General features: G+C 50.8%; 58 protein-coding genes. 45 read left to right on the top strand and 13 right to left on the bottom strand.

Features of this window, described 5'->3' with window-relative positions; all coding sequences use genetic code 11:
• Positions 1-160 precede the first annotated feature (160 nt).
• The 21 genes from rplN to EYB48_RS17925 all read left to right on the top strand — a co-directional run bounded on the left by rplN (position 161) and on the right by EYB48_RS17925 (position 12,310).
• Complete coding sequence (rplN, locus tag EYB48_RS18025; protein ID WP_006464924.1) at positions 161-529, top strand: 50S ribosomal protein L14; 369 nt, start codon at positions 161-163, stop codon at positions 527-529.
• 9 nt (positions 530-538) lie between these two features.
• Positions 539-853, top strand: a complete 315-nt coding sequence (gene rplX / locus EYB48_RS18020) for a 50S ribosomal protein L24 (RefSeq protein ID WP_162021778.1) — start codon at positions 539-541, stop codon at positions 851-853.
• A 4-nt stretch (positions 854-857) separates the two neighbouring features.
• Positions 858-1,397, top strand: a complete 540-nt coding sequence (gene rplE, locus EYB48_RS18015; RefSeq protein ID WP_162021777.1) for a 50S ribosomal protein L5 — start codon at positions 858-860, stop codon at positions 1,395-1,397.
• Positions 1,398-1,404: 7 nt separating this feature from the next.
• Positions 1,405-1,710 (top strand): 30S ribosomal protein S14, encoded by a 306-nt coding sequence (gene rpsN / locus EYB48_RS18010; protein ID WP_162021776.1) that lies wholly within the window; start codon positions 1,405-1,407, stop codon positions 1,708-1,710.
• Between the two features lie 14 nt (positions 1,711-1,724).
• Positions 1,725-2,120 carry a 30S ribosomal protein S8 gene (rpsH, locus tag EYB48_RS18005; RefSeq protein ID WP_162021775.1) on the top strand — a complete coding sequence of 132 codons (396 nt, stop codon included), beginning with the start codon at positions 1,725-1,727 and terminating at the stop codon, positions 2,118-2,120.
• Between the two features lie 10 nt (positions 2,121-2,130).
• Positions 2,131-2,664 carry a 50S ribosomal protein L6 gene (gene rplF, locus EYB48_RS18000; protein WP_162021774.1) on the top strand — a complete coding sequence of 178 codons (534 nt, stop codon included), beginning with the start codon at positions 2,131-2,133 and terminating at the stop codon, positions 2,662-2,664.
• Positions 2,665-2,676: 12 nt separating this feature from the next.
• Entirely contained in the window at positions 2,677-3,039 is a 363-nt protein-coding gene (gene rplR / locus EYB48_RS17995) for a 50S ribosomal protein L18 (protein ID WP_162021773.1), read from the top strand.
• A gap of 12 nt (positions 3,040-3,051) precedes the next feature.
• The gene (gene rpsE, locus EYB48_RS17990; protein WP_162021772.1) at positions 3,052-3,570 is read left to right on the top strand and encodes a 30S ribosomal protein S5; all 519 of its coding nucleotides are present in this window, start codon (positions 3,052-3,054) and stop codon (positions 3,568-3,570) included.
• Positions 3,571-3,580: 10 nt separating this feature from the next.
• Positions 3,581-3,763, top strand: a complete 183-nt coding sequence (rpmD, locus tag EYB48_RS17985) for a 50S ribosomal protein L30 (RefSeq protein ID WP_162021771.1) — start codon at positions 3,581-3,583, stop codon at positions 3,761-3,763.
• 28 nt (positions 3,764-3,791) lie between these two features.
• Entirely contained in the window at positions 3,792-4,223 is a 432-nt protein-coding gene (gene rplO, locus EYB48_RS17980; protein WP_162021770.1) for a 50S ribosomal protein L15, read from the top strand.
• A gap of 25 nt (positions 4,224-4,248) precedes the next feature.
• Positions 4,249-5,583 (top strand): preprotein translocase subunit SecY, encoded by a 1,335-nt coding sequence (gene secY, locus EYB48_RS17975; protein ID WP_162021769.1) that lies wholly within the window; start codon positions 4,249-4,251, stop codon positions 5,581-5,583.
• 24 nt (positions 5,584-5,607) lie between these two features.
• Entirely contained in the window at positions 5,608-5,826 is a 219-nt protein-coding gene (gene infA / locus EYB48_RS17970; RefSeq protein WP_005663428.1) for a translation initiation factor IF-1, read from the top strand.
• Between the two features lie 32 nt (positions 5,827-5,858).
• Complete coding sequence (gene rpmJ / locus EYB48_RS17965) at positions 5,859-5,972, top strand: 50S ribosomal protein L36 (protein ID WP_014004415.1); 114 nt, start codon at positions 5,859-5,861, stop codon at positions 5,970-5,972.
• Between the two features lie 27 nt (positions 5,973-5,999).
• Positions 6,000-6,365: a 30S ribosomal protein S13 gene (gene rpsM, locus EYB48_RS17960; RefSeq protein WP_162021768.1), complete on the top strand. Its 366-nt coding sequence runs from the start codon at positions 6,000-6,002 to the stop codon at positions 6,363-6,365.
• Positions 6,366-6,396: 31 nt separating this feature from the next.
• Positions 6,397-6,801 (top strand): 30S ribosomal protein S11, encoded by a 405-nt coding sequence (gene rpsK / locus EYB48_RS17955; RefSeq protein ID WP_110255932.1) that lies wholly within the window; start codon positions 6,397-6,399, stop codon positions 6,799-6,801.
• A 197-nt stretch (positions 6,802-6,998) separates the two neighbouring features.
• Entirely contained in the window at positions 6,999-7,622 is a 624-nt protein-coding gene (gene rpsD, locus EYB48_RS17950; protein ID WP_162021767.1) for a 30S ribosomal protein S4, read from the top strand.
• A 104-nt stretch (positions 7,623-7,726) separates the two neighbouring features.
• Positions 7,727-8,704: a DNA-directed RNA polymerase subunit alpha gene (locus EYB48_RS17945; RefSeq protein ID WP_162021766.1), complete on the top strand. Its 978-nt coding sequence runs from the start codon at positions 7,727-7,729 to the stop codon at positions 8,702-8,704.
• Positions 8,705-8,819: 115 nt separating this feature from the next.
• Entirely contained in the window at positions 8,820-9,215 is a 396-nt protein-coding gene (rplQ, locus tag EYB48_RS17940; protein ID WP_162021765.1) for a 50S ribosomal protein L17, read from the top strand.
• 200 nt (positions 9,216-9,415) lie between these two features.
• The gene (gene cutA / locus EYB48_RS17935; protein WP_162021764.1) at positions 9,416-9,772 is read left to right on the top strand and encodes a divalent-cation tolerance protein CutA; all 357 of its coding nucleotides are present in this window, start codon (positions 9,416-9,418) and stop codon (positions 9,770-9,772) included.
• Positions 9,759-11,552, top strand: a complete 1,794-nt coding sequence (dsbD, locus tag EYB48_RS17930) for a protein-disulfide reductase DsbD (protein ID WP_408058362.1) — start codon at positions 9,759-9,761, stop codon at positions 11,550-11,552. The genes cutA and dsbD overlap by 14 nt, the downstream gene beginning before the upstream one ends.
• Positions 11,553-11,671: 119 nt before the next feature.
• Positions 11,672-12,310: a peroxiredoxin gene (locus EYB48_RS17925; protein ID WP_162021762.1), complete on the top strand. Its 639-nt coding sequence runs from the start codon at positions 11,672-11,674 to the stop codon at positions 12,308-12,310.
• A 104-nt stretch (positions 12,311-12,414) separates the two neighbouring features.
• Here EYB48_RS17925 and EYB48_RS17920 read toward each other — a convergent pair whose 3' ends face one another.
• The 5 genes from EYB48_RS17920 to yihA form a co-directional block, all read right to left on the bottom strand.
• The gene (locus tag EYB48_RS17920; RefSeq protein ID WP_162021761.1) at positions 12,415-12,951 is read right to left on the bottom strand and encodes a GNAT family N-acetyltransferase; all 537 of its coding nucleotides are present in this window, start codon (positions 12,949-12,951) and stop codon (positions 12,415-12,417) included.
• Between the two features lie 146 nt (positions 12,952-13,097).
• Positions 13,098-14,531: an exodeoxyribonuclease I gene (gene sbcB, locus EYB48_RS17915; protein WP_162021760.1), complete on the bottom strand. Its 1,434-nt coding sequence runs from the start codon at positions 14,529-14,531 to the stop codon at positions 13,098-13,100.
• Positions 14,532-14,569: 38 nt separating this feature from the next.
• Positions 14,570-15,673: a magnesium transporter CorA family protein gene (locus EYB48_RS17910; RefSeq protein ID WP_162021759.1), complete on the bottom strand. Its 1,104-nt coding sequence runs from the start codon at positions 15,671-15,673 to the stop codon at positions 14,570-14,572.
• A 255-nt stretch (positions 15,674-15,928) separates the two neighbouring features.
• Positions 15,929-16,948 carry a porphobilinogen synthase gene (hemB, locus tag EYB48_RS17905; protein ID WP_162021758.1) on the bottom strand — a complete coding sequence of 340 codons (1,020 nt, stop codon included), beginning with the start codon at positions 16,946-16,948 and terminating at the stop codon, positions 15,929-15,931.
• A 216-nt stretch (positions 16,949-17,164) separates the two neighbouring features.
• Positions 17,165-17,947, bottom strand: coding sequence for a ribosome biogenesis GTP-binding protein YihA/YsxC (gene yihA, locus EYB48_RS17900; RefSeq protein WP_162021757.1), 783 nt, complete (start codon positions 17,945-17,947; stop codon positions 17,165-17,167).
• Between the two features lie 201 nt (positions 17,948-18,148).
• Here yihA and EYB48_RS17895 point away from each other — a divergent pair, with 201 nt between their 5' ends.
• From EYB48_RS17895 to EYB48_RS17875, 5 genes are all read left to right on the top strand, one after another.
• Positions 18,149-18,847, top strand: coding sequence for a c-type cytochrome (locus tag EYB48_RS17895; protein ID WP_162021756.1), 699 nt, complete (start codon positions 18,149-18,151; stop codon positions 18,845-18,847).
• A 325-nt stretch (positions 18,848-19,172) separates the two neighbouring features.
• Positions 19,173-21,320, top strand: coding sequence for a cytochrome c biogenesis protein ResB (locus EYB48_RS17890; protein WP_162021755.1), 2,148 nt, complete (start codon positions 19,173-19,175; stop codon positions 21,318-21,320).
• An 88-nt stretch (positions 21,321-21,408) separates the two neighbouring features.
• Complete coding sequence (ccsB, locus tag EYB48_RS17885; protein ID WP_408058358.1) at positions 21,409-22,557, top strand: c-type cytochrome biogenesis protein CcsB; 1,149 nt, start codon at positions 21,409-21,411, stop codon at positions 22,555-22,557.
• Positions 22,558-22,831: 274 nt separating this feature from the next.
• Positions 22,832-23,812, top strand: a complete 981-nt coding sequence (gene msrP / locus EYB48_RS17880; protein ID WP_162021754.1) for a protein-methionine-sulfoxide reductase catalytic subunit MsrP — start codon at positions 22,832-22,834, stop codon at positions 23,810-23,812.
• 43 nt (positions 23,813-23,855) lie between these two features.
• A complete protein-coding gene (locus EYB48_RS17875) occupies positions 23,856-24,473 on the top strand; it encodes a protein-methionine-sulfoxide reductase heme-binding subunit MsrQ (RefSeq protein ID WP_162021753.1) in 618 nt (205 codons plus the stop codon).
• Between the two features lie 14 nt (positions 24,474-24,487).
• Here the strand turns inward: EYB48_RS17875 and EYB48_RS17870 are convergent, their stop codons facing one another.
• Positions 24,488-25,243 carry a transporter gene (locus tag EYB48_RS17870; protein WP_162021752.1) on the bottom strand — a complete coding sequence of 252 codons (756 nt, stop codon included), beginning with the start codon at positions 25,241-25,243 and terminating at the stop codon, positions 24,488-24,490.
• A 52-nt stretch (positions 25,244-25,295) separates the two neighbouring features.
• On the opposite strand from EYB48_RS17870, the gene EYB48_RS17865 reads away from it, so the two are divergent.
• Positions 25,296-25,913 carry a 1-acyl-sn-glycerol-3-phosphate acyltransferase gene (locus EYB48_RS17865; protein ID WP_162021751.1) on the top strand — a complete coding sequence of 206 codons (618 nt, stop codon included), beginning with the start codon at positions 25,296-25,298 and terminating at the stop codon, positions 25,911-25,913.
• Positions 25,914-25,946: 33 nt separating this feature from the next.
• Here the strand turns inward: EYB48_RS17865 and lptM are convergent, their stop codons facing one another.
• The gene (gene lptM, locus EYB48_RS17860; RefSeq protein ID WP_162021750.1) at positions 25,947-26,102 is read right to left on the bottom strand and encodes an LPS translocon maturation chaperone LptM; all 156 of its coding nucleotides are present in this window, start codon (positions 26,100-26,102) and stop codon (positions 25,947-25,949) included.
• A gap of 63 nt (positions 26,103-26,165) precedes the next feature.
• On the opposite strand from lptM, the gene cyaY reads away from it, so the two are divergent.
• Positions 26,166-26,477 carry an iron donor protein CyaY gene (gene cyaY / locus EYB48_RS17855; RefSeq protein ID WP_162021749.1) on the top strand — a complete coding sequence of 104 codons (312 nt, stop codon included), beginning with the start codon at positions 26,166-26,168 and terminating at the stop codon, positions 26,475-26,477.
• 6 nt (positions 26,478-26,483) lie between these two features.
• Here the strand turns inward: cyaY and EYB48_RS17850 are convergent, their stop codons facing one another.
• The gene (locus EYB48_RS17850) at positions 26,484-28,760 is read right to left on the bottom strand and encodes a penicillin-binding protein 1A (protein ID WP_235935253.1); all 2,277 of its coding nucleotides are present in this window, start codon (positions 28,758-28,760) and stop codon (positions 26,484-26,486) included.
• A gap of 347 nt (positions 28,761-29,107) precedes the next feature.
• On the opposite strand from EYB48_RS17850, the gene EYB48_RS17845 reads away from it, so the two are divergent.
• The 6 genes from EYB48_RS17845 (at position 29,108) to EYB48_RS17820 (ending at position 35,708) form a co-directional block, all read left to right on the top strand.
• Entirely contained in the window at positions 29,108-30,184 is a 1,077-nt protein-coding gene (locus tag EYB48_RS17845) for a pilus assembly protein PilM (protein ID WP_162021747.1), read from the top strand.
• Positions 30,184-30,801, top strand: coding sequence for a PilN domain-containing protein (locus EYB48_RS17840; protein ID WP_162021746.1), 618 nt, complete (start codon positions 30,184-30,186; stop codon positions 30,799-30,801). The genes EYB48_RS17845 and EYB48_RS17840 overlap by 1 nt, the downstream gene beginning before the upstream one ends.
• 43 nt (positions 30,802-30,844) lie before the next feature.
• Positions 30,845-31,495 (top strand): type IV pilus inner membrane component PilO, encoded by a 651-nt coding sequence (locus EYB48_RS17835; RefSeq protein ID WP_162021745.1) that lies wholly within the window; start codon positions 30,845-30,847, stop codon positions 31,493-31,495.
• Positions 31,492-32,031, top strand: coding sequence for a pilus assembly protein PilP (locus EYB48_RS17830; protein ID WP_162021744.1), 540 nt, complete (start codon positions 31,492-31,494; stop codon positions 32,029-32,031). Before EYB48_RS17835 ends, EYB48_RS17830 begins: the two co-directional genes overlap by 4 nt.
• A 32-nt stretch (positions 32,032-32,063) precedes the next feature.
• Complete coding sequence (gene pilQ, locus EYB48_RS17825; RefSeq protein WP_235935251.1) at positions 32,064-34,175, top strand: type IV pilus secretin PilQ; 2,112 nt, start codon at positions 32,064-32,066, stop codon at positions 34,173-34,175.
• 66 nt (positions 34,176-34,241) lie between these two features.
• A complete protein-coding gene (locus EYB48_RS17820; RefSeq protein WP_162021742.1) occupies positions 34,242-35,708 on the top strand; it encodes an Ig-like domain-containing protein in 1,467 nt (488 codons plus the stop codon).
• A 67-nt stretch (positions 35,709-35,775) separates the two neighbouring features.
• Here the strand turns inward: EYB48_RS17820 and EYB48_RS17815 are convergent, their stop codons facing one another.
• Entirely contained in the window at positions 35,776-36,021 is a 246-nt protein-coding gene (locus EYB48_RS17815) for a hypothetical protein (RefSeq protein ID WP_162021741.1), read from the bottom strand.
• Between the two features lie 410 nt (positions 36,022-36,431).
• Here EYB48_RS17815 and aroKB point away from each other — a divergent pair, with 410 nt between their 5' ends.
• Genes aroKB through EYB48_RS17800 form a run of 3 tightly spaced genes read left to right on the top strand, consistent with a single transcriptional unit; the run spans position 36,432 to position 39,983 of the window.
• Positions 36,432-38,111 (top strand): bifunctional shikimate kinase/3-dehydroquinate synthase AroKB, encoded by a 1,680-nt coding sequence (gene aroKB, locus EYB48_RS17810; RefSeq protein WP_162021740.1) that lies wholly within the window; start codon positions 36,432-36,434, stop codon positions 38,109-38,111.
• Between the two features lie 2 nt (positions 38,112-38,113).
• Entirely contained in the window at positions 38,114-39,256 is a 1,143-nt protein-coding gene (locus EYB48_RS17805; RefSeq protein ID WP_408058357.1) for a deoxyguanosinetriphosphate triphosphohydrolase, read from the top strand.
• 13 nt (positions 39,257-39,269) lie between these two features.
• Positions 39,270-39,983, top strand: coding sequence for a DUF4197 domain-containing protein (locus tag EYB48_RS17800; RefSeq protein WP_162021739.1), 714 nt, complete (start codon positions 39,270-39,272; stop codon positions 39,981-39,983).
• Positions 39,984-40,079: 96 nt separating this feature from the next.
• Here EYB48_RS17800 and EYB48_RS17795 read toward each other — a convergent pair whose 3' ends face one another.
• Complete coding sequence (locus EYB48_RS17795; protein WP_162021738.1) at positions 40,080-42,101, bottom strand: methyl-accepting chemotaxis protein; 2,022 nt, start codon at positions 42,099-42,101, stop codon at positions 40,080-40,082.
• Positions 42,102-42,578: 477 nt separating this feature from the next.
• On the opposite strand from EYB48_RS17795, the gene EYB48_RS17790 reads away from it, so the two are divergent.
• The 4 genes from EYB48_RS17790 to EYB48_RS17775 all read left to right on the top strand — a co-directional run bounded on the left by EYB48_RS17790 (position 42,579) and on the right by EYB48_RS17775 (position 47,571).
• Complete coding sequence (locus EYB48_RS17790; protein ID WP_162021737.1) at positions 42,579-43,736, top strand: ABC transporter substrate-binding protein; 1,158 nt, start codon at positions 42,579-42,581, stop codon at positions 43,734-43,736.
• A gap of 237 nt (positions 43,737-43,973) precedes the next feature.
• The gene (locus EYB48_RS17785; protein ID WP_162021736.1) at positions 43,974-44,864 is read left to right on the top strand and encodes a branched-chain amino acid ABC transporter permease; all 891 of its coding nucleotides are present in this window, start codon (positions 43,974-43,976) and stop codon (positions 44,862-44,864) included.
• A gap of 9 nt (positions 44,865-44,873) precedes the next feature.
• A complete protein-coding gene (locus EYB48_RS17780; RefSeq protein ID WP_162021735.1) occupies positions 44,874-46,832 on the top strand; it encodes a branched-chain amino acid ABC transporter ATP-binding protein/permease in 1,959 nt (652 codons plus the stop codon).
• Between the two features lie 10 nt (positions 46,833-46,842).
• On the top strand, positions 46,843-47,571 hold the full coding sequence (locus tag EYB48_RS17775; protein ID WP_162021734.1) for an ABC transporter ATP-binding protein: 729 nt from the start codon (positions 46,843-46,845) through the stop codon (positions 47,569-47,571).
• Positions 47,572-47,649: 78 nt separating this feature from the next.
• On the opposite strand, the gene EYB48_RS17770 is transcribed toward EYB48_RS17775, so the two are convergent.
• Positions 47,650-48,147: an acyloxyacyl hydrolase gene (locus tag EYB48_RS17770; RefSeq protein WP_235935249.1), complete on the bottom strand. Its 498-nt coding sequence runs from the start codon at positions 48,145-48,147 to the stop codon at positions 47,650-47,652.
• A 151-nt stretch (positions 48,148-48,298) separates the two neighbouring features.
• Here EYB48_RS17770 and EYB48_RS17765 point away from each other — a divergent pair, with 151 nt between their 5' ends.
• Positions 48,299-49,246, top strand: a complete 948-nt coding sequence (locus EYB48_RS17765; protein ID WP_162021732.1) for an NAD(P)-dependent oxidoreductase — start codon at positions 48,299-48,301, stop codon at positions 49,244-49,246.
• Between the two features lie 217 nt (positions 49,247-49,463).
• Positions 49,464-51,140 carry a long-chain fatty acid--CoA ligase gene (locus EYB48_RS17760; protein ID WP_162021731.1) on the top strand — a complete coding sequence of 559 codons (1,677 nt, stop codon included), beginning with the start codon at positions 49,464-49,466 and terminating at the stop codon, positions 51,138-51,140.
• 52 nt (positions 51,141-51,192) lie between these two features.
• On the opposite strand, the gene EYB48_RS17755 is transcribed toward EYB48_RS17760, so the two are convergent.
• Positions 51,193-52,776, bottom strand: a complete 1,584-nt coding sequence (locus EYB48_RS17755) for an alkaline phosphatase D family protein (protein ID WP_162021730.1) — start codon at positions 52,774-52,776, stop codon at positions 51,193-51,195.
• A 23-nt stretch (positions 52,777-52,799) separates the two neighbouring features.
• Entirely contained in the window at positions 52,800-53,219 is a 420-nt protein-coding gene (locus tag EYB48_RS17750) for an acyl-CoA thioesterase (RefSeq protein ID WP_162021729.1), read from the bottom strand.
• A gap of 295 nt (positions 53,220-53,514) precedes the next feature.
• On the opposite strand from EYB48_RS17750, the gene EYB48_RS17745 reads away from it, so the two are divergent.
• Positions 53,515-55,410, top strand: a complete 1,896-nt coding sequence (locus EYB48_RS17745; protein ID WP_162021728.1) for an ABCB family ABC transporter ATP-binding protein/permease — start codon at positions 53,515-53,517, stop codon at positions 55,408-55,410.
• A complete protein-coding gene (locus EYB48_RS17740) occupies positions 55,411-56,382 on the top strand; it encodes a LysR family transcriptional regulator (protein ID WP_162021727.1) in 972 nt (323 codons plus the stop codon).
• The last annotated feature ends 36 nt before the right edge of the window (positions 56,383-56,418 follow it).

The following is a 56,418-nucleotide window of genomic DNA, read 5'->3' as shown; positions in this document are numbered from 1 at the left end:
TTCGCAACACCCTCTCGTTGTGAAAGTGGTTAAAAAAATCGTCCACCTAATCAGTTGGCTCGTGCATTGTAGGTTATGTAGGGGTTTGCTGGCAGGACCAAGACTGACTACAAGCTTGCATTGTGCAAGTTGTGTGGATTAAGTTGGGAAAGAGAACATTATGATTCAAACAGAAAGCCGGCTGGAAGTAGCTGACAATACTGGTGCGCGCGAAGTACTGTGCATTAAAGTATTGGGCGGTTCCAAGCGTCGTTATGCGGGTATCGGTGATGTAATTAAAGTCACTGTGAAGTCTGCTGCTCCGCGCGGTCGTGTAAAAAAAGGTGAAATTTACAACGCCGTGGTTGTGAGAACAGCTAAGGGTGTTCGTCGTCAAGATGGCTCGTTGGTCAAATTTGATGGCAATGCTGCAGTATTGTTGAATGCAAAGCTTGAGCCTATCGGCACTCGTATTTTCGGCCCAGTGACACGCGAACTGCGTACTGAGCGCTTCATGAAAATCGTGTCTTTGGCTCCAGAAGTGCTGTAAGGAGTCGTGATGAATAAAATTCGTAAAAACGACGAAGTCATCGTCTTAACGGGTAAAGACAAAGGTAAACGTGGTCAGGTGCAAGCTTGCATCGACAGCGATTACGTTGTTGTAGCTGGTGTTAATGTTGCTAAAAAAGCAGTTAAGCCAAACCCAATGACTGGCGCAGTTGGTGGCATCGTAGATAAATTGATGCCGATTCATGTGTCGAATGTTGCATTGTTCAATGCAGCTTCCGGCAAAGCAGACCGTGTAGGCTTTAAGGTCGTGGATGGTAAGAAAGTCCGCGTCTACAAGTCGACTGGCGAAGTTGTGAAGGCATAACATCATGGCCCGTCTACAAGCATTATATAAAGATAAAATCGTTGGTGAACTGACTGAGAAGTATGCGTACAAAACAGTCATGGAAGTTCCACGTATCCTGAAGATCACCCTGAATATGGGTTTGTCTGAAGCAGTTGCAGACAAAAAGATCATTGAGCATGCAGTTGGTGACCTGACGAAAATTGCTGGTCAAAAGCCAGTTGTTACCAAGGCTCGCAAAGCGATCGCTGGTTTTAAAATCCGTGAAGGTTATCCAATCGGCTGTATGGTAACTTTGCGTGGCGCTCAGATGTATGAATTCCTGGATCGTTTCATCACTGTGGCACTGCCACGTGTACGTGACTTCCGTGGTGTTTCTGGTCGTGCGTTTGATGGTCGTGGTAACTACAACATCGGTGTCAAGGAACAGATCATTTTCCCTGAAATCGAGTACGACAAGATCGACGCATTGCGTGGTATGAATATCAGTATCACGACAACCGCAAAGACCGACGAAGAAGCGAAAGCGCTCCTCGCCGCATTTAAATTTCCGTTCAGAAACTGAGGTCGCCATGGCAAAATTGGCACTGATTAATCGTGAGCAAAAGCGTGCAGACTTAGTGAAGAAATTCGCTGGCAAGCGCGCCGAATTGAAGGCCATCATTGATGACCAATCAAAGACAGAAGAAGAGCGTTATTTAGCTCGTCTGAAGTTGCAGGCTTTGCCACGTAATTCTAACCCGACCCGCCAGCGTAATCGTTGCGCTTTGACAGGTCGTCCACGTGGTACATTCCGTAAGTTCGGTCTGGGCCGTATTAAAGTCCGTGAAATCGCCATGCGTGGTGAAATCCCGGGTATGACTAAAGCCAGCTGGTAATAGGAGAATATGCAATGAGTATGAGCGATCCTATCGCCGATATGCTGACCCGCATCCGCAATGCACAAGTAGTTCAGAAAACTGTAGTTGCGATGCCGTCTTCTAAGGTAAAAGTTGCAATTGCAAACGTACTGAAAGACGAAGGTTACATTGAAGATTTCGCAGTTTCGGAAACTGCAGGTAAGTCCGAGTTGAAAATCGGCTTGAAATATTATGCAGGACGTCCTGTTATTGAACGCTTGGAGCGCGTATCCCGCCCAGGTCTGCGTATTTACAAAGGTAAAGACGAGATCCCAAGTGTGATGAACGGTTTGGGCGTGGCCATCGTGTCCACACCAAAAGGCGTCATGACTGACCGCAAAGCGCGCGCAACCGGTGTCGGTGGCGAAGTTATTTGCTACGTCGCCTAAGGAGTGAAAGATGTCTCGAGTAGGTAAGATGCCAATCGCTTTGCCGGCCGGTGCAGAAGTTGCAATATCAGCAGAGCAGATTACAGTAAAAGGTCCTATGGGCGTTTTGTCACAAAGCCTGAACGGCTTGGTGACAGTTGCGAACAACAACGGCACTTTGAGTTTTTCTCCAGCCAATGACGGCCGTGAAGCCAATGCGATGACAGGCACCCTGCGTGCCCTGGTCAACAACATGGTAAACGGTGTTACTAAAGGCTTTGAAAGAAAACTCACATTGGTCGGCGTTGGTTACAAAGCGCAAGCCCAAGGTGATAAGTTGAATTTGTCTTTAGGTTTCTCCCACCCAGTTGTACATCAAATGCCAGAAGGCGTTTCCTGTGCTACGCCAACTCCTACTGAAATCCTGATCAAAGGGATGGATAAGCAAAAAGTAGGTCAAGTTGCAGCTGAGGTCCGTGCATACCGCAGCCCAGAGCCATACAAAGGCAAGGGCGTCCGTTACTCGGACGAAGTGGTTGTAATTAAAGAAACCAAGAAGAAGTAATAGGGGTTGACGATGGACAAGAAACAATCACGTCTGCGCCGCGCACGTCAAACCCGTGCCAAGATCGCAGAACTCAAAGTGAACCGCCTGGCCGTGCATCGCACCAATTTGCACATCTACGCAAACATTATTGGCCCAGACGCCAAAGTGTTGGCATCTGCTTCTACATTGGAAGCAGAAGTACGTGCAGAGTTGGCTGGCAAATCCGGTGCGGGTGGCAACACTTCCGCCGCGACTTTGATCGGCAAGCGTGTAGCAGAGAAGGCAATCAAAGCAGGGGTTACCGAAGTTGCGTTTGACCGCTCCGGTTTCCGTTACCATGGTCGCATCAAGGCGCTGGCAGAAGCTGCGCGTGAAGCTGGCCTGAAGTTCTAAGGAAAATTTGTCATGGCAAAAATGCAAGCAAAAACAGCAGCCGACAAGCCGGATGATGGCATGCGCGAAAAAATGATCGCGATCAACCGTGTAACCAAAGTGGTTAAGGGTGGTCGTATCATGGGCTTCGCTGCATTGACAGTAGTTGGCGACGGCGATGGCCGTATCGGTATGGGCAAAGGAAAATCAAAAGAAGTTCCTGTAGCCGTACAAAAAGCGATGGAAGAAGCGCGTCGCAAGATGATCAAAGTGACACTGAAAGACGGTACTCTGCAGCACACCGTTACAGGTAAGCACGGTGCATCTTCCGTCATGATTTCTCCTGCGAAAAAAGGTACTGGCGTTATCGCTGGTGGTCCAATGCGCGCGATTTTTGAAGTAATGGGTATTGAAAACGTTGTGGCTAAGTCCAACGGTTCCACTAATCCTTACAACATGGTTCGTGCGACTTTGAATGGTCTGTCTAAGATGAGTACTCCATCTGAAATCGCTGCAAAGCGTGGCAAGACCGTTGAAGAAATCCTCGGTTAAGGAGAGCGCGATGACTACTAAGACAGTTAAAGTGCAATTGGTCAAAGGTCTGATCGGCACACGCCAGGATCACCGTGCAACCGTACGTGGTCTGGGTTTGCGTCGCGTCAATTCGGTTTCCGAATTGCAAGACACGCCAGCAGTACGCGGCATGATCAACAAAGTCTCGTATCTTGTGAAGGTTGTAGCGTAAGTCGTCAGGCTTATGTTCGGAGCAAATTATGGAATTGAATAACATCCAACCTGCTGATGGCGCAAAACACTACAAACGTCGTGTTGGTCGTGGTATCGGTTCAGGTTTAGGTAAGACAGCGGGTCGCGGCCATAAAGGTCAAAAATCCCGTTCCGGCGGCTTTCATAAAGTCGGTTTCGAGGGCGGTCAGATGCCTCTGCAACGTCGTTTGCCAAAACGCGGTTTCAAATCGCTGGCAACACCGTTCAAAGCAGAAGTTCGTTTGACAGACCTGGAAAACCTGCCAGTGACTGAAATCGACATTCTGGCTTTGAAACAAGCTGGTGTTGTTTCTGAACTCGCACGTACAGTACGTGTGATTCTGTCTGGCGCGATTTCCAAAAAAGTTACTTTGAACGGCTTGATCGTCACTAAAGGCGCTAAAGCTGCAATCGAAGCTGCTGGCGGAACCATCGCTTAATTCAGTGCAGACACCGGAGCAATAATTGGCAACATCTCCACAACAAGCTAAAAGCGCCGCAAGCGGATTCCCATGGGGTCGACTCTGGTTTTTGCTGGCTGCGCTGGTTGTCTACAGGATCGGTGCTCACGTACCGGTCCCGGGTATAGACCCTACTGCATTGGCGGACTTGTTTAAACAAAACCAAGGCGGTATTTTGGGGATGTTTAACATGTTCTCCGGTGGTGCATTGTCACGGTTTACCGTGTTTGCGCTGGGTATCATGCCGTATATTTCGGCATCGATTATCATGCAGTTGATGTCTATTGTTTCTCCGCAACTGGAAGCACTGAAAAAAGAAGGTGAGTCCGGACGCAGAAAAATTACACAATACACTCGGTATGGAACGCTGGTTTTGGCGACACTTCAGGCGTATTTCATTGCGTTTGGATTGGAAGCACAACCCGGTCTGGTGATAGATCCAGGTTTGGCATTCCGTTTTACGACTGTAGTTACGTTGGTAACCGGAACGATGTTCCTGATGTGGTTGGGTGAACAAATTACTGAGCGTGGCTTGGGTAATGGTATTTCTATCATTATTTTTGCCGGTATCGCTGCAGGTTTGCCTGGTGCATTAGGTGGTTTGTTCTCACTGGTTAGCACTGGTGAAATGCATCCTGCTTCGGTCCTGTTAATCTGTGTGATTGCTGCTGCTGTCACGTTCATGGTGGTATTTATTGAGCGCGGTCAGCGTAAGATCCTGGTGAACTATGCAAAACGTCAGGTAGGTAACAAAGTATATGGTGGTCAAAGCAGTCATTTGCCACTGAAGCTGAATATGGCAGGTGTGATTCCTCCTATTTTTGCTTCTTCCATTATTCTGTTTCCTGCGACGATTACCAGCTGGTTTACGAAAGGTGCTGAATCTTCCGGTGGTTTTATTACCTTCCTGAAAGATCTGGCAGCTTCTATGGCGCCGGGTGAACCGATCCACGCCTTGTTGTACGCTGCAGCAATTATTTTCTTCTGCTTCTTCTACACCGCACTGGTGTTCAACAGCAAAGAAACAGCTGACAACCTGAAAAAGAGTGGAGCGTTTGTTCCGGGAATCCGTCCAGGTGACCAGACTGCACGTTACATCGATAAGATCCTGATGCGTCTGACACTGGCCGGTGCGGTTTATATTACGCTGGTTTGTTTGTTACCAGAATTCTTAATCGCCAAATGGAAAGTACCATTTTACTTCGGTGGCACCTCGCTGCTGATTATCGTGGTCGTGACCATGGACTTTATGGCTCAGGTTCAGAATTATGTGATGTCCCAGCAATATGAATCGCTTCTTCGTAAAGCAAATTTCAAGGGCGGGATTCCTTCGCGGTGATTGCCTCGAGGAACAGCAGATCGAATGGCAAAAGACGACGTTATACAGATGCAGGGCGAGATTCTTGAGAATCTTCCGAATGCGACATTTCGAGTTAAGTTGGAAAACGGGCATGTTGTACTAGGCCATATTTCCGGGAAGATGCGAATGAACTACATCCGTATCCTTCCTGGTGATAAGGTGACAGTGGAATTGACGCCTTATGATTTGAGCCGGGCGCGAATAGTGTTCCGTACCAAGTAAATTAAATTGTATTAAAAGGGAAGAGGGCAAAAATGAAAGTTCTCGCATCAGTTAAGCGGATCTGCCGCAACTGCAAAATCATCAAGCGCAAAGGTGTTGTTCGTGTTATCTGCACAGAACCACGCCATAAACAGCGCCAAGGTTAATTAACGTTATTGAACGAGGAATAACGAATGGCACGTATCGCAGGGGTTAATATCCCAAATCATCAGCATACCGTAATCGGCTTGACAGCTATCTATGGTATTGGCCGTCCACGCTCACAGCAAATCTGTGAAGCAACTGGTGTTCTGACCACTAAAAAGGTCAAAGATCTGGACGACAACGAACTCGAAAAGCTTCGCGACGAAATCGGTAAATTCATCGTTGAAGGCGATTTGCGTCGTGAACTGTCCATGAACATCAAGCGTTTGATGGACTTGGGTTGCTATCGTGGCTTGCGTCACCGTAAAGGCTTGCCAGTTCGTGGTCAACGTACACGTACTAACGCACGTACACGTAAAGGCCCACGTAAAGCAGCGCAATCTTTGAAGAAATAATCCAGGCTAGCCCGGATCCAAGGAAAACATTATGGCAAAAGCTCAAAATAACGCGGCAGCAGCACGTGCGCGTAAGAAAGTTAAAAAGAACGTTGCAGAAGGTATTGCTCACGTTCACGCTTCTTTCAACAACACTATCATCACGATCACTGATCGCCAAGGCAACGCGTTGTCTTGGGCAACTGCTGGTGGTGCCGGCTTCAAAGGCTCTCGTAAGTCTACTCCGTTTGCAGCTCAGGTTGCAGCAGAGGCAGCTGGTAAAGTTGCTGTAGAATGCGGTATCAAAAATCTGGAAGTACGTATCAAAGGCCCAGGCCCAGGTCGTGAATCTTCCGTTCGCGCTCTGAACAATCTGGGTATCAAGATCTCCCTGATCCAGGACGTAACACCAGTTCCACATAACGGCTGCCGCCCTCCAAAGCGTCGTCGTATCTAAGCAGCGATATTTGTCGCTGGCATTCTTTCGATTTTTTCGTTAGAATGCAAGCCCGCCATTTTGTTGGCGGGTTTTGTGTTGGGAAATTTTATTTCAGACAATAAGCATGTTGCTTACTGTCTTTAAGACCACTGTCTGATAGCAGGTAGATCAGACTAGCGCAGCCTGTTCTGCGTCAATTATTAAAGGAAATTACTGTGGCACGTTATATCGGACCTAAAGCTAAGTTATCCCGCCGCGAAGGCACGGATCTGTTCCTGAAAAGCGCACGTCGCTCTTTGGACTCCAAGTGCAAATTAGATGCAAAACCAGGTCAACATGGTCGCACTTCCGGTGCTCGTACCTCTGACTTCGGTAACCAATTGCGCGAAAAGCAAAAAGTTAAACGTATGTACGGCGTTCTGGAACGTCAATTCCGCCGCTACTTCGCTGAAGCAGACCGTCAAAAAGGTAACACAGGCGAAACACTGTTGAAATTGCTGGAATCCCGTCTGGACAACGTTGCTTACCGTATGGGCTTCGGCTCCACACGCGCTGAAGCACGTCAGCTGGTGAGCCACAAAGCATTCACAGTCAACGGTATCGTTGTGAACATCGCTTCTTACCAGGTTAAAGCTGGTGACGTAGTTGCTGTTCGTGAAAAAGCGAAAAAACAAGTGCGTATCGTTGAAGCGCTGTCCCTGGCTGAACAGTCCGGCATGCCTTCCTGGGTTGCTGTTGATGCGAAGAAAATGGAAGGTACTTTCAAGTCCATGCCAGATCGCAGCGACATCGCTCACGATGTCAACGAATCCCTGATCGTTGAATTGTATTCTCGTTAATTCTGAGTTTCACTGCCTGCCTGTTTTTCGACAGGCAGGCTTTTTTCTTTAATGCCATCAGCCTTATCGGTGTAACGAACCGAGGGTATTGAAAAGGACATTTCATGCAAAACAATCTGTTGAAGCCACGTATCATTGATGTGGAAATGCTGGGTGCCGGTCACGCTAAAGTGACTATGGAACCGTTTGAACGTGGCTATGGCCACACACTGGGTAATGCGCTGCGTCGCGTACTGCTGTCGACCATGACAGGCTATGCACCGACTGAAGTGACTATCGCTGGTGTGGTTCATGAGTATTCCTCCCTCGATGGCGTTCAGGAAGACGTTGTTGACATCCTGCTCAACTTGAAAGGCGTAGTCTTCAAGTTGCACAACCGTGATGAAGTAACGCTGACATTGAAGAAAGATGGCGAAGGCGCAGTCTTGGCTTCTGACATCGATCTGCCACATGATGTTGAACTGATCAACCCAGATCACGTGATCGCGAATCTGACTGCCGGCGGTAAGCTGGACATGCAGATCAAGGTAGAAAAAGGCCGTGGCTATGTGCCAGGTAACGTACGTCGTCTGTCTGAAGATGCAAACAAGACTATCGGCCGTATGATACTGGACGCGTCTTTCTCTCCAGTGCGTCGTGTTTCCTATGCGGTTGAATCTGCCCGTGTGGAACAGCGTACCGATCTGGACAAACTGGTCATCAATATCGAAACCAATGGCGTGATCTCTCCTGAAGAAGCAATTCGTCAGTCCGCACGCGTACTGGTTGATCAATTGACCGTATTTGCAGCACTGGAAGGCACTGAAGCAGCAGCTGAAGCACCATCCCGCGCACCTGCAGTGGATCCGGTTCTGTTGCGTCCAGTCGATGATCTGGAACTCACAGTCCGTTCCGCAAACTGCCTGAAAGCAGAAAATATTTACTACATTGGTGATCTGATCCAACGTAGCGAAAACGAACTGTTGAAGACACCAAACCTGGGCCGCAAATCTTTGAACGAAATCAAAGAAGTACTGGCATCCCGTGGCCTGTCTTTGGGCATGAAGCTGGAAAACTGGCCACCTGCTGGCCTGGAAAAATAATTTATCCCGATGAACGGTTCTATCCAGACCGTTCATTTTTTAACGTCGTAAATAATTACCGGCCCGCGACTGATGTCGATAGAAGAGCTGGCATTGAAATCTGAAAGGAAATACCATGCGTCACCGTCACGGCTTACGTAAGCTGAATCGTACCTCTTCCCACCGTCTGGCTATGCTGCGCAACATGACAGTATCCCTGCTGCGTCATGAAGCCATCAAAACAACTCTGCCAAAAGCAAAAGAATTGCGCCGCGTTGTAGAGCCTATCCTGACTCTGGGTAAAACTGACACACTGGCTAACAAACGTCTGGCATTTGCCCGTTTGCGCGATCGTGAAATCGTTCAGAAGCTGTTTGCTGAACTGGGCCCACGTTACGCAACACGTAACGGCGGCTACCTGCGCATCCTGAAAATGGGTTTCCGCGTTGGCGACAATGCACCTATGGCTTACGTTGAACTGGTAGATCGTCCAGAAACAACTGAAGTTGCAGACGCTCCTGTAGCAGAATAACCCGGAAGTTCGCTTCCTTATGCAAAGAAAACCGCTCAATCTGAGCGGTTTTTTTTCGTCTGTTTTCATCTTTAATTTGTGCGTCAGCCTTCGCTGGGCTACAGACTATGCAAAGCGCACTAGGCCATTACGGATTAACTGCGCGTAGCTAAGCCACACTTGTTACAATACCGGACTTCTTTCTTCCCTATGGTGCTGACATGTCGATTCAGACCACATCAGTTTTGTTGGTGATGACGAATTGCCCGGATCGCGCCAGCGCTTTACGTATCGCGCAGGCTTTGCTGGAAAAAAGCCTGGTTGCTTGCGTGAACGTTTATCCGGAAATGCTGTCACTGTACAACTGGCAGGGAGAACAGGAACAAGCCCCGGAAGTGGCTTTGCATTTGAAAACCAGGGCTGAACTCTATCCTCAGCTGGAACAGGCGATCATCGCGCTGCACCCTTATCAAGTACCGGAAATCATCGCCATCCCCGTCGTTCAGGGCTTACCCGCCTATCTGGATTGGGTACAGGCAGAAACAGGAAATAATCACTATGCGTATGACAAGCAGTAACTTCTCTTTGCCCGCGTTCTGGCGGGTCCTGCAGGCAGCCATGATGGCTTTGCTATTGAGCTGGCTACAACCAGCGATGGCAGAAGATTTTCTTGATCCTGAAGTCGCATTTAAGGTCAATGCAGTCATGGTTGAGCCCGGTGTAGCTGAAGTCACCTTCACCATCGCCGATGGCTATTATCTGTACCGCGAGCGTCTGAAATTCAGTTCTGAGCAAGCGAAGCTGGGCGAGCCTGTGCTGCCTAAGGGCAAAGTCAAATTTGACGAAACCTTTAACAAAGAAGTGGAAACCTATCGCGAAAAGCTGGTGGTACGGATTCCGGTGCAGGCTGATAAGGATTTCGTGCTGAAGGTCGCACGTCAGGGTTGCGCGGATCTGGGTTTATGCTATCCACCGATGGAGAGTGAGTTCCCACTCAGCGTCAGCGCCAGTACGAATGCGGCCTCTGCCAATGTGGCTGCAGGCTCAGCATCGTCAAAAGCCGGTGCAGCTGCTGCGACAGATAACGAGAGCAGCAGCATCAGCGCTGCTTTGAAGAGTGGCAAGCTGGTGGTGATTCTGCCGCTGTTTTTCATACTCGGCCTTGGACTGTCGCTGACGCCTTGTGTGCTGCCTATGGTGCCTATTCTGTCTTTCATCATCGTCGGTGAAGGTGCGGGTGTGAGTCGTATGCGCGGCTTCCTGCTGTCGCTGGCCTATGTGCTTGGGATGTCGCTGGTCTACACCGGCATGGGCGTCGCAGCTGGTCTGGCTGGCGAAGGCTTGGCGGCGACTTTGCAAAATCCTTGGGTGCTGGGTGCGTTCTCTGCGCTAATGGTGTTGCTGGCCTTGTCCATGTTCAATGTCTATCAATTGCAGATGCCTGCGGCCTTGCAGACGCGCCTGACCCAGGTGTCTGAAGGCCAGCGCAACAGCAAGGCAGGCAAGCTGATCGGCGTATTCCTGATGGGCGCGATTTCTGCCCTGATCGTCGGTCCTTGCGTGACTGGCCCGCTGATCGGCGCGCTGGTCTACATCAGCCAGACCCGTGACGTCTTAGTCGGTGGTGCGGCGATGTTTGCGATCGCCATTGGTATGGGTGTGCCTTTGCTGTTAATCGGTATTTCAGCCGGTAGCCTGTTACCAAGAACCGGTATGTGGATGGAATACATCAAGCGCTTCTTTGGTGTGCTGATGTTGGGCATGGCCTTGTGGATGATTTCTCCTGTGATTCCGGCCTGGTTGCAAATGACGGGCTGGGCGCTGTTATTGCTGGCTTATGCGGCTTATCTGCTGTGGATACAGCGTTCGGGCCTGTTAGCGAAAGCTTTTGGCCTGCTGTTCGGTTTGCTGGGCGCAATCCAGCTGGTGGGTGTGGTGACCGGCGGGCGCGATGTGTATGCGCCGCTGGCACACTTGCTGGGTACTCAGGTACACGGCGCCAGTTTTCAGCGCGTCAGAACAGTGGCTGAACTCGATGCCGCGCTGGCGCAAAACAAAGGCAAGACTGCGATGCTGGATTTTTATGCAGACTGGTGCGTGTCTTGTAAAGAAATGGAAAAGCTGACCTTCACCGATCCAGCCGTCAAAGCGAAGATGGAAGCGATGCTGTTATTGCAGGTAGACGTGACTGCGAATAACGAGGATGATAAGGCACTGCTCAAGCGCTTTGGTCTGTTTGGTCCGCCGGGTATCATCTTCTTCAATCAACAGGCGCAAGAGATCGCGGGCAGCCGTGTGGTCGGCTATCAGAATGCAGAGAAATTCCTGCAATCGCTGAGCAAAAACGATCAGCCTTAAGCGCTGGCTGGGCACTGAGATGCTTATAACTGTTTATATATAAGCATCTCACTTATCTGTACTTGAATGCGCGGCCTCACCAGTTTTATAGTGCAGTCTTGGTTCTTATGGAGAAAAACATGACTTTACGTTTAGGCGATATTGCACCGGATTTTGAGCAGGATTCCTCGGTTGGTCCTCTGAAGTTTCATGAGTGGGCCGGTAATTCATGGGTGGTGCTGTTTTCCCATCCTGCCGATTTCACACCAGTCTGCACCACCGAGCTGGGTCTGACGGCCAAGCTGAAACCGGAATTTGATAAACGCAATGTCAAGGCCATCGCCTTGTCCGTTGATGGCGCGCAATCGCATCTGGACTGGATTAAAGATATCGAAGAAACCCAGAACACTGTAGTGGGCTTCCCTATCATCGCCGATGCAGATCGTAAGGTCGCCGCGCTGTTTGACATGATACATCCTAACCAGTCCGAGACCGTGACGGTACGTTCGCTGTTCATCATCGATCCAAACAAAAAAGTCCGCCTGATCATCACCTATCCACTCACCACTGGTCGTAACTTTGATGAAGTGCTGCGCGTGATCGACGCACTGCAACTGACCGATGGCTATACCGTCGCTACACCAGGCAACTGGCGCGATGGAGACGACGTGATTATTCCTTTGTCGATCAAAGATGAAGAAGTGATCAAACAAAAATATCCGAAAGGCTATCAGGCACCGAAGCCTTATCTGCGCATTACACCGCAGCCGAATAAATAAGCGCTGCCCATGCTAACAGTGAAAAACCCCGGTCTTTGCACCGGGGTTTTTTGTTTGTGAAATTTGGGTTGCTACAGTTCAGGGCACGGAGCTTGACACCCTGATCAGACACCCTGTAAAGCTTCCCATTCGCTGCGTAACAAGGCATACATCCTGACATCGACAAAGCGTCCGCGGTTGTAGCCAGCACCACGTGCTGTTCCTTCAAATTGAAAGCCGTTTTTGATCGCGACTTTTTCTGAGCCGGTATTGCCAGCTTCCATATGAATTTCCAGGCGGTTCAGCAAAGTGGTCTCAAACAGATAGCGCGTGAGCAGCGCAACTGCTTCGCTCATGATGCCTTTGCCATGGAAGGCGGTAGAAAACAGGGAGTAACCGATTTCACGTGACTGAAAGTAAGGCACTGTTTTGAAATGAAACACCCGGCCCAGTATCTGTTCATCATCACCGATGATCAGAAAGTATTCCATGTTTTCTTTAGAGCTGTGCTGCTCCTCAAAGCGTTTTTCTAGCTGACCCGGCAGCATCAGTTCGGTCGGCAGCCAGGGGCCGCGTGCGTCCAGATCATTGAGTAAGTGGATGAGTTGCGGAATTTCTTCTTTTTTAGGGTGACGCAAATAAAAGCAGCTGCCGCGTAGCATGGTGTCTCCTTCAAATCAAAAGTATAGACTGAATGAATATGCGCCTTCCCAATCGAAATGGCTTGGAAAGGCGCATGAATACTCAGTCTTGCAATTTACATTTAAGCTAAATCAGCGCAACTCAGCTTAGCTCAGCACAGCTCAGCTCAGCGCATAGGCGTGATGTGCTCGGCGTAGTCATACAAAGCGCCGAGGATTTCTTCGGTACGCTCATCGGCCTCTTCAGACAAGGCATCGATGCGTTCAAAGAAAGCGTCGACGGTCATGGCCTGGCCAGCGCCATCGTGTAAGCGTGCGGCGCGGTGCTCTTCCCAGGCCAGGCTTTCTTCCTGGCTCAGACTATCGGGGAAATTACGGGCACGATAGCGGAACAATAATTCTTCCAGACGTTTGTCCTGAAATGCCAGCGAACGCTGTGCGATTTCTTCGCCGGATAATGCGCGTAGCTGATTCAAAAGCTTGCGGTCAGCCGCACCGATAAAGCCATTGTATAAATCCTCGTCCACATCATTGGCAGCGCTTTGCGGACGATCAAATACGGCTTCCCAGATCGCCTGCATATCGGGTGCGGCGGCCGCCAGTTCGGCATGCGCCAGGATGCTGCTCATATCGATACCCCAATGTGCGGCGCGTTCTGCACTCAGGGTGTTGAGCTTGCTGATCACAATGGGCGACTTATTGATGTGGATGGTTTTCAGTGGCAAGCGACTTACGCCTTCCGGCAATTCGCTGGCCTTGCTGAACATTCTCAGTTGTATCTGTTCTGCCGACAGCTGGAATAATTCAGTCGGATCTGCCTGTAAATCCCAGACGATGATTTCGTTTTTATTGGTGGGATGCATAGCCAGTGGCCACACCACGCTGATGCAGCCGCGTTCGGCCGGGATCATGCCACTCACATGCAGCAGCGGGCGGCGCTGTGGCCAGCCTATTTCTTCCATCACTCTTTCTTTTTTACGCAGACCGAGGCAGAAGTCAAACAGACGCGGATTATTTTGTTTGACTAAACGGGCCATCGCGATGGTCGCGCGCACATCGGACAAGGCGTCATGTGCGGCTGTATGCGCGATGCCATTGGCCTTGGTCAGATGCTCCAGCCGGAAGCTGGGTTTGCCGTCTTCATGTTGCGGCCACTGTATGCCGTCGGGGCGCAGCGCATAGGCGGTGCGTACCACATCGAGCAAGTCCCAGCGGCTGCAATTGTTTTGCCACTCGCGTGCATAAGGATCGATCAAATTGCGCCAGAACAGAAAACGCGTGACTTCATCATCAAAGCGTATCGTGTTGTAACCCACACCGATGGTGCCGCTTTGGGCGAAGGCAGCTTCTATCTGCTGCGCGAATTCATGTTCAGGTATGCCGTGTTCCAGACAGGTTTGCGGCGTGATACCGGTAATCAGGCAAGAGACCGGGTCTGGCAAAAAGTCGGGCGCAGGCTGGCAATACAGCATCAGCGCTTCGCCGGTTTCATTCAGCTCGGCATCAGTGCGTATCGCCGCGAATTGCGCCGGACGGTCGCGGCGCGGCACGGCGCCAAAGGTTTCATAGTCGTGCCAGAGAAAACTTAATTCTTGATTCATAAGTAGTGTTTACTTTCTTGGAGCTGACGCCAACATGGTCAGCGTCGTTCCCGCAATTGATCTTCCAGATAGCGCTGGCGGCGGAAGACTAACAACAGCACCACCACGATCAGCAGCATCGCGCCCATCGTGATCCAGAATCCCATTTTGTCCTTCAATAAGGGCATCACTTCGAAGTTCATACCGAAGATGCCGGTGATCAGGGTCAGTGGCATAAACAGCGCCGTGATCACCGTCAGGGTGCGCATGATTTCGCTGGTACGGTGCGCCATCGCAGAAAAATGAATTTGCACCGCCGATTCCAGTGAAGCTTCGAGTCGCCGTGCATGATTCAGCACGCGGCTGATATGTTCCATCACATCATTGGTGCGCACCAGCAGTAAGTCTTTGGCGCGGCCCTGATCATCGGCTTGCCCGTCATGCGTATCGACGATGTGATCACGCAGTTCTTGCAAGGCATCGCGCTGTTCTTCGCACAGATTATCGAGCTTACGTAATTCCAGACGCGAGTCGAGCAAAGCCATCCAGTTATTGAACGGACGGCGCGGGTCCAGCAGCGCATGCTGCCAGCGGTCGAGTTGTTGTGTCAGTGGCTGACGTAATTCCAGATACTGATCCACCATCGCGTTCAGTAAGCGCAGCATCAGGTCTTCCGGTGAGGCAGGCAAACGACTCGCATGCGGATTGCCTTCCGATTTTCCTTTGTAGTTCAACAGCTTTTGTCTGGCATTTTCTATCGTGCGGCTATTGGCCGCGCGCACCGTCAGCAAAGCATTCCCCAGCAAGAAAAATGCGACCGGCACCGTCGCCAGCTTATTCAGTGCGGCGGGGATTTTACGCTTGAAGGGCTCGCCATTTTCCTGACACAGCGCGGAATCAGGCTGCAGAGCCAGCTTGCGGAACACCACCATTTCATAATCATGGGTGCTGTCGAAATACGAGGGATGACTCAGATTGACGGCGTCGGTCAGATGCAGATCGTAAATGTGCACGCTGGTGAGCGCCTCGATGCGGCTGCGCCAGGCTTCCGGATCAGCACTGACTTCATCGTGCGTGGAGTCTATCCACAGATAGCAGTTGCCTGCCGGTGTGCAGTCCGGATTCAGCGTGACCTGATGATCATTAATGTGAAAAATATCCATATCTGGCAGAGAGGAAGCAGAAAAGCAGCACCACAGAAGGATAACAGCGCTGCGCCAGCCGTCAGTATCGCGGTAAGGAGGCGGCTTGGCAAATGCAGCGCAGTGCTGCATCGGAAAGCTTGCTTTGCGCTCGAGGAAGGGAAGGTCAGCAGCACGGCTGCTGACCAGCATCGGTCTGATTTGTGCAGGACCTAAATCAGATTAAAATCAGACCTGAAATCAGACCTGAAATCAGACCTGAAATCAGACCTGAAATCAGGCTTGTTTTAGCAGACGCGCGATGTCACGTGCAAAGTAGGTCAGCACGCCATCGGCACCCGCGCGTTTAAATGCGAGCATGGCTTCCATCATGGTTTTATCGTGATCCAGCCAGCCGTTCTGGGCTGCCGCCTTAATCATCGCGTATTCACCACTGACCTGATAGGCAAAGGTTGGCACCTGAAATTCATTTTTGACGCGACGTACGATGTCCAGATAAGGCATACCCGGTTTCACCATCACCATGTCTGCGCCTTCAGCCAGGTCCAGTGCGACTTCACGCAATGCTTCATCGCTGTTGGCCGGGTCCATCTGGTAATTGGCCTTATTGCTCTTGCCCAGATTTGCAGCAGAACCGACTGCATCGCGGAAGGGACCGTAAAACGCAGACGCATACTTGGCGGAGTACGCCATGATGCGGGTATGGATGTAGCCCGCTTCTTCCAGTGCACAGCGGATCGCGCCTACGCGGCCATCCATCATATCGCTGGGCGCGACCACATCGGCACCGGCTGCAGCATGTGTCAGCGCCTGACGCACCAGCATGGCCGTGGTGACATCATTAAGCACATAGCCATTGTCATCAATCAGGCCATCCTGGCCGTGGCTGGTGTAAGGATCAAGCGCCACGTCAGTCAGGATACCAAGCTCAGGATGCGCCGCTTTCAACGCACGTACAGCGCGCGGAATCAGACCATCCGGATTAGTCGCTTCTATGCCGTCCGGTGTTTTGAGCGAGGCATCGATAGCTGGGAACAGCGCCAGTACCGGTATGCCCAGTTGTACGCAGTCAGCAGCGACTTCTAACAGGTAATCGATGGAGACCCGCTCTACGCCGGGCATGGAGGCGACCGGCTGGCGCTGTTGTGCGCCATCGACCACAAACACAGGATAAATCAGGTCAGCGCTGGTGACGGTGTTTTCACGCATCAGCGCGCGCGAAAACGCATCCTTGCGCATACGGCGCATACGGGCAGCGGGAAAAGCGGAGGGCAGGGCAGAATTTTTGATTGACATGGTGAGATAAATTTTTAGGCTGGTCAACGAAACTTTTCAGAGATACATGCATCATAAGCTACAGGTTGGAGCGTACTCCATGCCTACCGCTTCTCCTCCCTGAGCGGGACACCATTCGTCCCTATTCGAACTGGTGTTACTTTCCCCGGCAACATAGCATGATGCCGGGGATTTTTTTTAGCGGAGCGCTGCAAAACCGCGCGCCTGGCGCCTCACTCAGACCGGATTGGCGTCGCCGTCCGGCAGCGCTGCATGGCCAGCGGCAGCAACAGTATCAACATCTGCATCAGCAGTAGAATCAGTGTCAGCATTGTCGGCTACTGCGGCAGGCAGTTCTTGATCCAGCCCAAGCAATGCGCGCACAGTGGCATCCGCTTCTTCGATACCAATCCGTTTTAAGGCTGAGAATAACTGTACGCTATACGGGAACAGCGGACCCTGGTCATCCTTGTAGCGCTCCAGCACCGTTTTGGCATGACGCAAGGCATTGGCGGATTCATTATTGTTGAGCTTATCGGCCTTGGTCAGGATGCAGTGTATCGGGCGACCGCTAGGTGCAAACCATTCCAGCATCTGTATGTCGAGATCGGTGAACGGACGGCGTGCATCCATGATCAGCACCAGCGCAGCGAGCTGGGTGCGGCGCTGCACATACGCACCGAGCAATTGGTTCCAGTGATTTTTGGCTGCGCCAGGAACTTCCGCATAGCCATATCCAGGCAAATCGACCAGCATGGCGCGGATCTCATCGACCTTGGTTTCATCCTTGCGATGCATCGCAACGTGGGCGCCACCGATGGAAAAGTAATTAATGTGCTGGGTTCGTCCCGGAGTCTTTGATGCAAAACAAAGCTTCTTCTGGTTGCATAGTGTATTAATAGCGGTCGACTTGCCGGCGTTGGAACGGCCTGCGAATGCGATTTCCGGAACATGGGTCCGCGGCAGATCTCGTAAATGATTGACCGTGGTAAAAAAGCGGGCTTGCCAGAGGATAGACATAAAGGAAAGGAAAAGTGGAAAAATGCAACAGTTGGCCGTTATAACGCCTGAAAGCTATTGTACAATAAGGGGTTAGGTAATGGGCAGCGCTATCTTTTTCCGTGCCTACTCTGGTTGCTGTTTCTCTCTTTTCCGCAGCAGCTTCGCAGCTACGTGTCGCCAACAGGGCAGATTTCTATTATTTAGTCTCAGGGTGTATGAATGAAACGTGCTTACTTACCAGTTATGAAGTCTCTTGGCATGGCCGTACTGGCTTTGTCCTCCCTCACTTCAGTCGCGTATGCGAATCAGGAAGCGAAGCCTGCTAAAGCGGATGCAGCCAAAGGCGAAGCGCTGTACAAAAACGGTGATGCGGCACGCGGTATCGTTGCCTGCGCCTCCTGCCATGGTGAAGCCGGAAATTCCACCATCAGTGTGAATCCGAAATTAGCTGCCCAGCATGATGCCTATCTGGTCAAACAACTCACTGAGTTCGCCAGCGGTGCGCGTAATAATGCGACCATGACCGCATTTGCCAAAAGTCTCACGGCTGACGACATGAAGAATGTCGCGGTCTATCTGAATGCACAAAAATCTGCACCAGGCGCGGCGAAAAATAAAGATATCGTCGAACTCGGCAAACAAATTTACCGTGGTGGTATCGCTGAGAAAAACGTTCCAGCCTGTGCCGGTTGCCACAGCCCGAACGGTGCCGGTATTCCAGCCCAGTTCCCGCGTATCGCCGGACAGCATCAGGATTACACACTGGCGCAATTACAGGCTTTCTACAATGGCTCCCGTAAAGATGGCGCAAAGATTCAGGGTTCACGCGTCAACAGTGTGCAGATGACAACGATAGCGAAGTCTATGTCTGAAGATGAAATGCGCGCAGTCGCTGATTACATCGCCGGACTGAAATAATACCGGATGGACTTAAAGCCGCCCCAGCGGTGTGATGGCAGCTTGTTCTGCCTGAGCAGCCAGTTCAGGATTGACGGCTAGTCGCCATGCATGACCGGGACAGTTCTGGCAGTTCCGGATGCCTGAAAAACGGCTGACTTGAAGGAATGATGAAGGGGGTGGCGCGCAGCCATCCCCTTTTTTTTTGATCAGGTGCCGGCCGTCACGCGCTTGCAGCTCAGCGCATCAGACTGGGTGCCACTTCAGTGAGCCGAATATGCTCAGGCCGGGCGCATCAGGCGGGATGTACAGTACCTGAGCTCTGTAGAATTTTCATCGGAACAGTATGGACAATAAGTTGGATTTTGAAAGCCCCACCGATACCGGCGGGATACAGCTGCGCACACGACAGGCCTGGCTGGCTGACAGTGTGGAATTGCTGTCCTCTATGCGTTTTGCCATCAGTATTCTGGTGCTGATTGCAATCGGTGCGGTAATAGGCACCGTGCTCAAACAGAATGAACCCATGCCGAACTATGTGAACCAGTTCGGTCCTTTCTGGTATGAGGTGCTGGATAAATTCGGCCTGTATTCGGTGTACTCCGCCTGGTGGTTTTTGTTCATGGTTGGCCTGTTGGTGGTATCGACCAGCCTGTGTGTGATCCGCAATGCGCCCAAGATGCTGAAGGATATGCGCAGCTGGCGCGACAATGTACGCGAGCAATCACTGAGGAATTTCCATCACCGTGGTGAATGGACTTCGGCGCAGCAGCCAGCTACGGTGCGGCAGCACGCGCAGCAATTATTAGCCAGCCTCGGTTATCAGCAAAAGCTGGTCGCGAAAGATGGCGCCACACTGATCGCCGCGCGTCAGGGCGCCGCTAATAAATGGGGTTATATCCTCGCGCATTCAGCTATCGTCGTGATCGTACTGGGGGCGATGCTGGACTCAGAATTACCTATCCGTTTGCAACGCTGGTTTGGTGGCAAAGTGCCCTATGAAGGTGCCGGTATTATCGCTAACATTCCTCAGCAACATCGCCTGCCATTGGGGAATCCCAGTTTCCGTGGTAATTCACTGATACCGGAAGGCAGCAGCAGTAATACCGCCATCATTACCCAGGCTAGCGGCGTGCTGATTCAGGACCTGCCTTTCACGCTGCAGCTAAAAAAATTCCATATCGATTTTTACAGCAGCGGTATGCCTAAACTGTTCGCCAGTGATGTGATACTGACCGACCATGAAACCGGTAAAAAAACCGAAGCCACCATTAAGGTCAATCAACCCTTAATTTATCAGGGTATCGCGGTCTATCAGTCCAGTTTTGAAGATGGTGGCAGCCGCTTGCAATTGCAGACTTATGCGATGACGGGTGATAGCGCAGCGGGTACTGGCCTGAAAGGCGAAGTCGGTGGCAGCACGCAACTGACCGCCGCAGACCAGCAGAGTTACAGCATAGAATGGACGGGATTCCGGCCCTTTAATGTTGAGAATATGGCGAAGAATGGCACGGATGTACGTGCGGTTGATACGAATAAGAGTTTCAATGAGCGGTTGAGTGCGGATCTGAGTAAGCAATTGGGTTCTGCCGCCAAAAACGTCAATACCAAAGAATTCAAAAACGTCGGTCCCAGCTTCCAGTACAAGCTGCGCGATAAGACTGGTCAGGCTAAAGAATTCATGAATTACATGCAGCCCATGCTGATTGATGGCGATTACATGATACTGAGCGGGGTGCGCGAATCAGCTGCCGATGGCTTTCGTTTTCTGCGCATACCGGCGGATGAGAATGATAGTGTGACGGAATGGATGCGTTTGCGCGCGGCCTTACACAATAAGGCCTTGCGTGAAAAAGCCGCCGATCGCTTTGCCGCCGGCGCCTTACCGGCGAGCATGGCCAACTCTGGCGATATGCGCCAGCAGATCCAGGCCTCAGCGGCCAACAGCCTGGCGATTTTTGCGGGGAATGGACAGGATGCCGGTTTTGTTGCGATCTCGCGCTATCTGGAACAAAAGATACCGGCGGCTGATCAGGCCAAAGCAGCAGATGTGATGATTAAGATACTCAATGGCAGCTTATGGAATTTATGGATGCTGGCCAGGGAGCAGGACGGTTTGCCCGCATTGGAAATGACAGAAAAGCATGCGCGCTTCCTGCAACTGGCGACCACTGCCTTGTCGGATGCGGCCTTTTATCATGCACCTGTGTATTTGCAACTGCGTGGGTTTGAAGAGGTGAAAGCATCGGTATTACAAATTACCCGTTCACCGGGTAAGAATGTGGTGTATTTTGGTTGCCTGTTGCTGGTACTCGGTGTTTTTGCCATGTTCTACATCCGTGAGCGTCGCCTGTGGATCTGGCTCAAAGCGGATGGGCAGGGATCACATATACTGATGGCCATGAGTTCACAACGTAAGACCCTGGATTTTGAAAAGGAATTTGCCCAGCTCAGCCAGGGACTGGCCGCAATCGCACAGGAAGCCAAACCGTGAGTGCCGGGCGCACAGAACGCACTGAACACACAGGACACAGATTATTTACACTGATGCGCATAATTCGCTTCAGGCCGGAGGCATAAAAATGATGGAAATGACACAGAACTACCAGACCCAGCAGAGCTTTTTCAAGCGCCTGAGCATTGTCGACTGGGCGTATGCAGCGGCCTTGTGCGCCGCATCGCTGTTTGCTTTGTCGCGTTTCGGGTCCTTTATGGATATCTACGAAAAAGCGATTTTGCTGCTGGCAGCACCGACCTTTGCCTGGCTGGGCTGGCGCTGGAAACCGGTACGGCCCCTGATGCTGATACTGGCACTGTTGAGTTTGTCAGCCACCAGCCTGTATGCCGGCAATCTGGAGCTGGCGAATCAAAAATTTTTCCTCAAATATCTGCTGTCCAGCCAGTCTGCGATACTGTGGATGAGTACGCTGTTTTTTCTGGCTACCCTGTTTTACTGGGGCGGGCTGATACTGCGTTCAGATTTCGGTTCTTCGGTTGGCTCCATACTGTGCTGGGCCGCCGTGGTGATGGGCTTTACCGGCATGCTGGTGCGTTGGTATGAGTCGTATCTGGTTGGTGCTGATATCGGCCATATCCCGGTATCGAATCTGTACGAAGTATTCGTGTTGTTTGCGCTGATTACGGCTCTGTTCTACCTCTACTACGAGCAGCAATATGCGACGCGTGCGCTCGGTGCTTTTGTGCTGCTGGTGATTTCTGCCGCAGTCGGTTTTCTGCTGTGGTATTCGGTCAGCCGTGATGCGGCAGAAATCCAGCCGCTGGTTCCGGCGCTGCAAAGCTGGTGGATGAAAATTCATGTACCTGCCAACTTCATTGGTTACGGCACCTTTGCGCTGGCGGCCATGGTGGCGGTCGCCTATCTGTTAAAGTCCAAAGGCTGGCTGGCAGACCGTTTGCCCGCGCTGGAATTGTTGGATGATGTGATGTACAAGGCGATCGCGGTTGGCTTTGCCTTTTTCACCATTGCCACTATTCTCGGCGCTTTATGGGCCGCAGAAGCCTGGGGTGGTTATTGGTCCTGGGACCCGAAAGAGACCTGGGCCCTGATCGTCTGGCTGAATTACGCTGCCTGGCTGCATATGCGTTTGATGAAGGGATTGCGCGGTCAGGTCGCCGCCTGGTGGGCCTTACTGGGCTTGCTGATCACCAGCTTTGCTTTCCTGGGCGTGAATATGTTCCTGTCCGGCTTGCATTCCTACGGTACGCTCTGAATCCGGCAAGACGCTTAGCATTCATCTTAAAAAAGCCATGCATGCATGGCTTTTTTATTTGGCTTGTGGCCCCCAACAGCGTGGCTGACGGGATGATGTACTTTAGCCAGCTCCTTGGCTTTCTTACGGTTCGTTTGTTCAGTTTTGTAAGGTTCTGCGAGAATTCCCGACTCATGAGAGACTAGCGCCTTCGCTGCACGGGATCTGACTCAAAAACTGCTGCAGCAACTGGCGTTAAGCACAGCTTATCCATCTACGCTCACAGGAGTGAATCATGATCATACAACGCGCGGCCAATGGCCTGGATCTGCCTTATTCTTCAGAAATCACGCCACGTGCCGTGTTTGAAGAGCGGCGTCAGTTTATCCGCCAGCTCGCGCTGGGCTCTGTGGCTGGCAGCGCTTTGTGGGAAATGGCGAACCGCGAGGCGCATGCGCAAACCGCATCTGCGCAGAAGCTGGTCGCCAGCCCGAATCCGGCCTATGCAATACTGGATAAAAAGACCTCGCAGAAAGATGCGACCACCTACAATAATTTTTACGAATTCGGTACCGATAAATCTGAGCCTGCCATCATGGCAGGCAGCCTGAAGACGCGGCCCTGGACGGTCAGCATAGAGGGCGAAGTTAAAAAGCCCTTTGTACTCGATATCGACAGTCTGCTTAAGCTGGCGACGCTGGAAGAGCGTATTTACCGTTTCCGCTGCGTGGAAGGCTGGTCTATGGTGGTGCCATGGATAGGGTATTCGCTATCGCATCTGATCAAAAAAGCCGAACCCACCGGCAATGCCAAGTACATAGAATTCGTGACCCTGGATGATAAAAAGCAGATGCCCGGTGTGCGCTCACCCGTGCTGGACTGGCCTTACACCGAGGGCTTGCGGCTGGATGAAGCAGCACATCCGCTGGCGCTGCTGACCTTCGGCATGTATGGCGAGGTGTTACCGAATCAGAATGGTGCGCCGGTGCGTATGGTACTGCCGTGGAAGTATGGCTTTAAGTCGGTCAAATCTATCGTCAAAATCCGTTTTACCAAAGAGCAGCCAGCCACGGCCTGGAATAAAACAGCGCCGCGCGAATATGGCTTTTATTCGAACGTGAATCCCGAGGTCGATCATCCGCGCTGGTCGCAGGCGTCTGAACGCCGCATCGGTGAAGACGGTTTATTTGCCCGCAAACGCAAGACCCTGATGTTCAATGGCTATCCTGAAGTGGCATCTTTGTATACCGGGATGGATTTGAAAAAATTCTATTGAATCCAGGCTGTTGCCACCCTCGCTGATAGCACATTCGCTGACTATGAATCTGACTGCACCGCAATTAAGCCGCTTAAAAGTAGTGGTGTTTCTGCTTGCCTTAATCCCGTTTGCTCACATGCTGAGTGGCTTGCTGATGGAGCGACTGGGCGCTAATCCGCTGGAATATCTGACCCGTTACAGCGGCGACTGGGCCTTGTATTTTCTGATGATGACACTCGCAGTCACACCGCTGCGTAAATTGCTGCAACAGCCGTGGTTATTGCGTTTCAGACGCATGCTGGGTCTGTACACGTTTTTCTATGCGGCCCTGCATTTTCTGATGTTCTTTTGGTTCGATCATTTTTTCGATTTGCAGGAGATGTGGACGGATGTACTCAAACGTCCGTTTATTGCGGTCGGGCTGATTGCCTTCTGTGCTTTGCTGCCTTTGGCTGTGACCAGCCACAACGGCATGATCAGGCGCATGGGCGGCAAAGCCTGGCAACGCCTGCATCAGTTGATTTATGTGATTGCGCCTCTGACCGTGCTGCATTACTACTGGATGAAAGCCGGTAAGCATGACTTAACCCGGCCTTACCTGTTTGCGTCGCTGGTGGCCGCCTTGCTGCTGTACCGCGTCGTTATCAAGTGGCGCGAACGCGCTGAACGTCACACTTAATGATGGTGTAAGAATCAGTAGCGCCAGGCGAGGCCTATGCCAAGCTGATGGCTGCGGCTGCTTTGCGTCTGCTTCCATTGCAGGCCCGCATCGAGATCCAGATTAGGGGTGCAGGCATAGATCAGGCCCACAGTCTGATAACGTTGCCAGCGTTTTTCCAGGCGTGATTCCGGCGAAGTCAGACCCAGATCCAGCACAGCTTGCCAGCCTGGGCGGAACTCATACAAGGCCGCGCCCGATAGCCGCCATACGGTTGTGTGCTGACCGCTGCTGGCTTGCTCGTCGCGATAATGGTGCCAGTTCATGTAGACATTGCTGTGTAGCGTCAACTGATCCTGATGGTAGCTGTGTATCAGCGTGGTGCTGAGCTGATAGGCATTGTCGCTCAAGCCTTTACGCTCAGCCCCGCTGGGAATAAAGGCTTCCAGCTTGACGCCATAGCTATGCTGCGCATTCTGAGCAAACAGATATTTGACACCAGCTGAAGCGTCAGCCACACCGGCGAACTGATTCAGTCTGCCTGGCAGATTGAAAAACACATCGAGCTGGTCGCTGGCACCATAGGTGTAGGTCAGCGCGCTGATTTGCTGATTCGTCTGACCTGTGAGGTTGCTGCGGCGGGCATCCGTATTCAGTTCCCATTGCTGTTTTCCCAGGGTTTGTACATTCGGATCTTCAGTCACCAGCGGGTGCGCAGCCCATGCTTGTGGGCTGAGGCAGGAAAGGGATGCGCTGAGCATCAGGATATGAGTAACTGTTGATTTTTGCATCGCTAAAAATTCCACGGCATAATGTGTTTGAAAATTAGCCTACCAAATTTTTATGACAAGCTATCTATTACAAGAAAAATCTTCGGAGACCCTGGTTCAGCGCAGCGCATTGCGCATTTTGCGCCTCATAGGCTGGCAGGTCAGATATAAGCCACTGCCTGGCCCCAGAGGTGTGATCATCGTCTATCCCCATACCTCGAACTGGGATTTTCCTATCGGCATCCTGGCCAAACTCGCGATTGGCATGCCTTTTCACTTCATCGCCAAGTCTTCCCTGTTCGAGGGGCTGACCGGCGCTACTTTAGGTAAAGTAGTGCGTGCGCTGGGCGGTGAACCGGTAGAGCGTGGCAGTTCAACTGGCGCCATCGCACGCCTGGCGAAAACCATGCACAGCGCTGACTGGTACTGGATGGCGCTGGCGCCGGAGGGTACCCGCAGTTTACGGCCACACTGGCGTAGCGGGTTTTACCATATAGCGCTGGAAGCGAAAGTTCCCTTAGCTTGTGCGTATTTTGACTTCAAACGCAAAGAAGTCAGCCTGGTCGACTATCTGACACTCAGTGGTGAGCAAGAGGCAGATATGGAGCAAATTCGTCAGGTTTATCAGGATGTACAGGGCTGTCGGCCACATCTGGCGGGCCCGATACAACTACGTCAGGATCAGCAGTAAGCGTGCATCCGGTCGTTAAGTGAACTCTTCAGTTTATTTTTGCAGTGTGTCCGGATTGCTGCTGAGCGGCTTGGCTTGCGGCACAGATTGCGCCTTGTCCGTCCCCTTGTCCGGCATCGTCAATGGTCCCTTTTGTCCGCAGGCAGTCATCAGGCAAATCAACAGCAGGGATGAAATCAGGGTACGCATCTTGGTTTACCTTAACACCGTATAAAATGGCGTTTTCAAAGATTTAAACCACGGGAGTGTACCATGACTGAAACCGAATTCCTCGATTTGGCTGAAACTTGCCTCAAGCAAGTGGAAGAGATGTTCGAGCAGGCTTTCGAAGACGATTTATACGATGTAGAGTGCGCACGCAGTGGCAATGTACTCACGATAGAGTTTGTGCAGAACGGCTCAAAAATGATCGTCAACAGTCAGGCGCCAATGCAGGAAATGTGGCTGGCTGCACGTAGCGGTGGATTCCATTATAAATACGACGGTCAACACTGGCTCAATACACGCGATGGCTCAGAATTGTTTGCGACCTTGTCCCGGCTGGCGCAGGAACAAGGCGCTTAAGCCTGCTTACTCTTCGATGACTTTGGTCGTTGCAGATAAGTCCGTTACTGCTGTACCCGGTGGATTTTCTGCATAGTAGAAATCTCCGTTGACCGAAATAATTCCATTTGGAATAGGGCGCTCTTCGATAGGAATATCTTTGAGCGCCTTTTGCATATAACCTATCCAGATCGGCAAGGCCAGTCCGCCACCGGTTTCTCTGTTTCCGAGGTTCTTCGGCTGATCGAAACCTATCCAGGCGATTCCCACCAGTTTAGACTGATACCCGGCAAACCAGGCATCGACCGAGTCGTTGGTCGTACCGGTTTTACCGGCCAGATCAGTTCGTTTCAAAGACATTGCCTTGGTCGCGGTGCCAAAGCGGACCACATCTTTCATCATGCTATCCATCAGGAAGGCATTGCGCTCATCAATCACTCGGTTATTTTCATCACCGGCTTTTTCCGGCGCTGCCTGTACCAATACCTTGCCATTGGTATCGGTGATTTTAGAAATTAAATAGGGATTGATTTTGTAGCCACCATTGGCGAACACCGCGTAGCCTGCCGCCATCTGCAAAGGCGTGACCGCACCGGCGCCTAAGGCCAGAGTCAGGTAGGGAGGATTTTTCTCGGGAATGAAACCGAAGCGGTTGGTGTATTCCTGGCCATACTTGGCACCGATGCGATGCAGGATACGGATAGAAATCATATTTTTCGATTTGGTCAGTCCTTTACGCATAGTCATAGGACCTTCGTATTTGCCATCATAGTTTTTGGGTTCCCAGGCCTGACCACCGGTCTGACCGGCATCGAAGCTCAGCGGTTCATCATTAATAATGGTGGCTGGAGACAGACCTTTTTCCAGCGAGGCAGAGTAAATAAAGGGTTTGAACGAAGAACCGGGCTGGCGCCAGGCTTGTGTCACATGATTGAATTTATTCAGGTTGTAATCGAAACCACCGACCAGGGCTTTAATCGAGCCATCCACGGTACTTGCTGCGACAAAAGCCGACTGTACTTCAGGCATCTGGGTGATTACCCAGTTTTTGCCTTCCTGCATAACGCGTATCACAGCGCCGCGCTGTATGCGCTTGTTAGCCGGTGCTTTTGCAGACAGACCGCTGGCTGCAAAACTCAGACCGGCTTCTTCGATGCGAATTTCTTCGCCAGTCGCTAATACGGCTCTTACTTGCTTGGGATTCACTTCGAGCACCATCGCCACCAGCAAGTCATCGCTGTTACTGTGATCGGCTAATTCTTTTTCGATGGCTTCGTCAGCCGCTTCTTTGCCAGATGGGATGTTGATGATGGCTTCCGGACCACGATAACCATGCCGTTTTTCATATTCCATCACGCCGCGGCGCAAGGACAGATAGGCGGCATCCTGATCGGCCTTGGTAATGGTGGTGTATACATTCAAACCACGGGTATAGGTTTCTTCTTTGAATTGCTCATAAACCAACATGCGTGCCATTTCCGACACATATTCAGCATGGACTCCAAAATCGCTGCTATCGGTCTTGGTAACCAGTTCTTCGTTGCGCGCCTGTTCAAATTCCGCATCATTTATGTAACCAAGTTGTTTCATTCGTTGCAAAATGTATTGCTGGCGCACCGTCGCACGCTTGGGATTGGCGACCGGATTGTAGGCTGAAGGTGCTTTCGGTAAGCCTGCTAACATGGCTGCTTCGGCAATGCTGATGTCTTTAAGTTGCTTGCCAAAATAAATCTGGGCAGCGGAAGAAAAGCCATACGCGCGTTGGCCCAGATAGATCTGATTCATATAAATTTCGAGAATCTGATCCTTGCTCAGGTTCTGTTCTATCTTCCAGGCCAACAGAATTTCGTAAATCTTACGCTTGAAGGTTTGCTCGCTGGAAAGGAAAAAATTGCGCGCAACTTGCTGGGTAATGGTTGATGCGCCTTGTTTCGCGCCACCGCTCAGATTGTGCAGCGTAGCCCTTGCAATGCCCAGATAATCGACGCCACCATGCTCGTAAAAGCGATCATCTTCTATCGCCAGTACCGCCTTTTTCATCACATCCGGTATCTCATTAAAACGCACCACATTTCTGCGTTCTTCGCCGAATTCGCCAATCAGCACATGGTCTGCCGTGTAGATGCGCAAGGGCATTTTCGGGTTATAACTGGTAATTGAATCAAGCTCAGGCAGATTGGGGTAGGCCATCGTCAATGCAAAGCCTATCATTAACGCAGCTGCAAGGATCAGTCCTGTGATGATGAACAGGGTATTGAGCAATATCCGGCGCAGTAAGCGTGGTTGTTCAGGTGCAGTAACCATGTTTTTTTCCGGAGTTGTGTTTGTTTGAGCGGACATGAATTTTTACAGTAACGATTGGCAATTTGCATTATAACGTCTCGGCGATGCTGTTCTCGTTCAGCTTTGCTGCAGGATGTTTCTGTGAGCTAAAGAAAAACGTTCGTGGACAATTGGCAACGTAGCTGGGGGCTGCTCTGCGGAAATTCTTTACCAATGCGGTCTATATTGCTAGCATTTCATGTAAGCTTGGATAATTGTTTCGTAAATTGCGGTTTTTAAAGACTTTTTTCTGCGCAATTTACATTTATCCGGTGGTTTTGTTTCAATTTGTAAAAAACACACATCAACGTGTTTATGAGGGGATATTCTTGGCTTTAGATCTTGCTTCACTGCTCGGCAGAAAAAATCCGCCTCTCATCGGTCTGGATATCAGTTCCTTCGATATCAAGCTGGTTGAGCTCTCAGAGGGAAGTAACAAGGCTTTCCGTCTGGAGCGCTACGCGTCTGAACCTTTACCTAAAGGTGCAGTACTGGATGGGAATATAGAAAATATTGAGCAAGTGTCGGACACGATACGGAAACTGTTAAAAAAGAGCGGTACTTCAGCAAAGAATGTCGCACTGGCGATGCCAGCATCAGCGGTTATCACGAAAAAGATTTTCCTTCCGATGACGCTCAGCGATCAGGCACTCGAGGTGCAGGTCGAATCTGAAGCGAGTCAATACATTCCCTTTTCTATGGATGAAGTGAGTCTGGATTTCTGCGTGATCGGCCCGGCCGCGAACCAGGAAGATGTGGAAGTCATGCTCGCTGCTTCCCGCAAAGAAAAAGTAGAGGACAGGGTTGCTGTTGCTGAAGCGGCCGGTCTGCAGTCGAAAGTCATGGATATTGAATCTTACGCGGCGCGTTCGGCAATGCAGCGTTTGATTGAAAAACAGGCCAATGAAGGCCGGGACCAGATTTACGCGATGTTTCAGATTGGTGCCAAGCGTACCTATATTTACATCATGCTCAATGGTGAGGTGGTGTACGAAAGAGAGCAGCAGTTTGGTGGAAGTCAGCTGACGCAGGATATCGTGCGCAACTATGGATTGTCGCAGGAAGAGGCTGAGATTAAGAAGAAAAATGGTGACTTACCCGACAGTTATGAAATGGAATTGCTGGAGCCCTTCCTGGAAAATGCGGCGCTGGAAGTAACGCGTGCGATCCAGTTCTTTTTCACGTCGACACTTTATACGCGGGTAGACCAGATTTTCCTGACCGGTGGCTGTGCTGTGGTAACCGGACTGGTGGATATCGTGGCGGAGCGTACAAAAATTTCTACGGCGGTAGTCAGCCCATTCAAAGGAATGGAGCTGGCGCCCGGCGTCAGTGAAAAAGCATTAAGAAATGATGCGCCAGCCTATACAGTTGCCTGTGGTCTGGCCTTGCGGAGATTTGGCTGATGATAAAAATTAATCTTCTTCCACACAGGGAAGAGAAGCGCAAACAGCTGATCAAGGATTTTTATTCTTTGCTGTTGTTGTCTGCCATCGTTGGTGCGTTGATCACGGTGGTGGTCGGTGCGATTAACGCACGTCAGATTGGTATCCAGAACGACCGTGTGAATTTCATTAAGAAAGAGAATGCCGTCCTGGATGAAAAAATCAAGGAAATTGCCAATCTGAAGCAGGAGATTGACTCGCTCAAGGCACGTCAGCAGGCAGTTGAGGATTTGCAGGGCGATCGCAATCAGCCAGTCTTTCTTTTGCAGGAACTGGTTAAGCACACTCCGGAAGGGGTTTATTTGCGTGCTCTGAAGCAGGATGGTCAGCGTGTTACTGTGAATGGCTATGCGCAATCTCAGGAAAGGGTGGCGGAGTTCATCCGTAATCTTGGCAGTAAATCCGAATGGATGTACAAACCTGATCTGATCGATATTCATTCCGCTGGCATCGGTCAGGGACGCGATGCAAAAAAAGTGTCTGACTTTTCTGTGAATGTAGGCATTAAGCGTCCACGTGAGAAAGATGAGGCACCAGCCTCTGCCGCTGAGCTGGCGAAGCCTGGCCCTGCTAAATGAAAGTAAATGACATCAGTCAACGAAGAGAATTGGAAGGTCGGGGATGGCAATAAATGTTCAGGAAGCGTTTGATGATATCAGCGCTCAATTTAAGGACCTGAATGGTCTGCATCCGGGGCTGTGGCCTATCGCGCCGCGGCTGGCTGCGGCATGCGGCGTGCTGGCAGTGGTGTTAGGTCTGGGCTGGTTTTTCTACTGGAGTAGCCAAACCGAAGAAATCGAAGCACGCCAGCAGGAAGAGCTTAGTCTCAAGCAGCAGTACCGTGACAAGATGCAGCAGGCGATCAATCTGGATGCCTTGAAAGATCAGCGTGCCTTGGTGCAGCAATACGTGGCGACCATGGAAAAGCAATTGCCGAGTAAGGCAGAGATGGATGCCTTGTTGTCCGATATTAACCAGGCTGGTGCTGGCCGGGGTCTGCAGTTTGACTCGTTTAAACCTGGCGTGCCGGTAATCAAAGACTATTATGCAGAATTGCCTATCGACGTAAAACTGTCAGGTAACTACCATGATTTGGGAGAATTCGTGTCTGATATTGCAAAATTGCCGCGTATCGTCACTCTGAATAATCTGTCGATTTCTGCGAACAAGGATGGCTTGCTGACCCTGGATGTCGTTGCGAAAACTTTCCGCTATCTGGATAAAGATGAAGTACTCGCCCAGGCTAATTTGAAAAAGGCGCCCAAGAAATGATGCGTAAATTTCTAGTTTTGACGGCCTTGCTGGGGCAAACACTGATGCTGAGCGGCTGCGGTGACAATGGCGCATCTGAGCTCACAGAGTGGATGGAGTCGGTAAAAAAAGAGACCAAGCTGGTCACGCCCAAACTCAATCCGCCTAAAGTCTATGTGCCTGTTTCCTATGAAGTGAAAACGGAAGTCGATCCCTTTAATCAGGAAAAATTGCTGGCAGTGTTGGCTCGCATGAAGCCCGACAGTGGGAATGGCTTGCGACCCAATATGGACAGGCCACGTGAAGAGTTGGAAGGTTATCCGCTGGATGCCTTGAAAATGGTAGGGGTGATAGAAAAGAAATCAGCCCGTATCGGCTTGGTACAGTCGGATAAAAAAGTGTATCAGGCCAAGCAGGGTGGTTACATCGGACAGAATTTTGGCTTGATCACAAAAATTACCGATGTTGAAATCCAGATTAAAGAAACGGTCCAGGATGCAACAGGAGAATGGGTTGAACGTAATGTTAAGCTTGAGCTGCAGGGGAGTCAGAAATGAAAGCGTTGATAAATACAAGTAAAAGGGGCGCTATGTTTGTCAAAGCCTGTTTCCTGTTACTGATGGGGCTGACACAGTTGGCTTTTGCTCAGTCGAACAGTATTGAGTCTTTGGTCACCAATCAGCAGGGGGCCAATATTGTCGTCAAGATCGGCATGAAAAATCCGCTGAACAAGCAGCCCGCGGGTTTCTCGATTGCCAGCCCATCCAGAATTGCACTGGATTTTCCTGATGTCACGAATGGCACAGGTAAAAGCACTGTGGATGTGAATATCGGTGATCTGCGTACTGTCACGCTGGTCGAGGCATCTGGCCGTACCCGCATGATTTTCAATCTCAACAAGCCGCTCAACTATGCCGCTACGATAGAAGGAAAATACCTCATCGTAACGATAGATGGTTCCGGTGGTGTCGCTACCGCAGTGAATTCACAAGGCTTGCCAGTGAATCCTGATGCGGCTCCACAAGGCAAACTAAGTTTGCGTGACATTGATTTCCGTCGCGGCGTCAATGGTGAAGGCCGTGTCGTCGTAGATCTGCCTCTGAATCAGGTTGCTGTCGATGTGCGTCAGCAAGGACAGAAAATACAGGTGACTTTCCTGAAAGTCGCTTTGCCGGAAATTCTGCGCAAACGCCTGGATGTCGCGGATTTTGGCTCTCCTGTGCAGACGATCACCACAACACCAAATGGCGAGAATGTACAGATGGTGATCGAGCCTAAAGGATTGTGGGAACAGAGTTCGTATCAAAGCGACACACAATTCGTGCTCGAGGTGCGCCCGATTAAGGAAGACCCGAATAAACTGGTGCAGGGCACCCAGGGTTACCGTGGTGAGCGAATTTCGTTTAACTTCCAGAACATCGAAGTCCGGGCGATTTTGCAGATTATCGCTGAGGTCAGTGGCCTGAACGTGATCGCCAGTGACACGGTGACCGGCACAATCACCTTGCGTTTGAAAGACGTACCTTGGGATCAGGCGCTGGACAATATTATGCAAATCAAGGGTCTTGATATGCGTAAAAATGGCAATGTGATCTGGATTGCCCCTAAAGATGAATTGCTGACCAAAGAGAAGCTGGAACTTGAGCAAAAGGCGCAGATTGCAGAGCTGGAGCCTTTGAAAACCGAGGCTTTCCAGTTGAATTATCAGAAAGCAGAAGCATTCAAACAAGTATTCGGTGTGGATGGTTCTTCCACAAATCGCCTGTTGTCCAAGCGTGGCAGCGCAGTGATAGAACCTCGCACTAACCAGCTGTTTATTACTGATATTCCATCCAAGATCGAGGAAGTCAGAAAGCTGATACAGAAAACGGATATCGCATCAAAACAGGTGTTGATCGAAGCCCGTATTGTAGAAGCAGATGATAAGTTCAGCAAAAATCTGGGTGTGAAATTAGGCTTTGCTGACATGCGTGGCTTGCGTGGGGGTGACGTCGGTTACCAGTTGCAAGGTAATCAACGGGTTGCATTGACTGGCAATTACCTCGGCGTGGGTGAGCAGACTGGCCAGGCGAAGATCACGGATCAAAGTTATATCCCGAACACTCAGTTTGTGTCTTTGCCTGCAGCTGGTATTAACGGCTTGAATCCGGGTAGTTTAGCGGTCAGCCTGTTCTCTTCAGCGGCAAACCGCTTCCTGAATCTGGAATTGTCCGCATTGGAAGCAGATGGCAAGGGTAAGATTATCTCCAGCCCACGCGTGGTGACTGCTGATCAGTTGAAGGCACTGATCGAACAAGGTACAGAGTTGCCGTATCAAGTTGCAACAGCCAGTGGTGCGACCTCGATTTTCTTCCGTAAAGCGACTTTGCGACTGGAAGTTACGCCACAGATCACGCCTGATGGCAATGTGATACTGGATGTGGAAGTGCATAAAGATAGCGTAGGCCAGGAAACCAGGATGGGTTTTGCGATCGATACAAAAGAAGTGAAAACCATGGTTTTGGTTGAAAATGGTGGTACTGTGGTATTAGGGGGTATCTTCCAGCAGACCGAACGTGATAATGTGACAAAAGTTCCGTTTTTTGGTGATTTGCCACTGTTTGGAAATCTGTTTAAGAGCACAGGGAAAACCAACGATAAAACGGAGCTGCTGATTTTTATCACGCCGAAAATTATGGCGGATCGTTTCAGCAACAAATAAGCAAAATCACGGTATTTTTTAACTGACACAATCTAATTCATGTATTTGTTCAACTACAGGTGTTCCATGGCTATGTTTCTCCGGTTACTGACTGGTTTGTTTTTATCAGCCTTCCTGGCTGCTTGCGGCGGTGGCGGCGGCTCATCTGGAAGTAATTCATTTGGCAGCACCGATCCAGGTACAGGCCAGACAACAAAGACCGGAAAAATGGATGTTACTCTTTTTGACAGTAACGGCAGTCCTACCAACGTGATTAACAATGCAAATGGATTGATCGCCCGGGCACGGGTCTACAACAATACGGGAACTCCTGTGGCAGGCGTTGTAGTGAAGTTTGGCGTTGATGATGCTAATGTGGCAACCTTGTCGCCTAGCACAGGTTCTGCACTGACGGACCAAAATGGTGTCGCTGAAATTGCCATTAAAGCTGGCAATCCGGGTGCGGCAAGCATCACTGCCAGTGCAACCTGGACAGGATTTGCGGCAATTTCTGCCAAAGCAACTTTCTCTGTCGGTTCACTCCCAGGTGCAATTCCATTTGCTGTTAATTTTGTTTCAGCCAGTCCAAGTACCAAATCGATCGTTATCAAAGGAGCTGGTGGTAATGGCCGCACCGAAATTGCATTGTTGACCTTTAAAGTTGTTGATAGCAATAACGGTGGTATCGCCAATAAAAAGGTTAATTTCACTGCCAAGAGTTCTGCACCTGTGAATTTAGCGACCACGTCAGGGGTGACTGATTCAAATGGAAATGTGGTTGCAACCGTGTCTTCAGGCACGCAGCCAACGTCTGTTTTGGTCAGTGCGACAGTTGATGGAACCAGCATCGCAACAAGCTCAGATACGGTCTCCGTGACTACAGGTGTTCCGACCCAAACCAGCTTTAGTTTAGGCGTAGAAAAAATCAATGTTGAGGGGTTTGATGCTTTCGGCATTGAGAACAAATTGACTGCGTATTTAGCAGATGCGAATGGAGGTGTGGTTGCTGATGGCGTGCCTATCGTATTCAAAGCGGATAGCGGTGCTATCGTTGGTGATGGTGGACTTGCGGACACAGCAAGATGCTTAACAAAGAATGGTAGCTGTTCAGTCACTTGGCGCAGTCAGAATCCTCAATTACCTGTAGTGCGAGTGGTTGCAACTGCAGTGAGTGGCTCAGAGAACTTATCGGCCAATACTGGTTTTACCAATAGTGCGTCCTGGAATCCTACCGTTGAAGGCTGGCAACCGAGTGTCGTCTTTGGAAGTGCGACCTGCGGAGATTTAAATTATAAAATATACCTCTCAGATCGAAATGGTTATCAACTTCCAGCGGGTACTGTATTGAGTTTTATAGATAGCACTAACGTGACAGCAACGATATCACCAACTACGATAACGGCATTCAATACTATAGATTTCAAAAAAACTGAACATACAGTCATTTTAAAACCAACAGATAAATGTCCGAAGGGATCTGGAGTGACCACTTTACAGATTGAAACTCCAAACAAGGTCAAGGAAACTAAGGTTATTTCGATTACTTATAATTGATCTATATGGTTTGATGTGAAATTTTTCCCTCCGGAAATCGATATCTAAGACTCATATCGGACGGTAATTACTCGCAGTAGTTAGGTGAATATTCATACCGTTTTTGCGAGTCTTCCAGACTGCCTGCTACACGCAGGCAGTCTGCTTTTCGCAGGTCGATTTGTCTTACTTTCCTTGTCAGGCTCTGGGATGCAGTAAATTCGTTTGATTCGCCTGAGTCATCTTCCACAACTTCCCCTGTCACCTGGGTCTTGAGCCTCGTTTCTTTCGTATTAGCCCATCTTATTCCTGCAATTTTTTCATCTGCTGCCATAGATGCAGCATCTTATGCGATACTGTCGTATAAGGCTTTGGTATGAAAAGATGGTCAGCTGAGTTGGGATTTTTCGTTCCAAACATGCTTGAACGCTTTGCATTGATTTGTCAGCCGGCTCCCTCAATAGGCATGACAATATTAAGATGTGCATACCAAAATTTGGCATTTTCAATATTCAGTGATATTGAAAATAGAGAAAACAGAATTCAATACTCAGATCAGACTTCAGTCTTGATAGGAGAACAGAATGAACTTGTCCGACTAAAGTAAGACAGTGAAATCGTTGAAACGCTGTCTAATCAGAATTGGCAGAGTAAAGCAATACGACTGCCTCCGATTCGCTCCCGTGAAGAAAGTAGCCTGGGACATTTCTTTCTTGTTGATTTCGTGCAGAAGGTATTGGTGCAATGAGTTACGGTAGTATTTTCCTGGTGGGATTGATGGGCTCCGGTAAGACCACGGTCGGCCGGGCCCTGGCAAAAAAACTCAATAAACGCTTTATTGATTCAGACCATGAAATCGAGGCGCGAACCGGCGTCTCGATTCCTGTCATTTTTGAGATTGAAGGCGAAGCCAGTTTCCGTCAGCGTGAAGCCGATGTCATTCGCGATCTGACTGCGCAAGACAACATCATACTGGCCACCGGTGGTGGCGCCATCCTGAACCCCGAAAGCCGGCGTTTGCTGGAGCAGCGCGGCACCGTGATTTATCTTCGTGCCAGCATACACAGCATTTTGCAACGCACCCGCAACGATAAGAACCGCCCTTTGTTGCGCACGCCTGATCCACGTAAAAAACTGGAAGAGCTTGAGGCGCAGCGCCATCCCCTGTATCAGGAAATTGCCCATGTCGTGATTGAAACCGGTCGCCCGAATGTGCAGCATCTGGTGCAACATATTCTTGATAAACTTCCTACTCCCAGTCCCGATGTGCCGCAACTGACGGCGACAGTTATGAATAATTCCGTATCATCTATAAGCTCTGCTTTGAGCAGCAATGCAGGCATTCAAACCTTGCATGTCAATCTGGGTGAGCGTAGCTACCCTATCTATATTGGTCAGCATTTGCTGAATGACGCGCCTATCCTGACAAAAGCGATACAAGCAAAGCGCGTCGTGATAGTGACTAATACCGTCGTTGCGCCGCTCTATCTGTCTGCTTTGCAGCAGCAACTGCAGGATATCGGTAAGACCGTGTCTGCCGTGATTTTGCCGGATGGAGAAGAGCATAAGCATTGGACTACCCTGATGCAGATTTTCGATCATTTGCTGGAACAAAAATGCGACCGAAAAACCTGCCTGATTGCTTTAGGTGGTGGCGTGATTGGTGATATGACGGGATTTGCCGCTTCTGCATTTATGCGCGGTGTTCCGTTCGTGCAGATACCGACCACTTTACTGTCACAGGTGGATTCATCAGTGGGAGGTAAAACCGGTATCAATCATCCGTTGGGAAAAAACATGATAGGTGCGTTTTATCAGCCACAAGCGGTGCTCGCCGATACAGCGACCCTCAATACCTTGCCCGATAAAGAATTGTCGGCAGGACTCGCCGAAGTCATTAAACACGGCGCGATTATTGATACGGATTTTTTTGTCTGGATAGAAAAAAATATAGAGGCGTTGCGCGCCAAAGATCCGGCCGCACTTGCTTATGCAGTAGCACGCTCCTGTGAAATCAAAGCTGAGGTTGTGCGCCAGGATGAGCGCGAAGGTGGTTTGCGTGCCATACTGAACTTTGGCCACACTTTCGGTCATGCGATTGAATCTGGTATGGGCTATGGTAACTGGTTGCATGGTGAGGCAGTGGGTTGCGGTATGGTGATGGCAGCAGATTTATCCTGTCGTCTGGGTTATCTGGATTTTGTGTCGCGCACCCGGATTAAGCAACTGGTGGAAGATGCAGGCCTGCCGGTCACCGCACCTGATTTGGGAATTGAACGCTGGCTGGATTTGATGGAAGTAGATAAGAAAAATGAAGGAGGGCAGATTAAGTTCATACTGCTCAAGCCCCTTGGCTGCGCTCATATTACATCTGCACCCAAGGACAAATTATTAGAGACTTTAAGTCATAGTATTCTGCCCTGACGATGATGTTTTCCGACACGCATTTAGCTTCCTATGCCGCCCAGTCTGCGAGTTCGCGAGGGCGGCTTTTTATTGAGCCCGGTTCCGATACACGCAGTGAGTTTCAGCGTGACCGTGATCGCATCATCCATTGCTCAGCTTTTCGCCGGCTGGAATATAAGACCCAGGTGTTTGTGAATCATGAAGGTGATTTATTCCGCACCCGCCTCACGCATAGCCTGGAGGTGGCTCAGATTGGTCGCTCAATCGCACGCAATTTGCGTTTGAATGAAGATCTGGTTGAAGCCATCGCACTGGCGCATGACCTGGGCCATACGCCTTTCGGTCATGCCGGGCAGGATGCCTTAAATAGCTGTATGGAGGGTTATGGTGGATTCGAACATAATCTGCAGAGCTTGCGTATCGTCGATGCACTGGAGGAGCGCTATGCTGCGTTTAATGGCTTGAACTTATGCTTCGAAACACGAGAAGGCATACTCAAGCATTGCTCGCTCACGAATGCTCGGCAACTCGGCGACCTGGGTTTGCGTTTCATCGAAAAAACGCAACCCTCGCTGGAGGCCCAGCTGACGAATCTGGCAGATGAGATCGCCTATAACAACCATGATATTGATGATGGTATACGCTCAAATTTATTAAGTGAGCAGCAGATGATGCAAGTCAGCCTATATGCGCAGCATCGTCAAATAGTGGAAACGATGTATCCTGGAATTCAAGGCAGGCGCGCTATCTCTGAGACGATACGGCGTATGATCAATACGCTGATTACGGATCTGATCTCGACCTCGCAGGCGCGTATTCTGGATGTGGCGCCAAAGACGATAGAAGATGTCAGAGCAGCGCCAAAACTGATTGCATTCTCTGATGCTGTACACTTACAAGCCAGCGAGTTGAAGCATTTTTTATTTCAGCACTTGTATCGCCACTATCAGGTGAACCGCATGACATCGAAAGCCCGCCGCGTGGTACGTGAATTATTTGATGCCTTGATGCAGGAGCCAGGTTTGCTGCCGCCTGATTATCAGAATCAGCGCAAAGATGATACGCAGGTACAGGCCAGAAAAATTGCGGATTATATTGCCGGTATGACCGACCGCTATGCGATGCGCGAACATCGTCGTTTATTCTCTATCCATGAAAGTTAATGCAGGAGTTCTTATGAATCTTTTTTCAAATGCCAATTCAAAAAAATCTGTGAAAGCCGTATTTACGACCAGCCTGCTGGTTGCAAGCTTCAGCGTCAGCGCACTGTCATTCAGCGATCTGAGTAATCAGGATGCGAGTACCGGGCTGAAGGCCGCACTGGATAAGGGCTCGGTGGCTGCAGTTGCTAAGCTGGGCGTGGAGAACGGTTTTTTGAATAACGATAAAGTCAAAATTCAATTGCCCGGTTTATTGGAACAAGTCAGACCAATATTGAAGATGACTGGTAAGGGTCAGCAGTTAGATGAACTGGTCGTTTCTATGAACCGTGCGGCTGAAGCGGCAGTTCCTATGGCAAAACCCTTGCTGGTGAATGCAGTCAAATCGATGACGCTGACTGATGCGAAAAACATTTTGACCGGTGGTGAAACATCGGTGACTGATTTCTTTAAACAAAAAACTGCCTCACCGCTGATGCAGCAATTCCGACCTATTGTGAAAGGTGTTACCGATAAAGCGGGATTGTCGGCGAAATACAATAGCGTAATGGGCCAGGCGCAAAAGCTGGGTGCGGTATCTGAGCAGGAAGCAACGGTCGAAGGCTACGTCACACAAAAAGCTTTAGACGGTTTGTATTTGATGATTGCTGAAGAAGAGAAAGCAATACGTCAGGATCCACTGGGTGCAGGCAGTAAAGCGATCAGCAAAGTATTTAGTCTGCTCAAATAAAATCTTGCCGCGCCGTGATAGGCAACAGTCCCTAATTATTGCTGCTTGCCGCCGATAAGTGCTGGTGCAGCTTACTATCGGCGGCGCTTGCGCCGGCTACCTGAGCTGCCTGCGATCCAGCCCTGAGACACGTACAACATTCGCTGTAGTTGTTTCGGTTTTAAACTGGGCAACCAGCTCAGAAAGCCGGTCTGATTGTTCCCGCATACTTTCCGCAGCAGCGGCTGCCTGTTCGACCAGCGCTGAGTTTTGCTGGGTCATTTCATCCATATTCGTGATGGCATCATTCACCTGATGTATACCGGTGCTTTGTTCATTGCTCGCATTACTGATTTCATTGACCAGACTCGCAACTTTACGAATGTCCTCGACGACCCTGCTCATGGTACGTCCCGCCTCATTGGCCATCGTGCTGCCTGATTCAACTTTGTTCACGGAATCATTGATCAAGCCCTGAATATCTTTAGCTGCAATCGATGCGCGTTGGGCCAGGCTGCGTACTTCCCCCGCCACCACCGCAAAGCCGCGCCCCTGCTCACCGGCTCTTGCAGCCTCTACCGCTGCATTGAGTGCAAGGATGTTGGTCTGGAACGCAATGCCATTAATCACATTAATAATTTCCTCGACTTTTCTGGAGCTGTCGCGGATATCATTCATGGTTGCCACCATGCGACTGACAACGAGTCCGGCTTGCTCTGCAACTTCGGTGGCAGAATTCACAAAGCGATCAGCCTCTCTCGCATTTTCTGCATTTTGTTGCACCGTAGAGGTTAACTCTTCCATGGAGCTGGCCGTCTCTTCCAGAGTGCCAGCCTGGACTTCGGTTCTCGTTGATAAGTCGGCGTTGCCGCTCGCAATTTCTCTGGCTGCAGTCTGTATGCTGGCAGATCCTGTCCGCACTTCCTGAACGACTTGCGTTAAGCCTTCTCCTATGCCGTTCATTGCGGTCAGCATTTTGCCTATTTCATTGTCGCTCTTCGCTTCTACTCGATGACTCAGATCGCCGCTTGCCAGCGAATTAGCCAGGGCGGTGGCCTGTTGAAGAGGGCGTGTTACAACGCGGCTTACCATCGCCATAAAGAGCAGGCCGCCTGCAACTAACAGGGTAATCGCTAAGCTACCCAGCCAGATGATCTGTTGCATACTCTCTTCCGCCAGCTCGCTACTGTTGACGCTACCGGCAAGTATCCATTTCGTGGTGGGAATCGTACGGAAGACAAGCAGTTTTTCTTTAACTTTTGTATCCGTCTGTTTGCTGTCGGCTGAGTCGTAACGCAGCAATCCCTGTTTTTTTTCCAGCATGGTTTTCACAAATAACTGGCCATCAGCTGATTTCGAATCAAGGATGTTATTGCCTTCGTCAGAGGGATGTATCATCAGTGTCCCTTGTTGCTTGCCATCTTTCATATCAAACGCGTAGAAATAACCCGTACTCTTAATTTTCATCGCTTTGATTTTTTCTTTGAGCAGGCTCAGTGTGGGGTCGATATTGATACCTATGAATATCGCGCCTGCCAGCTTTCCATCACTACCCATGAATGGGTTGTAGTAAGTCATATAATTTTTGCCAAACAGTTTGGCGGCACCGGTGAATTTTTTTCCTTCCATGAGCAGGGGATAGGCTGGGTGTGCTTTATCCAGTGCCGTGCCGATTGCGCGCTCACCGTTCTCTTTTTTTAAGGAGGTCGAGACCCTGATAAAATCATTGCCATCCTTGACGAAAAAAGTCGCAATTGCACCGGTACGGGCAGTGAATGCGTCGACTTGTTCATACTGATTATTGATGAGCTGCTCATTCAGCGTGAGTGCAGCTATGCTTTTTCCGGCGACACTGATTTTTTGATCGGGATTAACCGCCAATTTTTCACCCAATTCAACGCGAAAATTATTTCCTGTTCTTTCAGCGTCCGCTTTTACTGCGCTGTCAAAGACTTCAAAGCTGTCATTAATTGAATCAAGTAAATCGGTGATGTCATTGATCGCACCTTGCTCTTGAGAGCGGTGGAGACTGTAGGCCACTGCACTGGTGAAAATCAAAAATACGAGTACTGCACCGGTGAATACACTGACACCGAGGAATTGCCCGATTTTCTTTTCCTTGTTTGAAGGCGTTTTCATATCGCATCCATTTTCCCAAATTATGGCTGTTGGCCTTGAGTTGCTTAAAACTCAGAAAATTGTTGTCCTGTATCAATATGTTAGGCAACTATTTTTAGAAGTACAGACTGTCACCCGCGGTTTTAACAATAAATTGCATAAGCTAATAAACTTGTTTTTTTATGTTCATTCAATACATCTGGGATCGACGCACAATTGTCGCAGCAAGGAATAGTGGCTCAGATAGTCCAGACGATTGACTGTTTTAGCTTGCAGCAATTTATGCCTCATCGGGTTTTGTGCAGAAGCTCGTATTGCTGTACCAAAGCCTGGAGTTGGGGATTGCGTAGTTTCACTTAAGTAGATCTTGTTGCAATGCGGCATGAAGATTTCTGTTAATTTGTAAGGAGCGCATATTCACAGAACAGCCACACAAGAGAGCTTGCATGAATAGTGCAATGGTAAGTCGTAAAACAACACCAAACTCTGGAGACCGACATGTCCTACAAAATGAAATCCCTGATTGCTGCTGCATTAGTTAGCTGGTCTGCTGCCGGTATGGCAGCTGAACCGATCAAAATCGGTGTATCTGGTCCATTCACTGGTGGCTCCGCGCCTATGGGTGTGTCCATGCGTGATGGCGTCAAACTGGCTGTGGCTGAGATTAATGCGAAGGGCGGTGTGCTCGGACGCCAGATTCAATTAGTAGAACGTGATGACGAAGCGAAGAATGAGCGCGGTGTGCAGGTTGCACAGGAATTGATTAATAAAGAAAAAGTCGTCGCTACAGTCGGTTATATCAACACTGGTGTCGCGCTCGCTGCGCAGCGTTTTTACCAGGAAGCCAAAATTCCGGTGATGAATAATGTGGCGACAGGCAGCGTGGTGACCAAGCAATTTCTGCCACCGGATCACAAGGATAACTACATCTTCCGCACTGCAGCCAATGACACCATACAATCGGCCATGATCGTGGAAGAAGCGGTCGGCAAGCGCAAATTTACCAAGGTCGCGATTCTGGCTGACTCTACCAACTATGGACAGCTCGGTCGCGAAGATCTGGAAAAAGCACTGGCGGTGAAAGGCGTGAAGCCGGTTGCAGTCGAAAAGTTCAACATCAAGGATGTGGACATGACGGCCCAATTGCTCAAGGCGAAGCAGGGTGGTGCACAGGCCGTGCTGACCTATGGCATAGGACCTGAGCTGGCGCAGATCGCCAATGGCATGGAAAAGCTGGGCTGGAAAGTACCGATGATAGGCAGCTGGACTCTGTCTATGGGTAATTTCCTCGACAATGCCGGTAAAAATGGCGATGGCGCTACTATGCCACAGACTTTTATCCAGGAGCCGAATACGCCTAAACGTAAGGCATTCATCGAGGCCTATCAAAAGTCTTATAAAGTCGAGCGCATTCCTTCTCCTGTCTCCGCTGCACAAGGCTATGACTCGATCTACCTGTTGACCGCAGCTATCCGTCAGGCCGGCACCACTGAGGGTGAAAAAGTCCGTGAGGCGCTGGAAAACCTGAATGAAAAGGTAGATGGCGTCGTTACGACTTACAGCAAACCATTTACCCACGACGATCACGAAGCGATTAAAGCTGGTATCCCGGTCATGGGTGAGGCCAAGAACGGACACATCGTTCAGGCCAAATAAACAGCTGGTTTTTCCTGGTATTTTCCTTGTGGTGCAGACCGCTGATTGTTTGCAGCGGTCTGTACTGACTCACCATCACATCTGTTGTACGGCTTCAGTCTGAACCTGATACGGCTTCTGGCTGGCTGTCGGCACATGTTGAGAGGATAGGGGGCAGGATCAGCCTTTCCACTGTTTAAGCCGTGGCAGAAGCTGAATCCTGACGCACTTTTCCTCATTTACTGTCGGGTACAGAAAATGGAAATCCTGTTACAACTTGTGTTTAGCGGTATCGCGCTGGGTATGATTTATGCGGTCATCGCATTCGGTTATCAACTCACTTTTGCCACCTCCGGCACCCTGAATTTCGGACAGGGGGAATCGCTGATGCTGGGCGCGCTGGTCGGTCTCAGTCTGGTCGGTCAGATACATGGCGGACCGTATATGAATTACTGGCTGATGATACCGCTGGTGATCGTATTTGGCGCTTTGCAGGGCATGGTGGTTGAATGGATAGGTGTCCGTCCGGCGATTAAAATCAAATCCGAATTTGGCTGGATTATGTCCACTATTGCGCTCGCGATTATTTTCAAAAATGTCGCTGAAAATATCTGGGGCAAAGACGATCTGACTTTCCCTTCCCCTTTGTCGGCAGCACCGTTTCAGATTTTCGGTGCCAATGTACAGGCGATGCAAGTCGTCGTGGTGCTGGGTGCACTGGCGATGATGCTGGCGGTTGAAATGTTCAACCGTAAATCGATCTACGGCAAAGCCGTGGTAGCGACCTCGAATGACCGTGATGCTGCAGGACTGATGGGGATTAACACCAGCATGGTGATTACGTTTTCGTATGCCTTGTCATCTGCTACTGCTGCGTTTGCCGGTGTGCTGGTCGCACCATTGACACTGACCGGCGCCACTATGGGTTCCGCGCTGGGTTTGAAGGCGTTTGCAGTGGCGATCATCGGTGGTCTGACTTCCGGTGTCGGTGCGATTGTGGGCGGACTGATACTCGGTATTGCAGAGACCCTGACTGGATTTTATATCTCCACCGGTTACAAGGAAGTGCCAGGTTTGCTGTTGCTGTTACTGGTGCTGGCGGTGAAACCTGCCGGTTTGTTCGGTAAAGCAGCAATCAAAAAAGTATAAGGAGCCATCATGCGTAACAAGAGCTTCCTGTTGGGGCTGGCCGGAGTGGCCGCGCTCGGGCTATTTCCGGTGTTTGTACACAATCCCTATTACCTGCATCTGGCTGAAACCATCCTGATTTATGCCATCCTGTTGTTTGGGCTGGATATCGTGGTCGGCTACACCGGTCAGGTATCTCTGGGTCATGCCGGTCTGTTTGGCATAGGCTCCTACACTACCGGTGTGTTAGTGTTTAAGCTGGGTTGTCCGGTGCTGCTGGCGCTGCCAGCCAGTATCGCGGTGACGGCATTATTCGGTGCCTTGCTGGCGCTGCCTGCATTACGTGTGACGGGCCCATATCTGGCCATGGTGACGCTGGCCTTCGGTACCATCATTCAGATCCTGATTAATGAAATGACTTTCCTGACTGAGGGGCCGATGGGTATCAAAGTCGCCAAACCGGTTCTGTTTGGACAAAAGCTGGGTGAGGTTGGTCATTTTTATCTGGTTGCCGGTCTGATGGTGCTGGCGCTGATTGTGGTACACCGCATTCTTCGTTCTCATCTGGGGCGCGCATTTCAGGCTTTGCGTGACAGTCCGATTGCTTCCGATTGTATGGGGGTATCGGTGTATCGCTACAAGGTCTACGCCTTCGTCATCAGCGCAGCACTGGCGGGTCTGGCCGGGGCTTTATATGCGAGCTCTGAAGAGTATATCTCCCCCAATACCTATAACTTCGAGCTGACCATATTATTCCTGCTGGCGGTCATTATGGGTGGCCGCAAGAGCCGTATCGGTTCTTTGCTGGGCGCATTTATTGTGGTGATGTTACCGTCCTTGTTGGCTGATATTGATCTGTTCCGAAAAATCGCGACCGTTGCCGCTGTCGCTGGCGTGGCGGGCTCAGCCTGGTTGCTGGTGCAGGGGCGTAAGACTTTGCGCGAAGTGCTGGTGCCTGTTCTGGCAACAGCTGGTATGGCAGCGTTTTCCTACAAGCTGGAAAACATCACCGACTGGCGTCTGACTATCTTCGGACTGATGACCTTGTTCGTGGTGTATTACCTGCAGGATGGCATCGTCGGATTTGTGCAGTCTATGCTGGGTAAGGGACCACGCCATTTATTGGCGCATAGCGATGCGACGCAACTCAATGACAAACTCGCGATTACCCAGGCCAGCGAAGAACGCATCGGTGTCTTGCTGAGCGCACGTCAGGTGCTGATGCAGTTCGGTGGCCTCAAGGCCTTGAATCAGGTGGATCTGCAGGTGGCAAAAGGCAGTGTGCATGGTTTGATAGGCCCGAATGGTTCCGGTAAAAGTACCATGATGAATGTGCTGACCGGGATTTATCAGCCGACGGATGGTGTGGTTGAATTTGCGGGTAAAGCGATTTCCGGCAATACCCCATCCGCCATTGCGCTCGGTGGTGTGGCGCGTACTTTTCAGAATGTGCAGTTGTTTGGTGAGATGACCGCCACCGAGAACGTACTGGTCGGTCTGCATAACACCTTCCGCAGCAATATCCTGGATGTGATGTTGCATACGCCACGCTATCAACGCGAGGAAGATGCAGCACGGGCGCGGGCCGCCAGCATCCTGCATTTTGTCGGCTTGTCTGATCTGGCCAATGAAGAAGCGCGCAATCTGCCTTATGGTAAGCAGCGTTTGCTGGAGATAGGAAGGGCACTCGGTTTGAATCCGCAACTGCTGTTGCTGGACGAGCCCGCTGCAGGTCTGACTGCTCCTGATATTAAGGAACTGGTGGCGATCATCCGAAAAATTCGCGAACACGGTATCACCATTATCCTGATCGAACACCATATGGATGTGGTGATGTCTATCTGCGATACCGTGACGGTATTGGATTTCGGCCAGAAAATCGCGGAAGGACAACCCGCACAGGTACAGGCTGATCCTAAAGTCATTGAAGCCTATCTTGGTGGCAGTGTCAGTGAAGATCTGGCTGCCGCATCCACCGGCGCAGCCTGAGGAGAGAGCGATGCTGAGTATACAAAACTTACATGCTGCCTACGGCAAAGTACAGGTGTTGCATGGTATTTCACTGGATGTTCCTAAGGGCAAAGTGGTCACGCTGATAGGTTCGAACGGAGCCGGTAAAACCACTACGATGCGGGCGATTTCCGGCATGATCAAACCGAAAGAGGGAACGGTCACGCTGGCTGGCAAAAATGTGACCGGCATGGATTCGCATCAGATCGCACGTGCTGGTCTGGCCCATTCACCGGAAGGCAGAAGGGTGTTTGCCACCATGTCGGTGACAGATAATTTATTGCTGGGTGCATTCCCGCGCTTTACCCGGGCCCGTCCCCGTGGTGATATCGAACATGATTTGCAAAATGCGATGGAGTTGTTCCCGCGTTTGCGTGAGCGGCGCCATCAGCTGGCGGGTACTTTGTCTGGCGGCGAACAGCAAATGCTGGCGATGGCGCGCGCCGTGATGCTCAATCCTGAAGTGATTTTATTGGATGAGCCATCGATGGGACTGGCGCCTATACTGGTGGATGAGGTATTCCGTATCATCCAGCGCCTCAAGCAGGAGGGCAGAACCATGTTACTGGTGGAGCAGTTTGCTGCTGCCGCGCTGGCCGTGGCTGACTACGGTTATGTGCTGGAGAATGGCAGGATTTCTGTGCATGGCCCGGCCGACAAGCTGCAAAATGATCCTGCTGTGCAGGCCGCCTATCTGGGCGGTGGTCATACGCATTGAGGTGCAGGCAGGGCTCAAGCTCTGCCTGCATAGGGGATTAGCGATGCGTGCTGTCCGGCGCGCATCGCCATTTCATCGTCAGAACGGATAAGCGACTCTGATTACTGCCACGTTGGCACCCGGATTCGGGCGCTTGATCGCGCCGTTTGAGAAATGCTGAACCTTCAGACCGACGTCCAGTCCGCTGGCAAACACATAGCCAGCGCCCAGATGATCGCCAAACTGGAAGGCGGTGGAAAAACGACGGCCATTGTTGTTATACACATGGCTGAACAGATGCACACCGATCCCCGCTTCTGCATACACGCCTTTTTTACTGGACTGCTGCCATCTGAATACCGGTGTGAAGCCGACATCAGTAATGTTCTGGGTTGCACCAGGTACGCCCTGATAGGCATTGTTGCGCCATTGCGTCAGCGTCGCATCCCAATAGCCGCCGACGAAGCTGCTATTTGATTTCAGCCATTGCTCATCCCAGTTCCATTGCAGTCCGCCGCGCACAAACTGCGACTTATTTCCGCTGGCGAATTCAGCGGAATAGGAATCAATGGCCGACGCGGCTGAGCTGGCGAGCATACAAGCTGCACCGAGCAGGAATCTTTGTGTTAGTGTTTTCATGGGATGAACAGAGCTTGGGTTGACGATCAGTAAAACAGCAAGACTAACACAATTTCAGGCCTCACTTTTGGCGCGGAAACAAGGATTAATTGCAAGGAGCAGAACAGCGATGGAGCAGACAGAGTTAAATTTACATGCAGCGTTCAGACCGCGCCGTATCGCCTTACTCGGAACAGGTTTGATGGGCCAGCCTATGGGCTTACGCTTGCTGGCGGCAGGACATCAGTTACATGTCTGGAACCGCACGCCAGCCAAAACCAGCATGTTGGTACAGCATGGCGCTGTGCTGGCCAGCGATCCCGCCCTGGCCGTTGCAGATGGCGAATGGCAGGCAGAATTGATTATCACTATGCTCGATTCCGGACCCATCGTGGCACAGGTACTGGAGCAGACTGCACTGGCCTGGCGTGCGGGTATGTGTGTGATCGACATGAGTTCAACCCGCCAGTCCGAAGCGCTGGAATTGCGTGCGCGCTGTGAGGCCAGCGGTCTCGCGTTTGCGGATGCGCCGGTGTCCGGCGGTGTAGCGGGTGCGCAGGCCGGAACCCTGGCGATCATGGTCGGTGCCCGCCCTGAAGTTTTTGCTGAGCTTGAACCTGTGCTGCAGGCGATGGGCAGACCTGCCTTGGTGGGGCCACCGGGTTCAGGACAGTTAGCCAAGCTATGCAATCAGCTGATCGTAGGCGGCACCATACAACTGGTGGCGGAAGCCTTATTGCTGGCACAGGCCGGTGGTGCCGATCCGGCCGCAGTAAGAACTGCTTTGCGCGGTGGGTTTGCCGAAAGCCGGATACTGGAATTGCATGGGCAACGTATGCTGGAAAGGAATTTCATCCCCGGTGGTCAGGTGAAAACCCAGGCCAAAGATATGCGCAATATTCAGGCTGCTGCAACTGACGCCGGATTGCAATTGCCCGCCACCAGTTTGATTGCGCAGTTGTTTGGAGAACTCGAAACATATCGTGCGACCGCCGATCATTCTGCCGCGCTGTTACATCTGGAACGACTCAACACCGGATTGCGCCTCGGCGAGGCGGTGGATAGGCTACCAGAATAAGTTTTGAAAAGTAAAAAAGCTCACCGTGCCAGTTGATTTGTGCGGTGCAATGTAGCCTAGATGGTTCTTTCAACTGAATTCTAAAATGCTTGCCTTGCCAGCACTAAGTCGCTAGCATCACCCTTGAGGATGTTGCGCTCAATAAAAAGTGCGGACGTGCTTTTCTATGTCCGAATACAAACGTTTCATACAATAAAAATCAGCGAAGAGGAGAATTATGGACAAGTTTTGGCTTAAATCCTATCCAGAAGGGATTCCGGCGGACATTAATGTCAATCAATACCAGTCACTGGTTCAGTTATTGGATGAGTCGTTCAAGAAATTTGCGAATCGCAAAGCCTATGCCTGTATGGGTAAATTTCTGACTTACGGTCAACTAGATAACATGTCACAGCAGATCGCTGCATGGTTGCAGGGACAGGGACTGCAAAAAGGCGCACGCGTTGCCATCATGATGCCTAACGTGCTGCAGTATCCGGCGGTAATGGCCGCTATTCTGCGTGCCGGTTATGTGGTGGTGAATGTGAATCCCCTATACACGCCACGCGAACTTGAGCATCAACTGACCGACTCCGGCGCGGAAGCGATTTTCATTCTTGAAAATTTTGCGACCACCTTAGAGCAGGTGTTACCAAGAACGAAGGTCAAGCACATCGTGATCGCCAGCATGGGGGATTTGCTGGGCGGACTGAAAGGGACCATCGTCAATTTCGTGGTCCGGAATGTGAAAAAGATGGTGCCAGCGTTCAGCCTGCCGACCGCGATCCGGTTCAATCAAATGTTATCTGCTGCTGCAGGTAAGCGTTTTCAGCCTGCGAGCCTGCAACCGGATGACGTCGCCTTCCTGCAATATACGGGTGGTACTACCGGCGTCTCCAAAGGTGCGACGCTGTTGCACAGAAATGTGGTCGCGAATATTCTGCAAAATGATGCCTGGCTGCGCCCCAGCATGTCGGGACATGAAGATGAAGCCAAAGTCATTGTTTGTGCTTTGCCGCTCTATCATATTTTTGCGCTCACCGTCTGCAGCCTGCTCGGTACCCGCATCGGCGCAATGAATGTGCTGATTCCTAATCCGCGTGATATCCCTGGTTTTGTCAAAGAATTGCGTAATTACCGCGTCAATATTTTCCCTGCTGTGAACACGCTGTACAACGGTTTGCTGAACAATCCCGACTTTGCCTCGCTCGATTTTTCTGGCTATGAAATCTGCAGCGGTGGCGGTATGGCGGTGCAAAAAGCAGTGGCGGATAAGTGGCTGAAGGTCACAGGCTGTGCGATTGCTGAGGGGTATGGTTTGTCTGAAACCTCGCCGGTTGCAACTGCCAACCCAGCCAATACCAAGGAATTTTCCGGCACCATAGGCTTGCCTATCCCATCGACAGAAATCGCGATTCTGGACGATGATGGTAATCGACTGCCCTTAGGTCAGACTGGTGAGATCGCGATTCGCGGGCCGCAGGTGATGGCGGGTTACTGGAACCGTCCGGATGAAACCGCTAAGGTCATGACTCCCGATGGTTTCTTTAAAACCGGTGATGTCGGCATCATGGATTTCCGCGGTTACACCACTATCGTCGATCGTAAAAAAGACATGATTCTGGTGTCTGGATTTAATGTATATCCGAACGAAATCGAAGGCGTGGTGGCGCAGCATCCTGGCGTATTGGAATGCGCGTGTATCGGTGTGCCCGATGCGAATTCCGGTGAGGCTGTCAAACTGTTTGTGGTGCGCAAAGATCCTACACTGACCGTAGATCAGCTGATGGAATATTGTAAGGAGCAGTTCACCGCTTACAAAAAACCGAAGTACATAGAATTCCGCATGGAACTGCCAAAAACCAATGTCGGTAAAATCCTGCGTCGCGAATTACGTGATGAGAAAAAAGCGTAATTCCAAATACGGAATTTGAGTATCAAAAAAAGGCAGCCGTGGCTGCCTTTTTTTATGTGCCTGCGATGCCGGGTTTGCCGTGCTCGACCACAAAAGTTTTGAGTACTTTAATGCCGGAGTCAGCTTTGCTCACATCGTCCAGCGCTAAGTACTGCGTCGTCATGCTGGTGCCATGGATATCGCTGAGCATAAAGCCGCGTTTATCACTGCGTCCATAGACCAGGTGGGGATTGTCTTGCAGGATTTGCTCAGTCTGGGATTGCGGACGTGAATTCGAGGTCAGTGAGGTGCCGCAAAATTCTGTCGCAATCACTGGATTTGTTGTAGATAGGGGCTGATTCAAATCACGTGCCAGGTTCGCTGCGTAAAAAGTATGTACATCGCCTGACAATATGACGGGGTTCAGATTTTGGTGTTGATGAAACACATCCAGCAGACGCTGACGTGCGGCCGGGTAACCATCCCAGCCATCGGTCCAGATCTGACTGTCACCCAAGGCCTGTAGCGGCGACCCATGTCTGCATGGTGCAAGCAAAGTCTGTTGTGCCAGGATATTCCATTTAGCATTTGAACTTGCCAACCCCTGATTCAGCCATACTTCCTGTTCCTGTCCCAGCATAGTGCGACCAGCGGCAGACAAATCCGCACAGGCATTCGGGCTGACCAGGCGTGAACCTCCGCGGTCAGTCGGATTGCAGGCCTGATGACTGCGGTATTGGCGATCATCCAGCAGATGAAAACGTGCCAGCCTGCCCCAGTCATAGCGTTCATAGATGCGCATGTGCGCGAACTGCGCAGGATGCACCGTCACCTGATGCAGTCTGACTGGCATGTGCTCATAGAAAGCCTGATAGGCGGCGGCACGCCTTTGCAGAAATTGCGGGTTCAGGCGTTCATCGCGATCGGCCGCATAGTCATTCGCGACTTCATGATCATCCCAGGTGACTATCCATGGTGCACAGTGATGCGACATTTGCAGCAGCGGATCGCTTTTGTATTGCGCATAACGGGCACGGTATTCGCTGAGGCTAAAGCTCTCTATATCACGCCGTCTCGGTTTGGCCGGATGCTTCAGATCATACGGCCCCCACTCATAGATATAGTCGCCGAGAAAGGCGATCAGATCCGGATTAGCCGCCGCAATATGCTTATGTGCCGCGTACTCGCCGAATTCCCAATGCTGGCAGGAAGCGACCGCCAGACGCAGTTTACTAAGGCTGTCGTTATCCGGTGCCGTCCGGGTGCGCGCAATGGGGCTGATCGCATCGCCATGCATAAAGCGGTAAAAATACCAGCGATCCGGACTCAGACCGCTGACATCGACATGCACGCTGTGCCCCAGTTCAGGCAAGGCAAATACCTCACCCTGGCGCACGATACGTTTGAAATGTATGTCCTCAGCGACTTCCCAGTTCAGCTTATATACCAAAGGTGGCAATGGCACTGCATTCAATGGATCGGGTAGCAGGCGGGTCCACAGGACCACGCTGTCATGGCGCGGTGAGCCGGATGCAACACCGAGTGAAAAAGGATAGCTGGAAATCAGCTCAGCAGCATGGCTGGGAAAGGCTTGCGATAATGCTGCAAGCGTTCCCAACTGCAGCAAATGCTGCAGAAAGTGGCGGCGGGAAGGCATCGATTGGGAATCTGTTTTCTGGCTTATACTGCGCCGGATAATGATTCCAGCGGTGGAATCTGGCGCGGCTTGCGGTCTTCCCCGGTGGCGACATAGGTCAGGGTTGCTTCCGTGACTTTGACGGTTTCAGCTTGCAGACGGTTACGTTCTGCATACACTTCAACTGAGATCGTGATCGAAGTTTTGCCGACTTTAACAATGTCTGCATAAAATGAGAGCAGATCACCCACAAACACCGGTTGCTTAAACAGGAAGGAATTCACTGCGATGGTGGCTACCCGGCCATTGGCACGACGTGCAGCCGGAATGGCACCGGCGATATCGACCTGCGCCATGATCCAGCCGCCAAATACATCGCCGTGGACATTGGCATCAGAGGGCATAGGCATCACACGCAAGGTGGGCATGTGGGCGGGCAGGCTAGTATGTAGATGTTCAGACATCGCGGACTTTCTTAAAACGTTACAATCATAATGACGCCAGTACGCTGACAGCAGTCTGATTTCATCAGACAATATAGTCAGTTCTGCAGGCTTTACCAATAANCAGCAGCGTTATGGCTCCTTGTCGTACACTGCGTACTGCCTGCGTCGCCATGCCTTGCCGGGGTAATTTTGCGTAAGTCCTAAATAAATACGTAAATTACGCAAAATGCATACCATGGCGCTGCGAGCGCGGCAGGATCAGCCTTAACGGCGAACCCGCCATGATAAACCACTTCAAGAAAAGACACTTCCCATGCGTCGCAGAGACTCTTCGTCACAAATTCCTCCTGACAGTCAGCAAAAACGTGGCGACTGGGGCACGATCAAAACCCTGTTGCCCTATTTTTGGGCCTATAAATGGCGTGTGATTCTGGCATTAAGTCTGCTGGTCGGCGCCAAGCTGGCTAATATCGGTGTACCTGTTGTACTCAAACATATCGTCGACAGCCTGACACTGGCTCCGGGAAATCCGGTCGCAGTCATGGTGTTGCCGGTCAGTTTATTACTCGCATATGGCGCATTACGTTTATCGACCACGGCATTTACCGAACTCCGGGAGTTTGTATTTATCCGCGTTACTCAGCGTGCAGTCAGGACTATCGCCTTGCAGGTGTTCCGGCATTTGCATGCGCTGTCACTGCGCTTTCATCTGAATCGTCAGACTGGTGGCGTCACACGCGATATTGAGCGTGGCACGCGCGCTGTCTCTTCACTAGTCTCGTTTGCGTTGTTCAGCATCGTACCGACCTTGCTGGAAATTGTGCTGGTGCTGATTTATTTGTCCACCCACTACGACATCTGGTTTTCCATCATCACCTTCAGTGCGCTGGTGATTTACATTACTTTTACTATCGTGGTCACGGAGTGGCGTACCCATTTTCGCCGCACCATGAATGAGCTCGATTCCAAAGCCCAGAGTAAGGCGATCGATTCGCTGCTCAACTACGAGACAGTCAAATATTTCAGCAACGAAGAATACGAAGCAGCGCGTTACGACCGTGGTTTGCAGAGTTATGAAGATGCCGCAGTCCGTTCCCAGAGCAGTCTGTCGCTGTTGAATACCGGGCAATCGCTGATCATTGCGACTGCTGTGACCCTGATTTTATGGCGTGCGACGCAGGGGGTGATCGATGGCAGCATGAGTCTGGGTGACCTGGTGCTGGTGAATTCGTTTATGCTGCAACTGTATGTGCCTTTGAATTTCCTGGGCGTTCTATATCGCGAAATCAAGCAAAGCCTGGCCGATATGGAGAAGCTATTTTCACTTCTTGAACAGAATAAAGAAGTCGCTGATCAGGAACATGCACAGCCTTTGCAAATCTCAGAACAGCAGGGCGCCGCGATCCGTTTTGCGGCAGTGAATTTCAGTTACGAGAGTAAGCGCCAGATTTTATTTGATGTTGACTTCACGATACCCGCCGGTAGCACTACAGCTGTGGTCGGACACAGCGGCTCCGGCAAATCGACTTTATCGCGCTTACTGTTCCGCTTCTATGATATTCAGTCCGGCAGCATACAGATACAGGATCGCGATATCCGCAGCTATACCCAGTCCAGCCTGCGCAATGCAATTGGCATCGTGCCGCAGGATACGGTGCTGTTCAATGACAGCATCGCGTACAACATCGCGTATGGCAGACCGGATGCCAGCCATGAAGAGGTGGTTGCGGCGGCGAAAGCGGCTTTCATCCATGATTTCGTTGAGTCGCTGCCCGATGGCTACCAGACCACGGTTGGTGAGCGTGGTTTGAAATTATCCGGTGGTGAGAAGCAGCGCGTTGCGATTGCGCGTACCTTGCTCAAAAATCCGGCCATCCTGATTTTTGATGAAGCGACTTCTGCGCTGGATTCGCATTCCGAGCAAATGATACAAGCCCAGATTAAGGAGATTGCACGCAGCCGCACCAGCCTTGTCATTGCGCATCGCTTATCGACTATCGTGGATGCGCAGCAGATATTAGTGATGGATCAGGGCCGCGTCATAGAGCGTGGCACCCATCAGCAATTACTGGAACAACGCGGTAAGTATGCGCAGATGTGGGAGCGTCAGCAAAGCGGTATGTCTGATGATGCAGATGACGCAGAAGATGAAGATAAGTTGCAGCAGGCAGTGGCCGGCGGACAGCAAAATATGGCAGCAGGAGTGTAAATGGAAACCAAATGGTTAGAGGATTTTGTGTCACTGGCTGAGACCAATAGTTTCAGCCGTTCTGCCGAGTTGCGCCATGTCACGCAGCCTGCCTTCTCACGCCGGATACAGTCGCTGGAGGCCTGGCTGGGCAGCGATCTGATCGACCGCACTTCCTATCCAACCCGGCTCACGCATGCCGGTGAAGTGTTTTATGAACAGGCGATTGCGATGCTGGGCCAGATCAACAATGCACGCGCGCTGTTACGCGGAAAACGCACCAGCACCCAGACCACGGTGGATTTTGCCGTACCGCATACCTTGTCGCTGACCTATGTGCCACGCTGGCTGACCGGACTGGAACAGGCTTTTGGCGAAATTAACAGCCGCCTGCTGGCGCTGAATGTGCACGATGCGGTCATGACGCTGGTTGAGGGCGGCTGCGATTTGCTGCTGTGTTATCACCATCCGCGCCAGCCTTTGCTGCTGGATGCCAGCCAGTACGACATGATCAGCATGGGAACCGAAGCCTTACGCGCCTATACCCGTTGTGATCAGCATGGCGTGCCGGATTTTGTCTTGCCCGGTACCGAAGACCAGCCTTTGCCTTTTCTGGCCTACGCCAATAATGCTTATCTGGGGCGTATGGTGGATCTGCTACTGAATGATGCACGCACGCCGCTGCATCTGGAAAAATGCTATGAAACCGATATGGCGGAAGGCTTGAAAATGATGGCACTGGAAGGGCGTGGCATCGCGTTTCTGCCTGAGTCTGCCGTGACCCGGGAAATACGTCAGAAGCAACTGGCGCGCGCTGACGATGGTAGCGGTGCATGGGAAGTGAATATGGAAATCCGGCTTTACCGCGAGCGGCCATCGATACAGCGTCCCGGCAAAATGCTGGTCTCACGCTTATGGGAATATCTGGAGCAGCTGCAGGCAGAAGCAGTCTCAGGCAAGGCTAAACGCCTGCGGCACGCCTCAGAAAAATAAGGGTTCTGTCGCGAGAAGCCAAACTTAAAAATGTTT

Origin of the sequence: Cognatundibacterium crateris (genome assembly GCF_010078235.1) — a bacterium.
Taxonomy (GTDB): domain Bacteria; phylum Pseudomonadota; class Gammaproteobacteria; order Burkholderiales; family Burkholderiaceae_D; genus Undibacterium; species Undibacterium crateris.
This window is presented reverse-complemented; position numbering and strand designations above follow the sequence as displayed.

Coding starts and splice junctions, on each gene's coding strand:
- rplN (WP_006464924.1), top strand. CDS start 161: ATGATTCAAACAGAAAGCCGGCTGGAAGTAGCTGACAATACTGGTGCG.
- rplX (WP_162021778.1), top strand. CDS start 539: ATGAATAAAATTCGTAAAAACGACGAAGTCATCGTCTTAACGGGTAAA.
- rplE (WP_162021777.1), top strand. CDS start 858: ATGGCCCGTCTACAAGCATTATATAAAGATAAAATCGTTGGTGAACTG.
- rpsN (WP_162021776.1), top strand. CDS start 1,405: ATGGCAAAATTGGCACTGATTAATCGTGAGCAAAAGCGTGCAGACTTA.
- rpsH (WP_162021775.1), top strand. CDS start 1,725: ATGAGTATGAGCGATCCTATCGCCGATATGCTGACCCGCATCCGCAAT.
- rplF (WP_162021774.1), top strand. CDS start 2,131: ATGTCTCGAGTAGGTAAGATGCCAATCGCTTTGCCGGCCGGTGCAGAA.
- rplR (WP_162021773.1), top strand. CDS start 2,677: ATGGACAAGAAACAATCACGTCTGCGCCGCGCACGTCAAACCCGTGCC.
- rpsE (WP_162021772.1), top strand. CDS start 3,052: ATGGCAAAAATGCAAGCAAAAACAGCAGCCGACAAGCCGGATGATGGC.
- rpmD (WP_162021771.1), top strand. CDS start 3,581: ATGACTACTAAGACAGTTAAAGTGCAATTGGTCAAAGGTCTGATCGGC.
- rplO (WP_162021770.1), top strand. CDS start 3,792: ATGGAATTGAATAACATCCAACCTGCTGATGGCGCAAAACACTACAAA.
- infA (WP_005663428.1), top strand. CDS start 5,608: ATGGCAAAAGACGACGTTATACAGATGCAGGGCGAGATTCTTGAGAAT.
- rpmJ (WP_014004415.1), top strand. CDS start 5,859: ATGAAAGTTCTCGCATCAGTTAAGCGGATCTGCCGCAACTGCAAAATC.
- rpsM (WP_162021768.1), top strand. CDS start 6,000: ATGGCACGTATCGCAGGGGTTAATATCCCAAATCATCAGCATACCGTA.
- rpsK (WP_110255932.1), top strand. CDS start 6,397: ATGGCAAAAGCTCAAAATAACGCGGCAGCAGCACGTGCGCGTAAGAAA.
- EYB48_RS17945 (WP_162021766.1), top strand. CDS start 7,727: ATGCAAAACAATCTGTTGAAGCCACGTATCATTGATGTGGAAATGCTG.
- rplQ (WP_162021765.1), top strand. CDS start 8,820: ATGCGTCACCGTCACGGCTTACGTAAGCTGAATCGTACCTCTTCCCAC.
- cutA (WP_162021764.1), top strand. CDS start 9,416: ATGTCGATTCAGACCACATCAGTTTTGTTGGTGATGACGAATTGCCCG.
- dsbD (WP_408058362.1), top strand. CDS start 9,759: ATGACAAGCAGTAACTTCTCTTTGCCCGCGTTCTGGCGGGTCCTGCAG.
- EYB48_RS17925 (WP_162021762.1), top strand. CDS start 11,672: ATGACTTTACGTTTAGGCGATATTGCACCGGATTTTGAGCAGGATTCC.
- EYB48_RS17920 (WP_162021761.1), bottom strand. CDS start 12,951: ATGCTACGCGGCAGCTGCTTTTATTTGCGTCACCCTAAAAAAGAAGAA.
- sbcB (WP_162021760.1), bottom strand. CDS start 14,531: ATGAATCAAGAATTAAGTTTTCTCTGGCACGACTATGAAACCTTTGGC.
- EYB48_RS17910 (WP_162021759.1), bottom strand. CDS start 15,673: ATGGATATTTTTCACATTAATGATCATCAGGTCACGCTGAATCCGGAC.
- hemB (WP_162021758.1), bottom strand. CDS start 16,948: ATGTCAATCAAAAATTCTGCCCTGCCCTCCGCTTTTCCCGCTGCCCGT.
- yihA (WP_162021757.1), bottom strand. CDS start 17,947: ATGTCTATCCTCTGGCAAGCCCGCTTTTTTACCACGGTCAATCATTTA.
- EYB48_RS17895 (WP_162021756.1), top strand. CDS start 18,149: ATGAAACGTGCTTACTTACCAGTTATGAAGTCTCTTGGCATGGCCGTA.
- EYB48_RS17890 (WP_162021755.1), top strand. CDS start 19,173: ATGGACAATAAGTTGGATTTTGAAAGCCCCACCGATACCGGCGGGATA.
- ccsB (WP_408058358.1), top strand. CDS start 21,409: ATGATGGAAATGACACAGAACTACCAGACCCAGCAGAGCTTTTTCAAG.
- msrP (WP_162021754.1), top strand. CDS start 22,832: ATGATCATACAACGCGCGGCCAATGGCCTGGATCTGCCTTATTCTTCA.
- EYB48_RS17875 (WP_162021753.1), top strand. CDS start 23,856: ATGAATCTGACTGCACCGCAATTAAGCCGCTTAAAAGTAGTGGTGTTT.
- EYB48_RS17870 (WP_162021752.1), bottom strand. CDS start 25,243: ATGCAAAAATCAACAGTTACTCATATCCTGATGCTCAGCGCATCCCTT.
- EYB48_RS17865 (WP_162021751.1), top strand. CDS start 25,296: ATGACAAGCTATCTATTACAAGAAAAATCTTCGGAGACCCTGGTTCAG.
- lptM (WP_162021750.1), bottom strand. CDS start 26,102: ATGCGTACCCTGATTTCATCCCTGCTGTTGATTTGCCTGATGACTGCC.
- cyaY (WP_162021749.1), top strand. CDS start 26,166: ATGACTGAAACCGAATTCCTCGATTTGGCTGAAACTTGCCTCAAGCAA.
- EYB48_RS17850 (WP_235935253.1), bottom strand. CDS start 28,760: ATGGTTACTGCACCTGAACAACCACGCTTACTGCGCCGGATATTGCTC.
- EYB48_RS17840 (WP_162021746.1), top strand. CDS start 30,184: ATGATAAAAATTAATCTTCTTCCACACAGGGAAGAGAAGCGCAAACAG.
- EYB48_RS17835 (WP_162021745.1), top strand. CDS start 30,845: ATGGCAATAAATGTTCAGGAAGCGTTTGATGATATCAGCGCTCAATTT.
- EYB48_RS17830 (WP_162021744.1), top strand. CDS start 31,492: ATGATGCGTAAATTTCTAGTTTTGACGGCCTTGCTGGGGCAAACACTG.
- pilQ (WP_235935251.1), top strand. CDS start 32,064: ATGTTTGTCAAAGCCTGTTTCCTGTTACTGATGGGGCTGACACAGTTG.
- EYB48_RS17820 (WP_162021742.1), top strand. CDS start 34,242: ATGGCTATGTTTCTCCGGTTACTGACTGGTTTGTTTTTATCAGCCTTC.
- EYB48_RS17815 (WP_162021741.1), bottom strand. CDS start 36,021: ATGGCAGCAGATGAAAAAATTGCAGGAATAAGATGGGCTAATACGAAA.
- aroKB (WP_162021740.1), top strand. CDS start 36,432: ATGAGTTACGGTAGTATTTTCCTGGTGGGATTGATGGGCTCCGGTAAG.
- EYB48_RS17805 (WP_408058357.1), top strand. CDS start 38,114: ATGATGTTTTCCGACACGCATTTAGCTTCCTATGCCGCCCAGTCTGCG.
- EYB48_RS17800 (WP_162021739.1), top strand. CDS start 39,270: ATGAATCTTTTTTCAAATGCCAATTCAAAAAAATCTGTGAAAGCCGTA.
- EYB48_RS17795 (WP_162021738.1), bottom strand. CDS start 42,101: ATGAAAACGCCTTCAAACAAGGAAAAGAAAATCGGGCAATTCCTCGGT.
- EYB48_RS17790 (WP_162021737.1), top strand. CDS start 42,579: ATGTCCTACAAAATGAAATCCCTGATTGCTGCTGCATTAGTTAGCTGG.
- EYB48_RS17785 (WP_162021736.1), top strand. CDS start 43,974: ATGGAAATCCTGTTACAACTTGTGTTTAGCGGTATCGCGCTGGGTATG.
- EYB48_RS17780 (WP_162021735.1), top strand. CDS start 44,874: ATGCGTAACAAGAGCTTCCTGTTGGGGCTGGCCGGAGTGGCCGCGCTC.
- EYB48_RS17775 (WP_162021734.1), top strand. CDS start 46,843: ATGCTGAGTATACAAAACTTACATGCTGCCTACGGCAAAGTACAGGTG.
- EYB48_RS17770 (WP_235935249.1), bottom strand. CDS start 48,147: ATGCTCGCCAGCTCAGCCGCGTCGGCCATTGATTCCTATTCCGCTGAA.
- EYB48_RS17765 (WP_162021732.1), top strand. CDS start 48,299: ATGGAGCAGACAGAGTTAAATTTACATGCAGCGTTCAGACCGCGCCGT.
- EYB48_RS17760 (WP_162021731.1), top strand. CDS start 49,464: ATGGACAAGTTTTGGCTTAAATCCTATCCAGAAGGGATTCCGGCGGAC.
- EYB48_RS17755 (WP_162021730.1), bottom strand. CDS start 52,776: ATGCCTTCCCGCCGCCACTTTCTGCAGCATTTGCTGCAGTTGGGAACG.
- EYB48_RS17750 (WP_162021729.1), bottom strand. CDS start 53,219: ATGTCTGAACATCTACATACTAGCCTGCCCGCCCACATGCCCACCTTG.
- EYB48_RS17745 (WP_162021728.1), top strand. CDS start 53,515: ATGCGTCGCAGAGACTCTTCGTCACAAATTCCTCCTGACAGTCAGCAA.
- EYB48_RS17740 (WP_162021727.1), top strand. CDS start 55,411: ATGGAAACCAAATGGTTAGAGGATTTTGTGTCACTGGCTGAGACCAAT.